The 57,671-nt window shown below is 69.4% G+C and carries 26 protein-coding genes (1 of these 26 running past the window's edge); 9 read left to right on the plus strand and 17 right to left on the minus strand.

Features of this window, described 5'->3' with window-relative positions:
* Positions 1-219: 219 nt before the first annotated feature.
* Complete coding sequence (locus tag RJ05_RS21945) at positions 220-813, minus strand: SACE_7040 family transcriptional regulator (protein WP_036540171.1); 594 nt, start codon at positions 811-813, stop codon at positions 220-222.
* A 93-nt stretch (positions 814-906) separates the two neighbouring features.
* On the opposite strand from RJ05_RS21945, the gene RJ05_RS21950 reads away from it, so the two are divergent.
* The 8 genes from RJ05_RS21950 to RJ05_RS21985 all read left to right on the plus strand — a co-directional run bounded on the left by RJ05_RS21950 (position 907) and on the right by RJ05_RS21985 (position 11,782).
* Complete coding sequence (locus RJ05_RS21950; protein ID WP_051016804.1) at positions 907-2,523, plus strand: carboxyl transferase domain-containing protein; 1,617 nt, start codon at positions 907-909, stop codon at positions 2,521-2,523.
* 5 nt (positions 2,524-2,528) lie between these two features.
* Positions 2,529-4,568 (plus strand): acetyl/propionyl/methylcrotonyl-CoA carboxylase subunit alpha, encoded by a 2,040-nt coding sequence (locus RJ05_RS21955; protein WP_036540206.1) that lies wholly within the window; start codon positions 2,529-2,531, stop codon positions 4,566-4,568.
* 9 nt (positions 4,569-4,577) lie between these two features.
* Complete coding sequence (locus tag RJ05_RS21960) at positions 4,578-5,738, plus strand: acyl-CoA dehydrogenase family protein (RefSeq protein WP_036540173.1); 1,161 nt, start codon at positions 4,578-4,580, stop codon at positions 5,736-5,738.
* Positions 5,735-6,256 carry a MaoC family dehydratase gene (locus RJ05_RS21965; protein ID WP_036540174.1) on the plus strand — a complete coding sequence of 174 codons (522 nt, stop codon included), beginning with the start codon at positions 5,735-5,737 and terminating at the stop codon, positions 6,254-6,256. The genes RJ05_RS21960 and RJ05_RS21965 overlap by 4 nt, the downstream gene beginning before the upstream one ends.
* A 2-nt stretch (positions 6,257-6,258) precedes the next feature.
* The gene (locus RJ05_RS21970) at positions 6,259-7,068 is read left to right on the plus strand and encodes an HpcH/HpaI aldolase/citrate lyase family protein (RefSeq protein ID WP_036540208.1); all 810 of its coding nucleotides are present in this window, start codon (positions 6,259-6,261) and stop codon (positions 7,066-7,068) included.
* 27 nt (positions 7,069-7,095) lie between these two features.
* Entirely contained in the window at positions 7,096-9,045 is a 1,950-nt protein-coding gene (locus RJ05_RS21975; protein WP_036540176.1) for an acetoacetate--CoA ligase, read from the plus strand.
* A 61-nt stretch (positions 9,046-9,106) separates the two neighbouring features.
* Positions 9,107-10,354, plus strand: coding sequence for a TetR/AcrR family transcriptional regulator (locus tag RJ05_RS21980; protein WP_036540178.1), 1,248 nt, complete (start codon positions 9,107-9,109; stop codon positions 10,352-10,354).
* Between the two features lie 186 nt (positions 10,355-10,540).
* Positions 10,541-11,782, plus strand: a complete 1,242-nt coding sequence (locus RJ05_RS21985; protein WP_036540179.1) for a TetR/AcrR family transcriptional regulator — start codon at positions 10,541-10,543, stop codon at positions 11,780-11,782.
* Positions 11,783-11,792: 10 nt separating this feature from the next.
* Here the strand turns inward: RJ05_RS21985 and RJ05_RS21990 are convergent, their stop codons facing one another.
* From RJ05_RS21990 to RJ05_RS22040, 11 genes are read right to left on the minus strand one after another with little or no spacing between them, the layout of a single operon-like run.
* A complete protein-coding gene (locus RJ05_RS21990) occupies positions 11,793-12,710 on the minus strand; it encodes a hypothetical protein (RefSeq protein ID WP_249040509.1) in 918 nt (305 codons plus the stop codon).
* Positions 12,711-12,722: 12 nt separating this feature from the next.
* Positions 12,723-13,901: an MCE family protein gene (locus tag RJ05_RS21995; RefSeq protein WP_036540181.1), complete on the minus strand. Its 1,179-nt coding sequence runs from the start codon at positions 13,899-13,901 to the stop codon at positions 12,723-12,725.
* The gene (locus RJ05_RS22000; RefSeq protein WP_036540214.1) at positions 13,898-15,055 is read right to left on the minus strand and encodes an MCE family protein; all 1,158 of its coding nucleotides are present in this window, start codon (positions 15,053-15,055) and stop codon (positions 13,898-13,900) included. The genes RJ05_RS21995 and RJ05_RS22000 overlap by 4 nt, the downstream gene beginning before the upstream one ends.
* Positions 15,056-15,060: 5 nt before the next feature.
* Positions 15,061-16,161, minus strand: coding sequence for an MCE family protein (locus RJ05_RS22005; RefSeq protein ID WP_036540183.1), 1,101 nt, complete (start codon positions 16,159-16,161; stop codon positions 15,061-15,063).
* Complete coding sequence (locus RJ05_RS22010) at positions 16,158-17,171, minus strand: MCE family protein (protein ID WP_036540216.1); 1,014 nt, start codon at positions 17,169-17,171, stop codon at positions 16,158-16,160. Before RJ05_RS22010 ends, RJ05_RS22005 begins: the two co-directional genes overlap by 4 nt.
* Entirely contained in the window at positions 17,171-18,193 is a 1,023-nt protein-coding gene (locus tag RJ05_RS22015; protein ID WP_036540184.1) for an MCE family protein, read from the minus strand. Before RJ05_RS22015 ends, RJ05_RS22010 begins: the two co-directional genes overlap by 1 nt.
* The gene (locus tag RJ05_RS22020; RefSeq protein ID WP_036540187.1) at positions 18,190-19,881 is read right to left on the minus strand and encodes an MCE family protein; all 1,692 of its coding nucleotides are present in this window, start codon (positions 19,879-19,881) and stop codon (positions 18,190-18,192) included. The genes RJ05_RS22015 and RJ05_RS22020 overlap by 4 nt, the downstream gene beginning before the upstream one ends.
* 5 nt (positions 19,882-19,886) lie before the next feature.
* A complete protein-coding gene (locus tag RJ05_RS22025; RefSeq protein WP_036540190.1) occupies positions 19,887-20,750 on the minus strand; it encodes an ABC transporter permease in 864 nt (287 codons plus the stop codon).
* Positions 20,751-21,605, minus strand: coding sequence for an MlaE family ABC transporter permease (locus tag RJ05_RS22030; protein ID WP_036540193.1), 855 nt, complete (start codon positions 21,603-21,605; stop codon positions 20,751-20,753).
* A complete protein-coding gene (locus tag RJ05_RS22035; protein WP_255220951.1) occupies positions 21,602-21,811 on the minus strand; it encodes a hypothetical protein in 210 nt (69 codons plus the stop codon). The genes RJ05_RS22030 and RJ05_RS22035 overlap by 4 nt, the downstream gene beginning before the upstream one ends.
* Before the next feature lie 2 nt (positions 21,812-21,813).
* Positions 21,814-22,038, minus strand: a complete 225-nt coding sequence (locus RJ05_RS22040) for a hypothetical protein (RefSeq protein WP_036540196.1) — start codon at positions 22,036-22,038, stop codon at positions 21,814-21,816.
* A gap of 357 nt (positions 22,039-22,395) precedes the next feature.
* Between RJ05_RS22040 and RJ05_RS22045 the strand changes: the two genes are divergently transcribed.
* Positions 22,396-23,304 (plus strand): oxygenase MpaB family protein, encoded by a 909-nt coding sequence (locus RJ05_RS22045; protein WP_051016805.1) that lies wholly within the window; start codon positions 22,396-22,398, stop codon positions 23,302-23,304.
* 94 nt (positions 23,305-23,398) lie between these two features.
* On the opposite strand, the gene RJ05_RS29505 is transcribed toward RJ05_RS22045, so the two are convergent.
* The 5 genes from RJ05_RS29505 to RJ05_RS22070 all read right to left on the minus strand — a co-directional run.
* Positions 23,399-24,061: a hypothetical protein gene (locus tag RJ05_RS29505; protein WP_138445627.1), complete on the minus strand. Its 663-nt coding sequence runs from the start codon at positions 24,059-24,061 to the stop codon at positions 23,399-23,401.
* 290 nt (positions 24,062-24,351) lie between these two features.
* Positions 24,352-26,568, minus strand: coding sequence for a molybdopterin oxidoreductase family protein (locus tag RJ05_RS22055; RefSeq protein ID WP_051016807.1), 2,217 nt, complete (start codon positions 26,566-26,568; stop codon positions 24,352-24,354).
* Positions 26,569-26,813: 245 nt separating this feature from the next.
* Positions 26,814-27,032, minus strand: coding sequence for an MbtH family protein (locus tag RJ05_RS22060; protein WP_014353044.1), 219 nt, complete (start codon positions 27,030-27,032; stop codon positions 26,814-26,816).
* Positions 27,033-27,061: 29 nt separating this feature from the next.
* Positions 27,062-52,399, minus strand: coding sequence for a non-ribosomal peptide synthetase (locus RJ05_RS22065; RefSeq protein ID WP_036540198.1), 25,338 nt, complete (start codon positions 52,397-52,399; stop codon positions 27,062-27,064).
* Positions 52,399-57,671, minus strand: partial view of a non-ribosomal peptide synthase/polyketide synthase gene (locus RJ05_RS22070; protein WP_444547122.1) — the final stretch only. Its footprint extends 12,739 nt past the window's final position; the window shows 5,273 of its 18,012 coding nt (coding positions 12,740-18,012); its start codon lies beyond the right edge, outside the window; its stop codon occupies positions 52,399-52,401. Before RJ05_RS22070 ends, RJ05_RS22065 begins: the two co-directional genes overlap by 1 nt.

Genomic DNA, 57,671 nt, shown 5'->3' on the forward strand with positions numbered 1-57,671 from the left:
GGGTGATGCCAGAGGTCGCGCCGCAGGCACCAGTAACCGACCTGCCGGGTCGGCACTATGAGGGGGTCGATCCGGCACACCGGCCGCAGCCGGCTCCAGTCCGGCGACCAGCGCCGAGCCCTGCCCACCAACCGCTCCCGCTACAGGGCCAGCGGCCGGCGCCGAACCAGGTACGCCCACCACGGCCGAATCGAGCGTGGCAACGATCAGTCGCCCCGATCAGCTCAAAGCGGCGATCGCCATCTCACGCAGGATCGCGCGAGCGCGTGCTGCTGTCGCCGGGGTCGCGCTATGCGGGGTGGAGTTCATCAGACCGAACGCGGCGTGGGCCTTGACCCGCGCCGCGTCCTCGGCCAGTCCGGGGTGCAGTTCGCGCTGCACGCCCACCCAGATCTCGACGTAGCGGCGCTGGAACCGGCGCACTTCGCGGCGCGCGGGCTCGGGGACGTTGTCGAGGTCGCGGTCCTGGATGCGGATCAGTTCGGGCTCGCCGAGGGCGAAATCGAGGTGGAAATCGACCAGCCCGGCGAGCGCCCCGCCGGGCGAGGCAGCATCCGCGACCACTGCCTCGCCGCCTTCGAAGAGCCTGCGGCTGACCCCGACCAGCAGTTCCACCAGCAGCGCTTCCTTGTTCGGGAAGTGCCGGTACACCGCCGGCCCGCTGATGCCGACGGCCGCGCCGAGATCGTCCAGGCGCATGCCGAGGAAACCGCGGTCGGCGATCAGCCGGGCGCCGGCATCGAGCAACTGCCGCCTGCGCTCGGCTTTCTGCTGTTCACGGCGCGTGAGTGTGCCGGTTTCCGTGCCGGTCATCGGCGCTCCTCCCAGCCGGTCTGGACAACTCGGTTAGTCAAGATTAACCTGTATTCCAGTTATCAGCGATTAACTGACCGGCAGGATGGCGTGATGACGATTACCCAGGACCCGCGCGCGAGCGCCGTGGTCTCCGACAACTACGCCGCGCATCAGGCGCTGGTCGGCGAGCTGCGCGAGCGGCTCGCGGCGACCGCGCTCGGCGGTCCCGAGAAGGCCAGGCAGCGCCATATCGCGCGGGGCAAGCTGCTGCCGCGTCAGCGGGTGGATCAGCTGCTCGATCCGGGCAGCCCGTTCCTCGAGCTGTCGCCGCTGGCCGCGAACGGGATGTACGACGACGAATGCCCTGGCGCCGGCGTCATCACCGGCATCGGCCGGGTGTCCGGGCGTGAATGCGTGATCGTGGCCAATGACGCGACGGTCAAGGGCGGCACCTACTACCCGATCTCGGTGAAGAAGCACCTGCGCGCCCAGGAGGTCGCGCTGCAGAACCAGCTGCCGTGCGTCTACCTGGTCGATTCCGGTGGCGCGTACCTACCGCATCAGGACGAGGTGTTCCCCGACCGCGAGCACTTCGGCCGGATCTTCTACAACCAGGCGAATATGAGCGCCAAGGGCATCGCGCAGATCGCGGCGGTGATGGGTTCATGCACCGCCGGCGGGGCGTATGTGCCCGCGATGAGCGATGAAGCGGTGATCGTGCGCGATCAGGGCACCATCTTCCTGGGTGGCCCGCCGCTGGTGAAGGCGGCCACCGGCGAGGTGGTCACCGCCGAGGAACTCGGTGGCGGTGCACTGCATTCGCGGACCTCCGGCGTCACCGACCATCTCGCCGACGACGATCAGGACGCGCTGCGCATCGTGCGGCGCATCGTGAGCACGCTCGGCCCGCGGCCCGAAAGCCCGTGGGAGGTACGCACTCCCATCGAGCCCGCGGCACCGGTCGAGGAGCTCTACGAGGTGGTGCCGGTGGACCTGCGCACCCCGTACGACGTGCGTGAGGTGATCACCCGCATCGTCGACGGCGATCCCGACGGCGGCAGCGGTTTCCACGAATTCAAGGCCGAGTACGGCAAGACGCTGGTCACCGGATTCGCCCATATCCACGGTCATCCGGTCGGCATCGTCGCCAACAATGGCGTGCTGTTCAGCGAATCCGCCATGAAGGGCGCCCATTTCATCGAACTGTGCGACAAGCGCAAGATCCCGCTGCTGTTCCTGCAGAACATCACCGGCTTCATGGTCGGGCGCGATTACGAGGCCGGCGGCATCGCCAAGCACGGCGCGAAGATGGTGACGGCGGTGGCGTGCGCACGCGTGCCGAAGCTGACGGTCGTGATCGGCGGTTCCTACGGTGCGGGCAACTACTCCATGTGCGGGCGCGCGTATTCGCCGCGCTTCCTGTGGATGTGGCCCAATGCCCGGATCTCGGTGATGGGCGGTGAGCAGGCTGCGTCGGTGTTGTCGACGGTGCGCGGCGACCAGCTCGACAGCAGCGGCAAACCCTGGACCGAGGAGGATCAGGAGGCGTTCAAGGCCCCGATCCGGGATCAGTACGAGCGGCAGGGCAACCCCTACTACTCGACCGCGCGGATCTGGGACGACGGCGTGATCGACCCCGCCGACACCAGAACCGTGCTCGGCCTCGCTCTCTCGGTGTGTGCGCAGGCTCCGCTGGAACCTGTCTCCTACGGCGTCTTCCGGATGTGATGACCATGCTGAATACGAATCATCCCGTCGGTTTCGACACCGTGCTGGTCGCCAATCGCGGCGAGATCGCGGTGCGCGTCATCCGCACCTTGCGCGCGATGGGCATCCGCTCGGTGGCGGTCTACAGCGACGCCGACGCCGGTGCCAGGCACGTCCGCGAAGCCGACGTCGCGGTCCGGCTCGGTCCGGCGCCCGCGCGCGAGAGCTATCTCGATATCGCCAAGGTGGTCGACGCCGCCGTACGCACCGGCGCCCAGGCCGTGCATCCCGGCTACGGATTCCTGTCCGAGAATGCCGCTTTCGCCTCCGCGCTGGCCGAGAAGGACATCGTGTTCCTCGGCCCGCCGGCCAAGGCGATCGAGGTGATGGGCGACAAGATCACCGCCAAGAACACCGTCTCCGCGTTCGACGTCCCGGTGGTGCCCGGCATCGCCGAGCCCGGCCTCGATGACGACGCGCTGATCGCCGCCGCGGCCGACATCGGCTACCCGGTGCTGGTCAAGCCGTCGGCCGGTGGTGGCGGCAAGGGCATGCGGCTGGTCCACGAACCCGGTGAGCTGCCTGCCGCGCTGGTCAGCGCCCGGCGCGAAGCCGCGGCGGCGTTCGGCGACGACACCCTGTTCATCGAGCGGTTCGTCACCCGGCCCCGTCATATCGAAGTGCAGATCCTCGCCGACCAGCACGGCAATGTCGTGCACCTGGGCGAACGCGAATGCAGTTTGCAGCGCAGGCATCAGAAGGTCATCGAGGAAGCGCCCTCGCCGCTGCTGGACGCCGCCACCCGAGCCAGGATCGGCGCGGCCGCGTGCAATACCGCTCGCAGCGTCGACTATGTCGGCGCGGGCACGGTGGAATTCATCGTCTCGGCCGACCGCCCGGACGAGTTCTTCTTCATGGAGATGAACACCCGCCTGCAGGTGGAGCATCCGGTGACCGAGATGGTGACCGGCGTGGACCTGGTGGAATGCCAGGTGCGGGTGGCGGCCGGGCAGCGGATCACCTTGGCGCAGGAGGATATCCGGCTCATCGGACATGCCGCCGAGGCGCGGGTCTACGCCGAGGATCCCGGGCGCGGCTTCCTGCCCACCGGCGGCACAGTGGTCGATCTGGCCGAACCGAGCGGCAAGGGTGTGCGGGTGGATTCGGGGCTGCGGGTCGGCACCGTCGTCGGCAGCGATTACGACCCGATGCTGTCGAAGGTCATCGCGCACGGCCCCGACCGGGCGGCCGCACTGGCGGCGTTGGATCGGGCGCTGGGCGAGACCGTCGTACTCGGCGTGACCACCAATATCGAGTTCCTGCGGTTCCTGCTCGAGGACCCGGATGTGGTGGCCGGGCGCCTGGACACCGCGCTGCTGGACCGCAGGGCCGTTGACTTCACACCCGCACCGGTCCCTGACGACGCGTTCGGCGCGGCGGCCGTCTACCACTGGCTGCGCCGCTGGCCTACCGCGCCCGGCGATCCCTGGGATCAGCCGACCGGCTGGCGCATCGGTTCCGCCGCGCCCACCACGATCCGGCTCGAGGGCGGCAGCCGCACCGAGCACGTCCGCCTGACCGGGACCCCGGCGGCCGCGCAACTGCAAGTGGGCGACGACGGTTCGCCGGTCTCGGTGTCCGCCGAGCTCACCGCACCCGGCCTGCTCACGATCACCGTCGACGATCTGCGCCGCGATTACCGCCTCGCCGAACACGACGACCGACTGTGGGTCGCCGGCCCCTTCGGCGTGTGCTCGCTGCGCGAGGTGGCCGAAGTCAACGTCCGCGCGGGCGACGCCGATCTCGGTGACGCCGAAATCCGCAGCCCCATGCCCGGTTCGGTGATCGCGGTACCGGTCGAATCCGGCGCCGAGGTGGCCGCGGGCGCGCCGGTCGTCGTGGTGGAAGCGATGAAGATGGAACATTCGCTGACCGCGCCGATCGCAGGCACCGTCGAAGTGCTGGTCCGCCCCGGCGATCAGGTGAACCTGGACCAGGTGCTCGCCAAGATCCACGCCCCGGCGCAGACGGCCGACTCCCCCACCACCACAGCTGCTGATCGATAGGACCACACGATGACCGACTTCCTTTCCACCGGAACACTTCCCGACGAATACCGCGACCTCGCACTTACCGTCCGCGATTTCGCCAATCAGGTGGTGGCTCCGGTCGCCGCCGAACACGACGCCAACCACACCTTCCCGTACAAGGTGGTCCAGGGCATGGCCGAGATGGGCCTGTTCGGGCTGCCGTTCCCCGAGGAGTACGGCGGCATGGGCGGCGACTACTTCGCGCTGTGCCTGGCGCTCGAGGAACTGGGCAAGGTCGACCAGAGCGTGGCGATCACCCTCGAGGCCGGGGTGTCGCTGGGCGCGATGCCGATCTACCGCTTCGGCACCGAGGACCAGAAGCAGCAGTGGCTGCCCCAGCTCACCAGCGGCCGCAACCTGGCCGCGTTCGGTCTCACCGAACCCGGCGCCGGCAGCGATGCGGGCGGCACCCGCACCACCGCGATCGCCGACGGCGGTGACTGGGTGATCAACGGCAGCAAGCAGTTCATCACCAACTCCGGCACCGATATCACCACCCTGGTGACGGTGACGGCGGTGACCGGCGAATCGGGCGGCAAGAAGGAGATCTCCACCATCCTCGTGCCCACCGACACCCCCGGTTTCGTCGCCGAACCGGCCTACAACAAGGTCGGCTGGAACGCCTCGGACACCCATCCGCTCTCGTTCACCGATGTGCGGGTGCCGCAGGAGAACCTGCTGGGCGAGCGTGGCCGCGGCTACGCCAACTTCCTGCGCATCCTCGACGAGGGCCGCATCGCCATCGCCGCGCTGGCCACCGGTGTGGCGCAGGGCTGCGTGGACGAGAGCGTGCGCTACGCCAAGGAACGCCAGGCCTTCGGCCGGGCGATCGGCACCAACCAGGCCATCGCCTTCAAGATCGCCCGGATGGAGGCCCGCGCCCACACCGCCCGCGCCGCCTACTACGACGCGGCCGCGCTGATGCTGGCCGGCAAGCCGTTCAAGAAGCAGGCCTCGATCGCCAAGCTCATCTCCAGTGAGGCGGCCATGGACAACGCCCGCGACGCCACTCAGATCTTCGGCGGCTACGGCTTCATGAACGAATACCCTGTGGCCAGGCACTACCGCGACAGCAAGATCCTGGAAATCGGTGAGGGCACGACGGAGGTGCAGTTGATGTTGATCGCACGGGAGCTCGGACTGTGAGCGCCGAACAGGACACCGCGCCCGCGCAGCTGCGCCGCGTCGTGCAGACCGGGCTGTGGTTCGAGGAACTGGAGACCGGCGTGCTTTACGAGCACCGGCCCGGCCGCACCATGACCGAAACCGACAATGTGCTGTTCAGCACCCTCACCATGAACCCGCAGGGGCTGCATATCGATGCCGCCTACAGCGAGGCGCAGGAGCCGTTCCATCAGCGGCTGGTGAATTCGCTGTTCACCCTCGGCACCATGGTCGGCCTCGCGGTCGCGCACCTGACCCAGGGCACCACCGTCGCCAACCTCGGCTTCAGCGAAGTGAAGTTCCCGGCGCCGCTGTTCCACGGCGACACCATCTACGCCGAGACCGAGGTGCTGGACAAGCGCCTGTCCAAGAGCAGGCCCGGCGAAGGCATCGTGACCTTCCGGCATACCGCGCGCAACCAGCACGGCACTGTTGTCGCGGTGGCCGTCCGCAACGCGATGATCCGCCTGCGCCCGCAGTCCGGGGACGGTGCGGTGTGAGCCTGCCCTGGGTTCCGGCGGGTCCGGCCTGGCTGTTCTGTCCGGCCGACCGGCCCGAACGTTTCGCGAAGGCCGCCGCCGCGGCCGATGTGGTGATCCTCGATCTGGAAGACGGTGTCGCCGCGGCCGACAAGGCGGCGGCGCGCAAGGCGCTGGTCGAGACCCCGCTCGACCCGGACACCACCATCGTGCGGGTCAACGCCGCGGGCACCGATGAGCACCGCTACGACCTGGCCGCGCTCATCGACACCGGCTATCGCCGGATCATGCTGCCCAAATGCGAGTCGACCGCCCAGCTGGCCGCGCTGTCGGCCTACGAGGTGATCGTGCTGATCGAATCGCCGCTCGGTGCGTTGGAGGTGGCGCGTACCGCGGCGGCCGACAACACCATCGGCGTCATGTGGGGTGCGGAGGATCTGGTCGCCGGACTCGGCGGTGCGTCCAGCAGGCACGCCGACGGCCGCTACCGCGACGTCACCAAGCACGTGCGCTCGACGTCGTTGCTGGCCGCCAAAGCACACGGACGGCTGGCCCTGGACTCGGTGTATCTCGATATCGCCGACCTGGACGGTTTGCGGGCCGAGACCGAGGACGCGGTGGCCGTCGGGTTCGACGTCAAGGTGGGCATTCATCCGAGCCAGATCGCCGTCATCCGGGACGCCTACGCACCCACCGACGACGAACTCGCCTGGGCGCGTGCGGTTCTCGAGCAGGCTCCGCGGCATCGCGGCGTCTTCGCCTACCAGGGTCGCATGGTCGACGCCCCCGTGCTGCGGCACGCCGAGCAGGTCGTCCGGCGCGCCCGCCGCTGATCCACACACCGAGCCAGGAGAACCACGATGCAGCCACAGTGGGTGCCCACCGACCGGGATATCGCCGAGGCGAGAATCACCGATTTCGCCCGTTTCGTCACCGAGCGCACCGGTGTCCCCACACCCGATTACGCCGCGCTGTGGCAGTGGTCGGTGCAGGACCTACCCGGTTTCTGGCATGCACTGTGGGACTATTTCGGGCTCGGGGAGATCGGCGGTGCGGTGCTGGCCGAGGAGACCATGCCCGGTGCGCGCTGGTTTCCCGGCACCCGGTTGAACTATGTGGATCAGGTGGTGCGGCAGTTCCGCACGGACCGTCCGGCGATCGTGGCACTCGCTGACGGTGGCGAGGAGGTCACCGAGGTCTCCTGGACCGAATTGATCGACCGGACCGCCGCATTCGCCCGGACCTTGCGCTCGCTCGGCGTGCGGCCGGGTGACCGGGTGGCCGGCTATCTGCCGAACATCCCCGAGGCCGTGATCTCGTTCCTCGGCACGGCCGCCGTGGGTGCGGTGTGGAGCGCGTGCGGGCAGGACTACACCGCCAAGGCGGCGCTCGACCGGCTCGGTCAGCTCGAACCGACGGTGCTGGTCACCGCCGACGGCTACCGTTTCGGCGGCAAGGAGCACGACAAGCGCGCCGACATCGAACAACTGCGTGCCGGATTGTCGAGTGTGCGCGAGACCATCGTGGTGTCGCGACTCGGGCTCGACGTGCCGGACACGCTGGCCTGGTCCGACGCCGTCGCGGGCACCGACGCCGATCCGGTGATCGAGACCGAAGCCGTCGATTTCGATCACCCGCTGTGGATCGTGTTCTCCTCCGGTACCACCGGCCTGCCCAAGGGTATTGTGCACGGCCATGGCGGCGTGCTGCTCGAACATCTGAAAGCCGTTGCGCTGCAATCCGATATCGGCCCCGACGACACCTTCTTCTGGTACACCAGCCCGAGTTGGATGATGTGGAATTTCCAGGTGGCCGGGCTGCTCGCGGGCGCGACCATCGTCTGCTTCGACGGCAGCCCCACCTATCCCGAACCGGACGCGCTGTGGCGGATCGCCGCGAAGGTGCGCGCGACGGTGCTCGGCACCAGTCCCGGCTATGTGCTGGCCTGCATCAAGGCGGGCTCGGTTCCCAGGGACGAGCACGACCTGTCGGCATTGCGGATGATCGGGATCACCGGCTCGGCGCTGCCGCCGTCGTCGGCACTGTGGTTGCGCGACAACGTCGGTGACCACATTCCGATCTCCTCGATCAGCGGCGGCACCGATGTGGTGTCGGCGTTCATCGGCGGGGTGCGCACGGTGCCGGTGTGGCCGGGTGAGCTGTCGGCGCCGTATCTGGGTGTGGCGCTGGAGGCCTACGACGAGTCGGGGAATCCGGTGCGCGGCGAGGTCGGCGAGCTGGTGGTCACCAGGCCCATGCCGTCCATGCCGGTCAGTTTCTGGAACGATCGGGACGGAAAGCGTTACCACGACGCGTATTTCGACACCTACCCCGGAATCTGGCGGCACGGCGACTGGATCACCATCACCGACCACGGCTCGGTGGTGGTGCACGGGCGTTCCGATTCCACGCTCAACCGGCACGGCATCCGGATGGGCAGCGCCGATATCTATCAGGCGGTGGAACGGCTGCCCGAGGTCGCCGAGGCGCTGGTGATCGGTGCCGAGCAACCCGACGGCGGCTACTGGATGCCGCTGTTCGTGGTACCGGCAGCCGGCGTGGAACTGACCGATGAGCTGGCCGAACAGATCAAGGACGTGATCCGGCGCGAGGTGTCGCCGCGGCACGTGCCCGACGAAATCCTGGCCGCGCCCGCCGTGCCGCACACTCGCACCGGCAAAAAGCTCGAGGTGCCGATCAAGAAGCTGTTCCAGGGCGCGGACCCGGCCCGGGTGGTCGAGCGCAGCGCCGTCGACGACCCTGATCTGCTCGACTGGTACGCACGGATTCGCCCTCCTGGCGGCAGGTGATCCACGACTCACGCCGGGGAGCGCCACATTGCCGCTGGTTACCGAGCGATACCATGACGGAATGAGTGTCGACAATCGCCGTACCGTGCGTGCGAAGAGCAACGGCGACTCGGCGCCACGGGAGATCCGGCGCAGGCCGAAGAACCGGCGAGCCCAGATCGCGGCGGCCGCTGCCTCGGCCTTCGGCTCCCTCGGCTACCACGGTGTCAGCATGGAGGACATCGCCTCGGGTCTCGGCATCAGCTCCGCCGCGCTATACCGGCACTACCCCAGCAAGTACGCCCTTTTCCGGGAGGAACTGCTGCGGGTCGGCCGGGCCATGACCGAATCGGTGCACCTGCCCGAGGACGCCGTCGGCGCAAGCCCCGAGCACCGGCTGCGGCAGGTGCTCGACGCGCTCATCACCGCAACCATCGACAACCGGGCCAGTGTCACCCTGGTGCGCTGGGAGGGTCGCTACCTCGAGCCCGAGGATTCGGATCTGCTCACCGAACAGCAGGCCACGGTCCTCGACGCCCTCGGCGCCGAACTGCACGCGCTGCGGCCCGAGCTCGACGAGGACGATCTGCGGGTACTGCGCGCGGCCATGCTGAGCACCATCACCAGCATCGCCGATCACCATGCCGCGCTCCCCGCGAAATCGCTTACCCGCCTGCTGTCCTCGGCCTGCTGGGATATCGCACAGGCCGAGCTGCCCGCCGTCGGGGACGCTGTGGAACCCGCCGCGGCGGCGGAGATCCCGGATTCGTTCAAGCACGAACTGCTGCTGCGCAAGGCCGTCGAGCTGTTCCACGATCGCGGGTATCCGAACGTCAGTGTGGAAGATATCGCGACCGCGGCCGGGCTGTCGGCGGCGTCGGCGGTGTATCGGTTCTATCGCGGTAAGAGCGATCTGCTGGCGGCGGCGTTCCGCCGTGCGGCCGAACGGGTTTCGAGTGCGATCGGGCCCGCGGTCGCGTCGGCCGACAGCGCCGAGGCTGCGCTGGTCTCGCTGATCGATCAGTACGTGGCGGGCTCGTTCACCGAGCGGGCGCTGACCTTCGTCTACTACACCGAGTTCCAGCACGTTCCGGCCGAGGAACGCACGGTGCTGCGCAATATCCAGCGGCTCAGCGTCGAGGAATGGGCGCGGCTGGTGCGTGAGGTGCGTCCGGAACTCGCGCCGGCCGAATCGCGGTTCCTGGTGCACGCCGCCTTCGCTTTGGTGGTGGATCTGGGGCGGTCGTTCGGTACCGCGCCGATCGCCTCGCAGGGGCGGGTGGCCGCGCTGATGCAGATCGTATTGTTCGGGCGCCGCGGGCAGGCCTGATTCCCGCTCACCGGGCGGCCCTAGGGCTCGGCGCGGTCCGTCGGCGCCGGGATATGTTACGGCTCATTCTTTCTATCTGTGAGGCAACAGTAGTCGTTATAGGCCCTTTTGTGATTTAAGATTCACTTCTCCCGCGCGGGGAGAAAGTGCGCGTGAGGCAGTGCTTCGCCGGGCTATCATCGCCGCATGGGAGCCCGGAACCGCCGCTCGACGCGGGAGACGACCGCGGGCGAGACCACCGGGTCTCGGTCGGTGCGGCGCAGGCCGCGCGATCGCCGCGCGCAGATCGCCGCCGCGTCGGCCGAGGCGTTCGGATCACTCGGCTACCACGGGGTCAGCATGGAGGACATCGCCTCCCGCCTCGACATCAGCTCTACCGCGCTGTACCGGCACTACCCCAGCAAATACGCGCTCTTCCGCGAGGAGACGCTGCGGCTGGGCCGGTTGAGTGTGGAGGCGGTGCGGCTGCCGGAGGACGCGCGACTGTGGACCGCGCGCGAACGGCTCGAACACGAGCTGGACGCGCTGATCGGCGCCTCCATCGTCAACCGGCGCAGCGCCGCCCTGCTGCGCTGGCAGCGACGCTACCTCGAACCCGATGACGCCGACCTGCTGCACGAGCAGCTCACGGTGGTCGACAGCGCCCTGCGCGACACCCTCGGCGAATACCGCCCCGAGCTGGCCGGACGCGACTGCGCGGTGCTGTCGGCGGCGCTGCTGAGCGTGCTCAGCAGCATCGGTGACCACCACGTGGCCATTCCGGTGCGCTCATTGACCGAACAGCTCGGCACCGCCTGCCGTGCGCTGGCCGACACCCGGCTACCCGCCCCCGGCGACGACACCGAGACCACCACGGCGCGCGAGATCCCGCTGACCTTCAAACACGAACTGCTGCTGGTGCGCGCGGTGGAACTGTTCCACGAACGTGGCTACCCGAATGTGAGTGTGGAAGACATCGCCACCGCCGCAGGACTGCCCGCCTCCTCGGCGGTCTATCGGTTCTATCGCGGCAAGGGCGATATCCTCGCCGCCGCGTTTCGCCGTGCGGCCGACCGGGTTTCGGCCGCCATCGGCCCCGCCGTCGCCGGCTCCGACGGACCCGAACAGGCCCTGCACACCCTCATCGACCTGTTCGTCGACGGCTCGTTCGCCGAACGCGAGCTGACCTTCGTCTACTACGCCGAGATCAGCAATGTGCCCGCCGAGGAACGCACCGTGCTGCGAAACATCCAGCGGCTCAACGTCGAAGAGTGGGCCAAGCTGCTCACGGCGGTGCGGCCCGAGCTGCCCGCCGCGTCCGCGCGAGTACTCGTACACGCCGCGCTGGCCATGGTGGTCGATCTCGGGCAGCGGTTCGGTTCGGTGGATCCGGCCTGCTCACGCCGGCGGGTGGCGGCATTGATGCGGCAGGTGCTGTTCGGGCGGTGATCTGCGGCCGTCAGGGTTGCGGTGACGGCGCCAGCGGTGCGTTCATATCGTTGACCAGCCAGCGATCGCCGGTCTTCTCCATCCGCATCACCATCGACAGCTGCCCCGGCGCTGGCTGCCCCTGGGTGCCGAGGCTGGTGATGGTCTGGCCGATCACCACGATGGCCTCCGCGGAGGTCTGGTCACCGGATTTGATCGCGCACTGCACATCACTGGCCGCCGAGACGACCTGGCCCTGCGCGAGCACCTCACGCAACTCCTGGCTGGTGGCTTCGAACTGCTGGCGCCAATCGCCGGTGGCGCCGTCGAGCACCGCTCGGAAGTACGGGTCGAGGTTCTTGGCGTCATAGTTGGCCAGCACGGGTGCGTACGCGCAGGCGGCCTGGCGGGCCTCCTCCTGGGCGGCCAGCACCGCTTCCTTGTCGCGATCCTGCATGGAGAAGTACAGGGTCGAGGCGGCACAGGCGACCAGCAGTAACGCCACGGCGCACCGGGCCGCGAGGACGCGCATACCGGGGCGCTGCCCGTCCCGGCGGCCGATCGCCGCGGACAGTCGACGTAGGGGCCGCTTGCGCGATCCGGTGACCGTATCGGCTGTGGTCACCGCCGAATCGACGTCGCTGTGCGTGGCGTCGGGGGTCTTCGACAGGCTCGGTACGTGCGCGCTCGCACCCCCGGCGGGTGCGACTTGCCTGGCGCCTTGTGAAATCTGCTCACCGGCCGGCAGATCGGCAGCCACGTCGGGCGCGGCCGAGTCGACGGCCAGCTCAGTCGCGCGGTCCGATTCCTGCGAGGCCGCCGGCTCAGCGGAGCCGCCCCCGCCCGCGGCCGTATTGGTGCCGCGCGACTTCGGTGCGGCCCGCTCCACGGCAACGCGCAGTTCGTTCACGGCATCCTGGGCGGCAGGGTCGGTGTCGTTGGTGCTCATACTGTTTCGGTCCTATCTGCCGGGGATCGGGCGGGAGAGTTCGTTGCCGGTGGCGCCGGGCGGCGGGCCCGCGGTGTTGTCGGGGACATTCGGCCGCGGCGCGTTGGCGGAGCCGCGGATCTGCAACGCCGGGTCGCTGGTGATGCAGTAGTTGTAGAGGCGCACCCGGGTGTCGGTGGTCGGGGTGGTCGGGACGACGGGGATGGTGTCGTATTCGCAAGTCGGGCGCGGCCACGGGTCGACGAGGGTGTGGTAGGCGCCGTCGTGGGCGGGGATGCCGATGGCGGCCGAGCCTTCGCGCAGCGCGGGGAAGAGCGCGGCGATGGCGGGGGCGCGCAGCTTGGCCGCCTTGGTGATGGCGACGAAGTTGGTGACCAGATTGGTGATCGGGTCCTCGGTGGCCCGCACGAAGCCGCCGAGGGTTGCCAGCTGATCGGGGGCCAGATCGAGGAAGCGGCGCACCTCCTGATCGGCGGCGGTGAGCTGGTCGAACAGCGCGCCCGCACCGGTGGTGAGCGTGGTCAGGTCGGGTTGGGCGTGCGATGTGGTCTCGGCGATGACGCCGAGATTCTCGATCAACTGCCGGGTCTGCGGCAGCAGATCGCTGAGCCCGGCCATGGCCCGGCTGATCCCGGAAATCATGTTGCGCAACCGATCCGGACCGCCGGCCAGCGCCTTGTCGAGCTCGTCGACGATGACGGTGAGCCGCTCCGGATTCAGCCCGCCGATCAAGCCGCTGACGTTGGTCAGCACCGACTGCACCGACACCGGCGTCGAGGTATGCGCCACGTCCACCACCGCGCCGTCCTGCAAATAAGGACCGGAATCGGCATCGGGCCGGAAGTCGAGGTACTGCTCACCCGCCGCCGACAACCGGCCCACGGCGACGGTGCCGCCCACCGGAATCTTGGCCGACGAATCGATCTGGGCCACCGCCGCGATGCCGGTCTCGGTAACCCGAACATCACTCACCCGGCCGACCCGGGTACCACGGAAGGTGACATCGTTGCCCGGCAGCAGACCGCCGGAACCACGCAGCTCGACGGTCACCGCATAGCTGTTGGGCAGCGGTTTGATCCGCAGCACCTCCGCACCGAGATACCAGGACCCGAGCACGAGGATCACCACGAGCCCGAGGTTCGCGACCGCGACGCGACGGCGAACCAGGTAATTCCACAGCGGGATGTTCACCGCTCACCACCTTGCGGGGCCGGGTGCGGCGCGGGCGCCTGCTGCCCTGGCCCCGGTTGAGGCGGGCTGGTGACCCGGCCGATCACCTTCTGAATCACCTGCGCGAGGCTGCCGATGAACGCGGGCACGTCGCCGACCTCGGGCAGCCGGCTGCCGGTCGGGTCGGTCAACGCGCCGACACTGAGGTAAGACACGGTTGCCGCGACGGCCAGTGTCGGCCCCTCGAGGGTGGCCTCGAGCGAGGGATAGATCGAATGGAATCGCTCGAGCAGTTGCCCGAGATCACCACCCATCTGGGTGAAGCCCGACATCAGCCGCTGGATGCTGTCGAACAGGCTGACGAAATCCTCGCCGGTGGTGTTGGTGAAATCGCCGAGCGCGGCCATGGTGACCGAGACCTTGTTGATCAGCGCGGAGATATCGCGATTGTTCTCGGCCACCAGCCCGAGCAGCCCAGGGAAGGTATCGGCCGCCTGCCCCAATTCCGCCTTGCGCGCGGCGAGTTCACCGGTCAGCACATTCACCCCGGACAGCACACTGTCGATATCGCCGGTGCGGGCATTGAGCGCGGCGAGCACACTGGTGAGCTCGGTGATCATGTGCGCCAGCTGGGGCGCGCGGCCGCCGAACATCGAATCCATCTGCGCGGTGATCTCGGCGGCCTGATTGAGCCCGCCGCCGTTGATCAGCATCGACACCGACACCATGAGCTCTTCCACCGAGGCACCGGCGCCGGTGTGATCGGTGCTGATGATGTCGCCGGGTTGCAGCAGTTCGGTGTCGGGAGAGGCCGGTGGCAGCGTCATCGCGATGAAGATGTCGCCGAGCGGGGTGGCCTGGCGCAATTCGGCGGTGGTGCCACGTGGCAGCTTGATGTCCTCGCGAATCAGCATTTCCACGTCGGCGATGAAATTCGTGGTGGAGATATCGGTGACGACGCCGATATCGGTGCCGCCGATCTTCACGTGCGCGCGGTCGGGCAGGTTCAGCGCATCGCGGAAGGCGGCGCGGATGGTGTAGCCGGGGCCGCCGATACCGGGTTTGGGCATCGGCACGTTCTCCACCGTGATGCCGCAGCCGGTGGCCGCACCCACGGTGAGGATCACCGCGCACGCGCCGAGTGCCCTGCGGATCAGCACTGTCCTGCGAATCATCACTCTCATTTCGTGAGTCCGAGCAATGCGGCGGTCAGCCCGAAATCGGGACCGAAGTCCTGGATCTTGCCGGTGCGGCAGCCGTCGGAGCGCATCTGCACGCGTTCACAGAACAGCGAGAGCACCTCACCGTCGAGCACCGCCTTGTCCAGCAGGCCGTGCAAACGCAGCGCCCGGTGTTCGCGGCTGACGGCGTTGGAGAAGTTCTCGAAGAACAGCGGTGCGACGTCGACCAACTCGGTGAGGCCGCGCGCGTTGGCGCGCATCTGGGCGGTGATGGTGGTGAACCGCTGCAACGCACCTGCCAGCTGATCGGAATTCTGCCCGACCACCGAGGAGGTGTTGTTGACGAAATCGTTGAGCTGGGTCAGCACCGCCTGCAGGCCTGGTGACTGCTCGCCCATCAACTGCACCAGTTCGGTGAGCCTGCCGCTGAAATCGCGGACGGTCTGATCGTTGGTGGCGATGATCTGGGTGATCTCGTTGAGTTTGATGATGGTGTTGGCGATCTGGTCCTTGTTGGCGAAGGACACCTCGAACGCCGATGACAAGGCGTCCAGGGTGGCGCGCAGCCGGTCGCCATTGCCTTCCAGCAGCGGGAACAGGACCCGGCTCGCCATCGGGCCCTGCGCGTTATCGCCCTTGAGCGCGGCGCCGAGCTGATCGAAGTTCTCCAGAATCCGGTCCAGTTCCACCGGCACCCGGGTGCGGGCCAGCGGAATATGGGCGCCGTCGGCCAGCAACGGGCCCTCGCCGGAATACGCAGGAGCCAATTCGACGTGCCGGTTGGTAATCAGCTGCGGCGAAATGAGCGCGGCCATCGCGTTTTCGGGAACCTTGACGTCTTTGTCGATGGTCATGGTGACCTGGACGTAGCTGCCCTTGGCCGTCACCGTCTCCACCCGGCCGACGGGGACACCGAGAATCGCCACCTCATTGCCCGCGTACAGGCCGGCGACGTTCTCGAAATCGGCGCTGATGCGCAGATGTTCGCCGAGATACTGATCGGGCAGTGCGCTGATGCTCTCCGGCAGCAGCGCACAACCGGCTGCCAAGGTCGCCGCGACACACAGTGCCGCCGTGCGCACGATCGTGCGAATTCTCATGAGCTGCACCCCTGAACGGCCTGAGCGAAACACAACCAGTTGTCCGGCAGGAACCACGGCGCCCAGACATCGCCGTAGGGGCCGTTGCCGAGGGCATTGTTGAACTGGCGCAGCGCGACCGGCATGATTTCGTAGAGCCGGTCCAGGTTGTCCCGGTTCTTCTCCAAGCCCTGGGTCATGGTGTTGAGGTTCTGGATCAACGGACCGAGCTGATCGTTGTTCTCGATACCCATCTCGCGCAGCAGCGCCGACAGTGCGGCCACGTTGTCGAGCAATTGGCGCAGCAGGTTCTGCCGCAGCGCCACCGCGTTTCCGATCGCTTCACCGCGAGTCAGCAGCAACAGCACACTGTTCTGATTGTCGGCGGCCAATTGCGAGACCTGATCCAGGCCCTTCAACAGCACATCGACCTCGTCACGGCGATCGTTGATCACCTTGGCCAGCGCACCGATACTGTCGAGCGCGGTGATCGCCAGCTCCGGTGAATCGCCCATCTGCTGGTCGAACAGATCCAGCGCCGTGCGCAGCTTCTCCGGATCGATCCGCTCGATGCGTTCGAACGAGGATTTGTATTTCGGATCCTGGATCACTTTACCCAGGTTGTAGGGCACCGAGGTGTTCTCGATCGGAATCCGATTGTCCGGAAGCCCTTTACCGTCCCCTGGGGTGAGCTCGATATGCAGCCGGCCGAGAATGGTCGACATCTTGATCGCGGCGCGGGCATCCGGTCCCAGCCGCATATCGCGGCGGATCCGCACGTCGACGACCACCTTGTCGTCGACCAACCGCACCGCCCGCACCGCGCCGACCTCGATACCCGACACATCCACCGTAGCCCCCGGCCGCAGACCGGCCGCCTGCGCGAACTCCACCTGAATGGTTGTGTCCGACAGCCGCGCCTGCGAAATCACACTGGAGCCGACCAGCAGCAACACCACCGCGGCGGCAGCGCCGACCCCCAGCCACAGGAAGCGGTTCGAGGAATACTTCGGCAGTCGTATTCGTGCCATCACCGGCACACCTCCGATTGGGATTCGCCGCCGACCTGCGAGAACAGCCCCGGCGGCAGCAGCACGCCCCACAGCGACACATCCAGGCGGCAGATATAGGCATTGGCGTAGGCGCCGTAGCTGGTGAAACGGGCCAGGCCATTGAGCACATTCGGCAGCTCGATCGCCGCCTGATCCAGTGCGGCACCATTGAGCAGCAACAGCGCCACACCGCTGGTGGCCATATTCTGCGCCCGCGCGATATCCGGTGTGACCTGCGTGATCAGCCCGACCAGCGCATCGGTGGAGGTCGCCACCTGATCGACCGAACTCTTCAGCGTTTCGCCCTCTGAATACAGCGCCTCCACCAGCGACCTGGCCTGGGTGATGAGCGTTTCCAATTCCTTGCTGCGATTGGCCAGACCGGCGATCACACTGCTCAGATTGGTGATCACCTGCCCGAGGATCTCGTCGCGCTCGCCGAAGGTGGTGGCCAGCTCGGCCGCCTGGGTGATCAGCGCACTCAACGACACACCGTCGCCCTGAAGCGCCTGGATCAACGTTTCCGACAGCGAATTGACCTGATCCGGTTGCAGCACGGAAAACAGCGGCTCGAACCCCGACAGCAGCGCCGACACGTCGAACGACGGTTCGGTGCGTTCGAGCGGAATATGGCTGCCCGGTGCGAGTACCGTGCCGTCGCCTTCGCCGGGAATCAGCGCGATATAGCGCTGGCCGATCAGATTCTGATACCGCACAAGGGCTTTGGTGGTGGTGGTCAGCCGCTGCCGGTCCTGGATGCGGAATTCCAGCCGCGCCTTGTAGTCGTCGTCGAAGTCGATACTGTCGACCCGGCCCACCCGCACCCCGGCCATGCGTACGTCGTCACCGACGCGCACGCCGAGTACATCGGAGAACGTCGCCGAATAGCTGTGCGTACCGCCGGGCACCGACCGCTGCAAGGTCGACCAGATGGTGTAGGTCAGCACCATCGCCAGCACCGCGAACAGGCTGAACCCGATCAGCGCCTTACCCGACCTCATGCGTGGACCTCCACGGATCCACCGGCCAGCAGCGGCGTGAGCAGTAGCAACTGCGCGGCAGTGGGCTTACCGCCGACGATCTCGGCGACCGCCGCGTGGCCGCGCACCGTCGTCACCGGGCGAGCGCCCGATGCGGGGAGCGGGACCATGCGCTGAGGTCCGGCCGGGCCCGAGGCGGCAGCCTGGTTCGCGCTTGCCGAGGCCGATCGGCCAGTAGCAGCCGGGGCAACACCATTCGGTGCGGTGCCCGGCGTTGTCCCGCCGTTGGGCGCGGAATCAGCAGGTCCAGGCGTCGATCCTGCCGAGCCGGGCACACCGGCCGCAGGCGTCGAACCGGCAGGTCCGGGCGCACTACCCGCAGCTCCGGGCGCACTGCTCGCCGGGCCGGGCACGCCGGCAGCGGGCGCGGCACCGCCAATTCCGGGCGGGCCGGGTAACGGCGCTGTGATCCCGGGAATCGCCGGCAGTCCGGGAATGAACGGCAGGCCGGGGACGGCCGGAGCGCCGGGGTGCGCGGGCGCCGGGGCAACCCCTGGCACCGGGATCACCGCCGGGGCCGAGCCCGCCGAATCGAGTCGCCGCGGCAGCATCTGCGGTGGATACTCCTGCGGTGGCGCCACTGTCGGCACCGACGGCCCACCGCAGCGTGGGCCGGTCATCTCGCCGTAGCGCGGGCAATCCTCGGCCGTGTACTGCTGGAAGGGGGTGAACGAGACGTCCAATTTCCACACCATCTGTTTGCGTGGACCGAAACGGAACACCGACTGCATCTTTTCCAGGGTCGCGTTGAGGTTGGCCGCGGTGTACGGGATGGCGTCGGGGTCGCGGGCCAGCGAGCCGAACAGTTCGTCCAGGCCGGGCACCAATTCCTTGGCCGCGTTCGGGTTACCCGCGAACAGGCTGTTCACCGAGTCCACGGCACCACTGGCATTGGCAAGCAGGGCGATGAGCTCGTCGCGGCGCTCGGTGAGTGTGCGCGCGGTCGTCACCGATTCCGCCAGCACCCCGACCAGCTCCGGCGCCGACTGGCTCAGCGCGGTGGTGGCGCGGCCGAGATCGCCGAGCAGCTCGCCCACTCCGTCGATGGCACGCACCTGCGTGATCCAGTTGTCGAGCCGTTCGATGGTGGAGCCGGGGACGCGAGCTCCGGGATCGAGGGCCGCGGAGAAGGTCGCCAGCACCCGGCCCAGCTTTTCGGGCTGGATATTGTCCAGGACGTCGCGCAGCACCGTCAGTGTGGTCTGCAACTGGACGGTGCCCACGCTGGTGTCTTCGGCGATGGTCGAACCCGCGTGCAGCACACCCTCGGACGGGCCGTTGTCGACCAGTTCGATCGCGGTGACGCCGAACAGGTTGTTGGGAATCACTCGCGCCGTCACGTTGTCCGGGATGGTCTCGGCCACAGCGGGTTTCAGGTCAACGAACACTTCCTGGCGCTGCCCGGCCGCCACCACGTCGACCGCACTGACCGCGCCGACCACCATGCCGCGGAACTTCACGTCCGCGCGGGCAGGCAGCCCGTCGCCGGTACTGGTGAGGGTGACGGTGACCGGCACCTTGGCCTCGAAGTAGCCGGTGTAGCGCAGGGCGAGCAGGCTCAGCAGCAACACCATGGTGGCCAGCACCGCGAGCCCGGACAAGGTCAGCTGACGCGCGGTGGGCCCACGCCCACTGGGATCCAGAATCATCGCCGCTACCCCGAAATCCGGAATCCGGGGTCGATACCCCAGATCGCGAGGGTCAGGAACAGATTCGCGAACACCATCACGACGATGACCATCTTGATCGCCCGGCCCGCCGCCACACCGACGCCTTCCGGCCCGCCGGAGGCGAAATAGCCGTAGTAGCACTGGATGAACGTCGACAACATCACGAAAACGATCACCTTGAGCAGTGAGAAGAACACATCGGGACCGATGAGGAACTGAAAGAAATAGTGGTCGTAGGTGCCCGCCGAGGTGCCGCCGAGGAACAGCACCGACAGCTTCGTCGCCAGGTACGCCACGGCCAGGCCGACGCTGTAGAGCGGGACGATGGTCAGCGTCGCCGCGATCATCCTGGTGGTCACCAGGTAGGGCAGCGGCCGGATGGCGATGGACTCCAGCGCGTCGATCTCCTCGGAGATCCGCATGGAACCCAGTTGCGCGGTGAACCGGCAGCCGGCCTGGATGGCGAACGCCAGCGTGGCCAGGATCGGCGCCAGCTCGCGGGTGGTCGCGAAACCGGAGATCGCGCCGGTCAGCGGGCCCATGGTGAGCAGATTCAGCGCGGTGAACGACTCCATGCCGACGGTGATGCCGCCGAAGGCGCACAGAATGATCACCACACCGACGGTCCCGCCACCGACGATCAGCGAGCCGTTGCCGAAGCCCACGTCGGCGGTCAACCGCAGCACTTCCTTGCGGTAGTGCCGCAGCACGAACGGAATCGCGGCCACCGCCTGGAAGAAGATGATCGCCTGATGGCCGACCCTGCGGTTGGCCTGAATCGGGACCGCGGCCGCCGCGCCGGCCATCCGCACCGGCTTCAATGCGGGCGGGGTATAGGTGCTGCCCACTCAGATCACCTTCGTCGGGAACAGGGTGTTGTAGAGCTGGGTGAGAATGATGTTGGTGGCGAACAACATCAGCGCCGAACTGACCACCGCCGAATTCACCGCGTCGGCCACGCCGCCGGGCCCGCCCTTGGCGTGCAAGCCGATGTCGCAGGCGATGATCGCGGTCAGCACACCGAACACCGCGGCCTTCACCAGCGCGACGATGAGATCGTTGGCGACGGCGAAGGAGGCGAACGAACCGATGAACGAACCGGGCGTGCCCGACTGCGCGTACACGTTGAACATGTAGGCGGTGGCGAAGCCGACGAAGACGATGAACCCGCACAGCAGCATGCTCACCAGTACCGCCGCCACCAGCCGGGGCGCGACGAGCCTGCGCACCGGGTCGACGCCCATCACCATCATGGCGTCGATCTCCTCCCTGATGGTGCGCGAACCCAGATCGGCGCAGATGGCCGAGCCGACCGCGCCCGCGATCATCAGCGAGGTCACCAGCGGCGCCCCCTGCCGGATGATGCCCAAGCCGGCGACCGCACCGATGAAGGTTGTCGCGCCGACCTGATTCACCAGCGCGCCCACCTGGATCGATACCACCACCGCGATCGGGATGGCGACGAACACCGTCGGCGCCGCGGACACGTTCGCCATGAAGGCGCACTGCTTGATGAATTCGTGGAACGGGAAGCGCCGCGCGAATACGGCGCGGAAGGTTTCGATGATCGCGTCGCGGCCGAGGGTGACCTGGCGGCCAAGCGCTTCCAGCGAGCGCTGGGGATGGCGTTTCCACAGGCCTCTGGCGTCGGCGAGCGCTCGCTCCAGATCCGTGGGCGGGGCGGGTTTTTCGGCAGTAGTCATCGGTTCTGCGTTCCCATCGCCGCGACATCACCGCTGAGCTGATGTTCGAGTGCCACGAGCCCGTACCCCACCACCGCGACCCCGGCGGCCACGGTACTCAGCACCGCCAGCCACAGCCCGAATCGCAGAATCGGGTTCACCTTCATCCGCCCACCGAGAATCTTGATGCCCATCACCACGAGGTCGATGAGCCACACCAGGATCATCATCAGCTCATGCACACATTCGCGAAGGTGAGCACCGGCCAGCACACGATCGAGCCGAGAAACGAGACCACGACGTCGATTCCGTGCATATCGCGGAGATGATCGGTGTGCGCCAGCGTCCAGATGACGCCGATCAGTCCGTATGGAATGCCGAGGATGATGAGAGTCCCGAGAAATTCGGAGACCTTCATCTCATAGCTGAATATTCGATCCAGCTTCTTGAGCATCGCCCTTGTCCTTTCCTGCCGGCCGACCCCGTCCGGCGCACGATCCCCGCCGCCGCGCGCAGGCGGCGCGCGTCGTGCGTGTCCGGCGCGCCTCCCAACCGGTCCGGCTGGATCGGTATGTTACGCACCATTCTGTTCGGTGTGGAAGTGATTCGACAAGATTCCATCGAACTCTGGCGAGGTTGACCCGACCAGCCAGGCACGATGCCGATCCCGCATGTGCATAAGTTATCGACTGTTCGCTAGCCAAAGCAGCCTTGCCCGGAAGAATCGCGAGTAACATAATGGGCGCAGTGGCACGACGGAGAGCCGCACTCGGCCGCTCCGGCGCACCGGCGAGAGAACGGAAATATGCCCATGACCGCAGTCGCGCAATCCTTCGAGCAGCATGGTCTGCCACCGCTGACCACCGAGCAGACCCGCATCCCCATCCGCAGCCACCACCGGCCGTTCACCAAACGACCGCTGGCGCTGACCGACGCCCTGGATTTCTGGAGCTTCGGCGGCGCCGCCGCCAATGTCGTGATGCAGATGGCGCGACCCGGCGTCGGCTACGGTGTCGCGGAGAGCCGCGTGGAATCCGGTGCGCTCATGGTGCATCCGTGGAAGCGGGCGCGGACCACCACGCAATACCTGGCCGTATCCATCCTCGGCACCCAGGAGGAGAAGGACGCGTTCCGCGAGGCCGTGAATGTGGCCCATCGCCAGGTGCGGTCGGGGCCCGACAGCTCGGTGAAGTACAACGCCTTCGACCGGCATCTGCAACTGTGGGTGGCCGCGTGCCTGTTCATCGGATTCGAAGACACCTACCAGCTGCTCAACGGCAAGATGACCGACGAGCAGGCCGAGCAGTTCTATCAGACCTCATCGCCGCTGGCGACCGGTCTGCAGGTGCCGCGGGAGATGTGGCCGGCCACCCGCAAGGATTTCGACGCGTACTGGAACGAGATGGCGCGCCAGGCCGTGCTCGACGATTTCGTGCGCGGCTACTTGGATGATCTGCTGAATCTGCGGATGATCCACTGGTATCTGCGGATCCCGTTCCGTGGTCTGCTGAAGTTCTTGACCATCGGATTCCTCGCGCCCTACTTCCGCGAGCAGTTGCGGGTGGAGTGGACCGCGGCCGATCAACGGCGCTTCGACAACCTTTTCCTGTTCGTCGGTTTCGTCAACCGATTCATTCCGCGGTTCCTGCGATTCGGCGGTTCGCATGCGCTGATGGTGGATCTGCGCCGACGGATGCGGAAGCAGAAGAGTTTGATCTGAGACGCACCCGGATCCGGCGGCGCAGCGTGGGGCCGCCGGATCCGGGTGATCGACCGCTGCCCCGGACCGCTAGCGGCCGGGGCAGCTGGTGTGTTCACCGGCGGACGTAGATGCCCACCAGGTCCTTGAGCGCGCGGTTCTCGCCGTGCAGTTCCTCGAGCGCGATACGCAGGCGGCGCACCTCGTTGGCCAGGTCGTCGGCGCTGCGGTGGCCGAATTCCGGGTCGGCGACCGGCGTCACCGTCGAGGCCGGGGGCGCGGTCACCGCGACCAGCTCGGCGGCGCGCTGCTCGGTGGCCGGGGCCGGCTGCTCGGCGGCGGGTGCCGGCTCGGTGGCGGGTGCCTCGGCCACCGCGGTGAGTTCCTCGACAACCGGGGTGGGCTCAGGCCCGGCGACCAGCGTCGCGGCGGCGGCCGGTGCGGCCTGAAGACGCGCGGCCGCCTTCTTCGCCGGGGACGAGCCGTTGGTCGACGCGGCCCGCTTGCGAGCGGTGGCGGCCCGAGCCTTCTGCGCCTTCTTCACCACACGCTTGCGCGGCGCGGGGGCGGCTTCGGCCGGGGCGGGCTCTTCGGCCGCCGCCGCACCGTTGGCCGAGGCGGCGGCCTTGACCCAGTTGGTGAGGGCGCCCACCGACGGCCAGCCCACCTTCTGCACCACTTCCTCGCACGCCGCGTTCAACGACTTACCCTCGGCGCGGAGCTTTTCCACCTTCTTGACTGCCCTGGCTTTTTCCGCATCGGTGAATCTCTTGGCCATTGTCGCCGCTCCTGCTATCCAGATCATGGTCATGTCACCCGGTATCGAACACAGATGACAGCACAGCCAGTGCCGTGCGAAACATAACGGATATACCCGATTCCATGCCAATCAAGACAATCTCTGGAACTGCGGGTGGAATTCTCCAGGAGCCGGACGGCGGTGTGATCGGCGCGGCGGTAGGCACGTTAATCGTTGTGCTGGAACGGTTTCGATATCAGCGCCCGGGTGAAGTGTGATCATCGGCGGCGATACCGAAACCGTCAGCAGCGCTATCTCCTACTGTGCCGCTAGGCCGGCGTCACCGACACGGGAACACCATTGAACACCGCATTACCGGAGGGACGGTCGACCACCGTGTCATCGGTGAGCACATTGGTGTTCACACCGGCATGCTCGCGCGCCACCCGTTGACCGCCAACGGTGTGGCCCCAGCCGTGCGGCAGGCTCACCACGCCGGGCATGATCGCCTCGGTCGGTTCCAGATCCACGGTGAGTTCGCCCGCCGCCGATTTCACCACCGCGTGCTCGCCGAGGCCGAGCCGGTCGACGTCATCGGGGTGGATGTGCAGCGTGCAGCGGTTCGTGCCGCTCACCAGGCGCGGCATATTGTGCATCCAGCTGTTGTTGGAGCGCAGGTGGCGGCGGCCGATCAACACCATCTCCGGTGCGGCGGCGGCCAATCCGGTGCGCAGGCGGTCGACATCGGCGAGCAGCTGCGGCGGTGCGAGTTCGACGCGACGGGACTCGGTGCGCAGTACCTCGGGCAGCCGCGGCTGGAGCGGGCCGAGATCGACGCCGTGCGGGTTGTCCAGCAAGGTCGCCAGGGTGAGGGTGCCGCCGCTCCACGCGCCGTACGGGCCCAGGCGCAGCATCATGTCGATGCGCTGCTCGGTAGTGTTCACACCGATCAATTCGCTGCGACGGTCGGCCAGACCGGCCTTGTGCAAGGTGCCCGCGATGACGAATTCGTCGAAGGCGGTGAGGGCGTCGCGGCCGTCCGCGCCCCGGTGATCACCGCCGGTGACCGCAGCGGCCAGGCGGGCGATGACCGCGGCCTCCGACGGCCGCTCGCCCAGCGGCACCAGCGGCCGCGAGTAGCGCGCGTAATTGCGGACCGCGAATTGCAGCAGCGCGAAATCGTAATGCGGTGATTGCAGCGGACGCGGCGGCGGCAAGATCACATCGGCATGACGGGTGGTCTCGTTCAGATAGCAGTCCACGCTCACCATGAACTCGAGTTCGGCGAACGCGGAATCCAGGCGCGCGCCATTGGGTGCCGACAGCACCGGATTTCCGGCGACCGTGATCAAGGCCCGCACCTGGCCCTCGCCCGGCGTGGTGATCTCGTCGGCCAAGGTGGCGACCGGGAATTCGCCCATCGCCTCGGGCAGTTCACGGACCCGGCTGGTCCAGCGGCCCAATCGGAATGCTTTGGTGCGCACGATGCCCAGCGCCGCGGCCGAGGCGAACATGACCCCGCCCGGTGCGTCCAGATTTCCGGTGAGGGTATTGATCACATCGACCAGCCATTGGGTGACCGTGCCGAATTCGGTGGTGCAGGTGCCGATCCGGGCATACACCGCGGCGGTGGGCGCCTCGGCCAGTTCACGGGCCAGCCGGACAATCGTGTCCGCGGGCACGCCGGTGCGGCGGGCGACCACATCCGGTGCGAAATCGGCGGCGGCCGCGCGCACCTCGTCGAGCCCGTGCACCGGCGTCCGCAGGTCGACGAGGTTCTCCGCGAACAGCGTGTGCACGATCCCGAACAGCAGATACGCGTCGCTGCCCGGCCGGACGAACAGGTGCTCGTCGGCCAGGTCGGCGGTGCGGGTGCGGCGTGGATCCACCACGACCAGCCGCCCGCCGCGCGCCCGCAGCGCCTTCAGCCGGCCCGGGAAGTCCGGTGCGGTGCACAGCGAGCCGTTGGATTCCATCGGGTTCGCACCGAGCATCAGCAGGTAATCGGTGCGGTCCAGATCGGGCACCGGGATGGCGAGCGGATCGCCGAACATCAGCCCGCAGGAGACCTGCTTGGGCATCTGATCGGCGGTACTGGCCGAATACAGGTTCTTGGTGCCGAGCCCGCGGATCAAGGCCGGGACGTACAGCGCGCCGGCCACGCTGTGCGCGTTCGGGTTGCCCAGGTACAGCGCGGCCGACTGCTTGCCGTACTCCGCCGTCACCGCCGGGAACCGTTCGGCGATGAGGTCGAACGCATCGTCCCAGGAGACGGCGCGCCAGCTTCCGGTGGCGCGGTCGCGGACCATCGGCTCGGTCAGCCGGTCCGGATCGCCGTCGAGGGTGCCGAGGCTGGCGCCCTTCGGGCAGAGGAAGCCCTGGCTGAACGGGTCCTGCCGGTCGCCGCGGACCGAGAGCACCCGGTCGTCGCGGTCGAGGGTCAGCTCGAGGCCGCAGACCGCCTCACACAGCGGACAGGTGCGAAGACCAGTCCGGGTGAGGTCGGCGGGCCGGTCGGTGGATTCGGTGGACGCGCGCGTTGCCATACCTCATCGTCGCGCGGGCTGACGGTCGATGAGAAGGATTCGGTCTAATTTTCTCGCGCGTAGTGGGTGGCTCGCCGCGGGCGGCTACCAGGGTTGCCGCGGTGCGAGGCCGGGCTCACCGTCGACCCGCAGCCGGGCCACCGCGAACCCGCAGCCGAGCTCACCGCTGCCCCGCGGCGGGCTCACCGTCGGCTGCCGTACCGCGACGGGCAGCCGACGGCGTGATGGGCCAATCGTCGGTGAATTCAGTTCGCTTCGACCGCCATGGCCCGGACCAGCGATTTCGGGCGCATATCGAGCCAGTGCGCTTCGACGTAGTCCAGGCACGCCTTGCGGGTGGTGGGGCCGTGGGCGATGGTCCAGCCGCCGGGGACGGTGGCGAAGGTGGGCCACATGGAGTGTTCGCCTTCGTCGTTGATGAGGACGTAGAAGCGGGCGTTGTCGTCGTCGAACGGGTTGGTCACGGTTGTGCCTTTCGGTAGTGCGGCAGGGGTTATGCGCGGTCGTGGTCGGTCCAGCGACTGGTGAGGACGTGGCCGATGCGAGCCAGGGCGGCATCGGTGGTCATGCGCCAGTGGGTGGTCTGGACGGAGTGGTTGTGGACGGTGCCGTCGACGGCGTCGGACCAGGTGGCGGCGCCGTTGGCGCCGGTGGGGTCGTCGGCCGCGGCGGTGAAATACACCAGCTCGCCCTTGTAGGGGCGCGGGTGGTAGCGGGCGATCAGGCGCAGCGAGGCCGCACCGGAATCCAGGACCCGGGTGAGCCGGTCGGCGCCGAAGGAGGCGAACGGTTCCGGCAGCTCGGACAGGTAATCCACCAGCTGGTCGCGGTCCAGCTCGCGGTCGGCGGTGTCGCCGAGCAGGCCGCCGAGCAGTTCGGCCACCGGGATCGGTGCGGTCGTGTCGACCTCGGCGATCAGCGCGCTGTCCATCATGGCCAGGGTCGCGACATGCTGGCCCTGGTCTTGCAGCAGCACCGCGATGGCGTGGGCCAGCACACCGCCCAGCGACCAGCCCAGCAGGTGATAGGGGCCTTCCGGCTGCACGGCGCGGATCTCACGGACGTAGCGCTGGGCCCATTCCTCGATCGAACCGGCTTGCGGTTCCTCGGAACCGAGCACCGGCGATTGCAGCCCGTAGAGCGGGCGGTCCGGTTCGATGTGCGCGGCCAGGCCGGCGAAGGACCAGGCCACGCCACCCACCGGATGCACACAGAACAAGGGTTCGCGGGCGCCGCCGGGTCGCAGCGGGAGCAGGACGTCGAAGGCGGCCTCGGCGTCGATGCGTCCACGTCCGGCGCGGCGGTTCGCGATCTGGGTGACGAGCCCGGCCGGTGTGGGGGCGGAGAACAGCCAGACGACCGGGATCTGCTCGCCGAGGGCGTCGGCGAGCTGTGCGGCCAGGCGGGTTGCCAGCAGCGAGTTGCCGCCGCGCTCGAAGAAGTTGTCGTCCAGGCCGATACGGGCGCCCACCTTTCCGAGCACGTCGCCGAAAACCTCGCAGACGGTGCGTTCCAGCTCGGTAACCGGCGCGCGGAACGCCCGGGAGCCGACCGAGGGGCGCGGCAGGGCGTTGCGGTCGACCTTGCCGTTGGCGGTCAGCGGCAAGGCAGGCAGCTGCATCAGCACGGCCGGAACCATGTAGCTGGGCAGCAATTGCGATAGCGCGGTGCGCAATTCGGCTTCGACGATCGGCTCGTCGGCGGTGAAATAGCCGACCAGCATGGCATTGTCACCGTCGCCGCGATGGGCGAGCACGATCGCGTCGGCCACCTCGGGCCGCGACCGCAGCGCGTGCTCGATCTCGGCAAGCTCGATGCGGTACCCACCCACCTTGACCTGGAAATCGCGGCGCTCCACGTATTCCAGATCGCCGTCGGCATTCCAGCGCGCCAGATCGCCGGTGCGGTAGAGGCGGCTGCCGGGCGCACCGAACGGGTTGGCGACGAACCGTTCGGCGGTCAGGTCCGGACGGTGCTGATAGCCCCGGGCCAGCTGGGCGCCGCCGAGATACAGCTCGCCACTCACCCCGGCCGGCACCGGATGCAGCCGGTCGTCCAGCACGTACACCTGGTTGCCGGATTCGGGGGTGCCGATGGGCACGATCGGTGCGCGGGTGCCGCGCTCGGTACGGAACCGGGTCACCGAGACCGCCGCCTCGGTGGGGCCGTACAGATTGTCGATGCGCGCGTCGGTACTCGCCGCGATCCGGTCCAGGGTCGCCGCGGGCAGGGCCTCACCGATGACCAGCAGCCTGCGCAGCGAGGCGGGCAGCGGACGGTCACCCGCGGCCTCGGCCAGCATGGCCAGCAACGAGGGCACCAGCGTCACCGTGGTGACCGCCGCGCGGTCGATCACGTCGAGCACCCGATGCGGATCGCGCTGGGACCCGTGCGGGGCGAGCACGATGCGGGCGCCGGTGCGGGTGGCCCACCACAGCTCCCAGATCGACAGGTCGAACGCGGCCGAGGTCAGTTGCAGCACAGCGTCGCCCACGCCGAGTGCGTATTCGGCCTGCATCCAGTCGAGCTGATGCGCGACCGCCGCGTGCGGGACCGCCACGCCCTTGGGGATGCCGGTGGAGCCGGAGGTGAAGATGACGTAGGCGGTGTTGGACGGCAGCAGCGGGGACCGGCGCTCGTGCGCGCGGACCGGTCCGGCTGCGGCCGCGCGGACGCCGGCGTCCCAGATGTCGAGCACGGGAGTCTCGATCGCCTCCGGCAACGGCATCGGCGCGCGGCCCGAGGTGAGGACCAGTGCCGGTGCGGCCGCCGCGAGGACCGCGGCCGTGCGCTCCCGCGGATGCGCCGGGTCGAGCGGGACGTAGGCGCCGCCGGCCGTCACCACCGCATACAGCGCGATCAGCAGGTCGATACTGCGCGGCATCGCCACCGCTACCAGCGTTTCCGGCCCGACGCCGCGGCCGATGAGCACCCGGGCGAGCTGGTTGACCCTCGCGCCGAAGTCGGCATAGGTGAGGGCGGTGTCGGCGGTGAGCAGCGCGATCGCGCCGGGTGTGCGCGACACCTGCGCCTCGAAGGCCGTGGTGAGCAGCGTGGGCGCGAATTCGTGCTCGGGCGCGTTCCAGACCCGCAGGACGCGTTCGGATTCGGCGGGATCCAGCAGCGGGAGATCACCGACCGGCGTCTGCGGGGCCGCGCAGATCGCGGTGAGCAACCGGTGCAGCCTGCCCGCGAACCCGGCGACGGTGGATTCGTCGAACAGCGCCGTGGCGTAGGTGAGCGAGGCCGCCATACCGGCGGGGGTGCCGTCGGCGTGGTAGCGGTCGGTGACCACCAGGTGCAGATCGAACTGGGCGACTTCGGAGTCGAAATCGGCTGCGGTGACGGTCAATCCGTCGAGCGCGAAATCGGCTTCGACCTGGTTGTGGAAGGAGAATCCGACCTGGAACAGCGGATGCCGGGCGGTGGAGCGTTCCGGGTTGAGCACCTCGACCAGCCGCTCGAAGGGGACGTCGGCGTGGGCGAAGGCGGCGACGTCGGTGGCGCGGACGCGGTCGAGCAGATCGGTGAAACCGGCGCCCGGTTCGACCTGCGCGCGGAGCACGAGGGTGTTGACGAACATGCCGACGACCTCGTCCAGCGCCGCCTCACCCCGTCCGGCGACGGGTGTGCCGACCGCGATATCGGTGGTGCCCGACAACCGGGCCAGCAGCACCGCGAACGCGGCGTGGGTGACCATGAACAGCGTGGCGCCGGCGTCGCGGCCGAGTTCGGTGAGCCGGGCGTGCAGGGTGGCGTCGATGCTGAAATCGAGGTGCCTGCCCTGAGTGGAGACGACGGCGGGACGCGGCCGGTCGGTCGGCAGGGCCAGCTGGGCGGGTAGCCCGGCCAGCGCCTCGGTCCAGTAGGCGAGCTGACGGGAGATCAGCGAGCCGGGATCGTCCTCGCTGCCGAGCAGTTCACGCTGCCAGCGGCTGTAATCGGCGTACCGCACGGGCAGCGGCGCCCAGTCGGGTGCGGCGCCGTGTTTGCGGGCGGCGTAGGCGAGCATCACGTCGCGGGCCAGCGGGGCCAGCGAGGACCCGTCGGCGGCGATGTGATGCACGACCACGACCAGCACGTGCTCGTTCGGGCCGAGGGCGAGCAGCCGGGCGCGGATCGGCACGGTATCGGTGACGTCGAAACCGTCGCCCACGAAATCCGCGACGGCGGCGCCCAGATCGTCGGCGGTCACCGCGATCGGCGCCAGCACCGGCGTACCCGCCTGCTCGATCGGCAACACCACCTGCACCGGACCGTCCGGTCGCTGCGGGTAGACGGTGCGCAACACCTCATGGCGTTGCACCACATCGGTGACGGCGGCATTGAGGGCCGCGATATCGAGCGCACCGGACAGCCGCACGGCCAGCGGGATGTTGTAGGCGGTGGACTGGCGGTCCAGGCGGTTGAGGAACCACATGCGCTGCTGGGCCAGCGAAAGCGGGACCGGGCCGTCGTCGGTGCGGCGGGCCAGCACCGGACGGGCCGGTTCGGCGCTGCCCCGGGCGTCATCGAGGACGGCAGCGAGGGCGGCGACCGTCGGATTCTCGAAGATCGTGCGGACGCCGACGGAGACGCCGAGCGCGCTGCCGAGGCGGGCGGCCAATTGGGTTGCGGTGAGGGAGTTTCCACCGAGGGCGAAGAAGTCGTCATCTAGGCCTACGGAATCCGATTCGCCATCGAGCACTGCGGCGATGACGGCCGCTACTGTGCGCTCGGTGTCCGTGCTCGGCGCGCGGAACTCCGCGGTGCGGAACTCCGGTTCCGGCAGGGCCTTCCGGTCCAGTTTCCCGACCGGCGTCAGCGGGAGCTCGTCGAGCACCATGATCGCGCTGGGCACCATGTAGGCGGTGAGCGACTTGGCGGCGTGGGCGGTGAGGGCGGCGGTGTCGATGGTCCGGCCGGGAGCGGCGACGACGTAGGACACCAGCGACACCGTGCCCGCGCTATCGGTATGACCCACGGTGACGGCGTATTCCACACTCGGATGGGCGGCCAGCACCGCATCGATCTCACCGAGTTCGATGCGCAACCCACGCACCTTCACCTGCTGGTCGGAGCGGCCGACGTACTGGATCGCGCCCGACGTCGTCCAGCGCACCAGATCGCCGGTGCGGTACAGCCGTCCACCGGCGGGACCATAGGGGTCGGCGATGAATCGCTGTGCGGTCAGCGCCGACCGCGCGTGGTAGCCGCGGGCCAGGCCCGGACCGCGTAGATACAGCTCACCTGTGACACCCACCGGCACCGGCTGGAGTCGTTCATCGAGCACCACCGCGGACATGCCGTGGATCGGGGTGCCCATATCGAACGGGTCGCCGGGCCGCATGGGCGCGCTGATCGTGGTGATGATGGTGGTTTCGGTCGGGCCGTAGGTGTTGAAGAACTGGCGGTTCTCGTCGGCCCAGCGGCGCACCACATCGGGGCCGAACGACTCGCCGCCGACCGTCAGCCGGACCAGGCAGCCGAGTTCGGCGGGATCGAGCGTCTGCAGAACGGCCGGCGTGAGGAACGCATGGCTCACCCGCTGGTCCCGGATGAGCGCGGTCAGTTCGCTGCCGCCGTACACGCCGGCCGGGGCGATCACCAGGGTCGCGCCCGCGGCGAGCGCGAGCAGCAGTTCCAGCATGGAGGCGTCGAAACTGGGTGAGGCGACGTGCAGCACCCGCGCGTCCGAGGTGACCTGGTACCGATCCCGTTGCGCCACCGCGACTCCGGCGATGCCCTCCTGCGTCGCGACCACACCCTTCGGCAGCCCGGTCGACCCGGAGGTGTAGATCATCCAGGCCGGGTTGGTGACCCGCACGCGGCGCACCAGTTCGGTCGCGGCGATCGGCGCGGGACTGGCCTGCCACAGCCGGGTGGCCGTGTCGGGGGCGTCGAGCACCAGCCACTCGACGTCGCCGGGCAGGTCCGCGCGCGCGGCCAGTGTGGTGAGGCCGAGCACGGCCCCGGAATCGGCCAGCATGTGGGTGATGCGCTCGGCGGGATAGGTCGGATCGACCGGGACGAAGGCCGCGCCGGTCTTGGCCACCGCCCATACCGCGAGCATCGACTCGGCCGATCGCGCGATGGCCACGGCCACCACGTCTTCGGCACCGACACCCGCGGCGATGAGCAGCCGTGCCAACCGCGAGGACTGCTCGTCCATGGCCCGGTAGGTCAGTTCCCGATCACCCGCGACGACCGCGACGGCGTCCGGATCGGCGACGACGGCGCTCGCGATGAGCTGGGCCAGCGTGCACGGCGGAACCGGCGCCGCACCGCGGCGGGCCAGCAGTTGCGCGCGTTCGAGCGGGGCGAGCAGTTCGGCCGCGCCGATGGGGCGGTCGGGGTCGGCGGTCAGCACACCGAGCAGGCGGCCGAAGCGGCGCAGCAGTCCGGCGGCGGTGCTGCGGTCGAACAGGTCGGTGGCGTAGTCGAGCTCGACGCCGAGGTGGCCGTCGTCGTCGGGTTCGGCGGCGACGGTGAACTGGAGATCGAAGCGGGCCACCGGTTCGTCGAACGGCACCGGCGTCAGCTCCAGGCCGGGCACGGTGAAGGTCCCGGACCCGGTGTTCAGGTAGTTCAGCGCCACCGTGAACAGCGGATGCCGGGACTGGGAGCGTTCGACGCCGAGCGCGTCGACCACCTGGTCGAACGGCACGGTGGCATGGGCGAAGGCCGCCAGGTCGGTCTCGCGGGTGTGGTCGAGCAGTTCGGCAAAGGTGAGCGTGCGGTCGGCGCGGGTGCGCAACACCAGGGTGTTGACGAACATGCCGACCAGATCGTCCAGCGCCGCGGCGCCGCGACCGGCCACCGGGGTGCCGATGGCGATATCGGTACTGCCCGACAGCCGCGCCAGCAAGGTCGCGAGCGCCGCATGCAGCACCATGAACGGCGTGGCGTTGTGCCGCACCGCCAGCTCCCGCACGCGGGCGCCGACCTCACCGCCGATGCGAGCCCGGATGCTCGCACCGCGCTTGGAGGCGACGACCGGACGCGGCTGGTCCATCGGCAGAGCCAGTTCTTCGGGCAGGTCCCGCAGCGTCCGTGTCCAGTACGCCAGTTGTTCGCCGGCCACCGCGGCGACGGTGTTGTGCTGCCACAGCGCGTAATCGGCGTATTGCACCGGCAGCTGCGGCCACAGCGGGGTGCTGTCGAGCACGCGGGCGAGGTAGGCGGCCAGCAGGTCGCGCAGCAGCGGGTTCATCGAATAGCCGTCGGCGGCGATGTGGTGCACCACCGCGACGAGGACGTGGGTACTGGGGTTTTCCCGCAGCAGCACGGCGCGGACCGGGACCTCGGTGGTGACATCGAATCCGGCGCCGATGAATGCGGCGATCCGGTCCGCAACGGCACCGTCGAGGGTTTCGACACGCAGACCGACGTTCGCGGATTCGGCCGGCAGCACGACCTGATGACCGGTGCCCGCGTCGTCGACGGGGTAGATGGTGCGCAGCGCTTCGTGCCGCGCGATCACGTCATCGAAAGCTCCGACCAGCGCGGCGGTATCGAGTTCGCCGCGAATGCGCACCGCCACCGGGATGTTGTGCGCGGCCGAGGCTGGATCGAGCCGGTTGAGGAACCACATCCCGCGCTGCACCGGCGCCAGCGGAATGCGCTCCGGACGCGGGCCTGCGATCAACTCGATGGCCTGCTCACCGGCCTCGCCGAGCCGGGCCGCCAGCCCGTGCACGGTGGGCGCCTCGAACAGCAACCGCACCGGCACGCGCCGGCCCAGCCGCTCCCCCAGCCGCGCCAGCACCCGGGTGGCCGACAGCGAGTTGCCGCCGAGATCGAAGAAACCGTCGTCGATGCCGACGGGCGAGACGCCGAGCACGGGCTCGAAGGACTCGGCCACCAGCCGTTCGGCCGAGGTGACCGGTGCGCGGTAGGCGGTGCGGTCGAATACCGGGTCGGGCAGGGCGGCGCGGTCGAGCTTGCCGGAGGCATTGAGCGGGAAGGATTCGAGCACCATGACCGTCGAGGGCAGCATGTACGACGGGAGCGTCGCGGCCGCGACCCGCAGCAGTTCGTCCTCGTGGACGGTCGCGCCCGGCAGGACGGTCACGTAACCGACCAGGTGTTCCGCGGCGACGCGGGCCGCGGCCTGCGCGACCCCGGGGGCAGCGGCGAGCACGGCCTCGATCTCCCCGAGTTCGATGCGCTGGCCACGGAACTTCACCTGGAAGTCGGTGCGGCCCAGATACACCAGTTCGGCGCCGGTCGCGGTGTGCTCCCAGCGCACCAGATCGCCGGTGCGGTACATCCGTTCGCCCGGCTCGCCGAAGGGGTTCGCGACGAACCGGTCGGCGGTGATGGCCGGACGACCGTGATAGCCGCGGGCCAACTGCGTCCCCGCCAGATACAACTCACCCGCGACACCGGGCAACGTCGGCCGCAGCCGCGCGTCCAGCACGTAGACGCGGCTGTTCCATTCGGGGTTGCCGATCGGCATGACGGTGCGCTCGACCTCCCCGGTGACCTCGCGGTAGGTGATGCTGACCGCCGCCTCGGTGGGTCCGTACAGGTTGTGCAGCGCGGCCGTGCTCACCGCGCCGAAGGCCCGCACGGTCTCGGCGGGCAGGGCCTCACCGATGACGAACACCGTGCGCAGAGTGGACAGGGCCGGAGTGAGCCCGGCGGACTCTACGTGCGCGGCGAACACACTCAGCATCGACGGCACGAAATCGGTGACGGTGACGCTGTATTCGCCGATCGTCTCCGCCAGATAGCCGGGATCGCGATGCCCGTCCGGCGTGGCGAGCACGACGGTCGCGCCCACCCGCAACGGCAGGAAGTAGCCCCACAGCGACACATCGAAGGTGGTGGCGGTCTTCTGGAGGTAGACGTCGTCCCCGTCGAGCCGGTACTGCGCCTGCATCCAGTTCAGTTGGTTCACGATCGCCGCGTGCGAGACGGTGACGCCCTTGGGTTTTCCGGTCGACCCGGAGGTGAAGATGACGTAGGCCGGATGCTGCGGCAGCAGGACCCCGGTCCGTTCATCGGTGGCGATCGGCTCGTCGGACAGGTCGAGTTCGACGGTGTCGACGCAGACCGTCGGCCCCTGGTAGCCGACATCGATGCGGTCGCGTTCGGTGGTCAGCAGGGCGGCCGGCTGGGCGGTGTCGAGGATGTGGGCGATGCGCTGGGCCGGATGGTCCGGGTCGATCGGCACATACGCGCCGCCCGCCTTGACCACCGCGTACATCGCGATCACCAGGTCGATGGACCGGCGAATCGACAAGGCCACCAGGGATTCCGGGCCGACGCCGAGACCGATGAGGTGGCGGGCCAGCCGGTTGGCGCGGCTGTCGAGTTCGCCGTAGCCGAGGGTGATCGCCGGGGTGCCGTCATCGGGGACGTAGACCAGCGCCCGATCCTCGGGCGTCGCGGCGGCCTGCGCCTCGAACTCGTCGAGCAGCAGTTCCGGGACGTAGGCGGTGTGCGCCGAATCGTTCCATTCGGTGAGCACCCGGTGGCGTTCCCCGGCGGCGAACAGATCGATATCGCCGACCGGACGGTCCGGCTCGGCGGCCGCCGCGTTCAGCAGCCGCAGCAGCCGAGTGCCGAATCCGATGACGGTATCGGCGTCGAAAAGGTCGGTGGCGTAGCCGAACCGGAATTCGTCGTCGGTGACGGTCAGTTGCAGATCGAAGCGGATCGTGTCGTGACCGGGGTCGACTTCGCTGATGGTGAGCCCGTGGAGTTCCAGCCGCACTGGTTCCAGGTTCTGGAAGAACAGCGCGACCTGGAACAGCGGATGCCTGGCCTGCGAGCGCGGTGGATCCAGCACCTCCACCAGTCGTTCGAAGGGCAGCTCGGCGTGGGCGAAGGCGGCCAGGTCGCGGTCGCGGACCCGGCGCAGCAGCTCGGCGAAACCGGTGGCGGCGTCGACCTCGGTGCGCAACACCACCGTGTTGACGAACATGCCGACCAGATCGTCCAGGGCGGCGTCACCACGACCAGCGACGGGTGCGCCGATCGCGATATCGCTGGTGCCCGACAGCCGGGCCAGCAGCACCGCGAACGCGGTGTGCACCACCATGAACGGGGTGCTGCCGGTGCGGGCGGCCAGGTCGGCGATGCGTTCGCCGAGTTCGGCACTCAGGCCGATGCCGACGGTGGCGCCCGCGTGCGAGGCGATGGCGGGACGGGGGCGGTCGGCGGGCAGGTCGAGCTGGGCGGGCAGGCCACGCAAGGTCTGCTGCCAGTAGGCGAGCTGCGCCGCGGCCGGCGTCGTCGGATCGTCTTCGGCGCCGAGGGTTTCGCGTTGCCACAGGGCGTAATCGGCGTACTGCACCGGAAGTTCCGGCCAGCCGGGCGCGCGACCGGCGGTGCGGGCGGCGTAGGCGGTCGCGATATCGCGGGCCAGCGGCGCCATCGAGAATCCGTCGGCGGCGATGTGGTGCACCACCAGCACCAGGATGTGCTCACCGGCCTCGACCTGGGCCAGGCCGATGCGGACCGGGACAGCGCGCGTCACGTCGAACGGGGTGCCGACGAATTCGGGGATGGATCCGACCTCGAGGGGGACGATGGGCGGTACCTGCGCCGGATCGAGCACCTGCTGACTGCCCACGCCATCGATGTCCGGGTAGACGGTGCGCAGGGTTTCGTGCCTGCCCACCACGTCGGCGATGGCGGCGGTGAGGGCATCGGTGTCGAGATGGCCGGTGAGCCGGATGGCGACCGGGATGTTGTTGACGGTCTCCTCCGGATCGAACCGGTTGAGGAACCACATGCGCTGCTGCGCGAGCGACAGCGGCACGGTCTCCGGGCGTTCCCGGCGAGTCGGCGCGATCTTGGCGCCGCTGCCGCGCAACCCCGCCACCCGCGCGGCCAGCCCCGCCACCGTGGGCGCCTCGAACAGCAACCGCACCGGGATCTCGGCGTCGAGTTCGGCGCCGAGCCGGGCGGCCAGGCGGGTGGCGATGAGGGAGTTGCCGCCGAGGGCGAAGAAATCGTCGTCGGCACCCACCCGGTCCAGGCCGAGCAGATCACCGACCAGCGTGGCGACGGTCTGTTCCAGGCCGGGTGCCGGCTCGCGGAATGCCGCGGCGGTGAACGCCGGGGCGGGCAGGGCTCGGCGGTCGAGCTTGCCGGAGGAGTTCAGCGGGAACTCGTCGAGCACGACGAAAGCCGCAGGGACCATATAGGCGGGCAGTTCGGCGGCGAGTTCGGTGCGGATCGTCTCGGTGTCGACTTCGCCGGCCGTGACCAGGTAGGCGACCAGCTGGTCGCCGAGGCGGGCATCCGAGCGCATCACGACCACGGCCCGCCGCACCGCGTCCAGATCGGTCAGGGCGTTCTCGATCTCGCCCAGTTCGATGCGCAGGCCGCGCAGTTTGACCTGGAAGTCGGTGCGGCCCAGGTATTCCACCTCGCCGTCGAGGCGCCGGCGCACGAGATCGCCGGTGCGGTACATGCGCTCGCCGGGTGCGCCGAAGGGGTTGGCGACGAAACGCTCCGAGGTCAGGTCGGGCCGGGCCACATAGCCGGAGGCCAGCTGCGCACCGCTCAGGTACAGCTCACCGGCCACGCCGGGCGGCACCCGGCGCAAGCGCGAATCGAGCACCAGCAGAGCGGTATTGAATACCGGGCGGCCGATCGGCACGGAGACCAGGTCGTCGTCGGTGACCTCGTGGAACGTCACGTCGACGGCCGCCTCGGTCGGGCCGTAGAGGTTGTGCACCGCGGCGCCGGTCAGCTCGCGGGCGCGTTGTGCGGTAGCGGCGGGCAGGGCTTCACCGGAGGCGAACAGCAGGCGCAGTGCCGCACTACTCGCAGTTTCCAGGAATACCGCCAGCATCGACGGCACGAAGTGGGCGACGGTGATCCGCTGCTCGCGGATCAGGCGGTCGAGGTAGACGGGATCGCGGTGCCCGTCCGGCCGGGCGACGACCAGGCGCGCGCCGACCTGGAGTGGCCAGAAGAACTCCCACACCGAGACATCGAAGGTGGCCGGGGTCTTCTGCACCACCGTGTCGCCGGCGGTCAGCGGGTACTGCTCCTGCATCCACACCAACCGGTTGACGATGGCGTGGTGCGGCACCGCGACGCCCTTGGGGCGACCGGTGGAGCCGGAGGTGAAGATGAGGTAGGCGGTATTGCCGGGGGTGAGCGCGCCGATGCGGTCGGCGGCGGTCAGCTGGTGCGCGGAATAGCCCGACAGGTCGAGCCGGTCGATGCGCACCTGGCGGGTGATGCCGGCATCGAGATCGAGGCCGGAGGTGAGCACGAGGACCGGGCGGGCGGTGGCGAGCACGTATTCGGTGCGTTCGGCCGGATGGTCCGGGTCCAGCGGTAGGTAGGCCGCGCCCGCAGCCACGACGGCGTACATGGCCGTCACCAGATCCACCGAGCGGCGCATGCCCAGCGCCACCACCGATTCCGAGCCGACGCCCTGGTCGGCCAGCCAGCGCGCCATGCGGTGGACGCGGCCGGCGAATTCGGCGTAGGTCAGGTTCGCGACCCCGGACGCAGTGCCGTCGACGGTGACAGCGATTGCCTCGGGAGTACGCGCGACCTGGGCCTCGAACAGCGAGGCCAGCGTGGCCGCTGGGTCGACCGGATGGGCCGTGTCGTTCCAGCGGGCGAGTGCGGCGCGTTCGGCGTCGTCGAGCAGGTCGATCTCGCCCACGGGCACTTCCGGCGCCGCGATGACGGCCTCGAGCACCCGCACGAACCGCGCGGCGACCGAGTGCGCGGTCGACCGGTCGAACAGATCGGTGGCGTACCGCAGCACTCCGCGCAGGACGGTGGTGCCGGCCTCGGCCTGTTCGCTCAGCTCGAGCGCGAGATCGAACTGCGCGACTCGGTTGTCGATGGGATACGCCGAAACCTCGAGACCGGGCAACCGCAGCACGGTGGGCTCATGATGTTCGTAGGTGAGCAGGGTTTGCAGGATCGGCGAATGCGCCTGCGACCGCACCGGATCCAGCTCATCGACCAGACGCTCGAACGGCAGCTCAGCGTGGGCGAAGGCGCGCACATCGGCTGCGCGGACCTCGGCGAGCAGCTCGGCGAACGAGCGGTCGGCGTCGACGCGGGTCCGCAGCACCAGGGTGTTGACGAACATGCCGACCAAGTCGTCCAGCGCCGCTTCGGCTCGCCCGGCGACCGGGGTGCCGATGGCGATGTCGTCCACCCCGGCCAGCCGGCTCAGCAGTGCGGCGTAGGCGGCGTGCACGACCATGAACGCCGAAACACCATGGGCAGTGGCCACTTCGTTGATGCGGCCGGCCAGTTCGGCGCCGACGGTGAACTCCACGGCCGCGCCACGACCCGAGGCCACGGCGGGCCGGGGACGATCGGTGGGCAGTTCCAGCACCGGCGCCAGGCCGGCGAGTTCCTCGCGCCAATGCGTGATCTGGGCGGCCAGCGCGGAATCCGGGTCGTCGGCCGAACCGAGGGCGGCATGCTGCCACAGCGTGAAATCGGCGTACTGGACCGGCAGCGGCGACCACGCGGGGGCGGTGCCCGCGGTGCGGGCGGCGTAGGCCGTCATCAGATCGCGGGCCAGCGGTGCGGTCGATACGCCGTCGGCGGCGATGTGGTGGACCACGACCGCCAGCACATGCTCGCCGGGCGCGGTGCGCAGCAGGGTCGCGCGGACCGGGATGCGGGTGCGGAGGTCGAAACCACCGGAGACGGCGGCGAGCACCGATTCCATCAGGTCGGCTGCGGGAACCTCGATGGGGCGCAATGCCAGTTCGCCGTCCGCGATGGTGTCGAGCACGACCTGGGTGGGACCGTCGGCGTCGGCGGGGAAGATCGTGCGCAGCGATTCGTGCCGGCCCACCACGTCCCGCAGGGCGGCGGCCAGGGCGGGCACGTTCAGCTCGCCGGTCAACCGGATGGTGATCGGGATGTTGTAGACCGCCGAATCCGGGTCGATGCGGTTGAGCAGCCACATCCGGGTCTGCGCCAGCGACAACGGAATCCGGTCCGGACGTGGGCCCGCCACCAGTTCCGGGCGCGGGGTCACCTCGGTCGTGACGCGCGCCGCGAGGCCGGCGACGGTCGGCGCCTCGAACACCTCGCGCACCGTCAACGCCGCACCGAGCGCCGCATTGGCGCGCGCCACCAGCCGCATGGCCAGCAGTGAATTGCCGCCGCGGGCGAAGAAATCGTCATCGGCGCCGATCGGGGTGGTGGCGCCGATCAGGTCGGCGATCAACGCGGCCAGCACCGTTTCGGCACCCTCACGCGGGGCGCGGAAGGCGGCGCCGGCGGCGGTGACCTCGACGGCGGGCAGCGCCTTACGGTCGAGTTTGCCCGCGGTGGTCAGCGGCATCTGGTCGAGCACCAGCAGGTGCGCGGGCACCATGTAGGCGGGCAGCCGGTCACGGACCTCGGCCAGGACGTCGTCGGCCGACAGTTCCTCACCGCTGACGTAGCCGACCAGGCAGTCCTGCCCCGACACATCGCGCGCCGCGACGACCGCCGCATTCCGCACACCCGCGACGGCGGTCAGCGCGGCCTCGATCTCCCCCAGCTCGATGCGCTGACCACGCAGCTTGACCTGGAAATCGTTGCGACCCAGATACACCAGATCGCCGTGCCGGTTCCAGCGCACCAGATCGCCGGTGCGGTACATCAACCGTCCCGGGGCACCGAAGGGGTCGGCGACGAAGCGTTCCGCGGTGAGCGCGGAACGCCCCTGATATCCGCGAGCCAGCTGATCCCCCGCCAGATACAGCTCGCCGGTGACGCCGATCGGCACCGGACGCAGCCGCGCGTCCAGCACGTAGGCGCGGGTGTTCCAGCACGGGCGGCCGATCGCCACGTCGCGGTCGGAGTCGTGATCCGGGTCGGTGAACTCGTGGAACACCGCCGAGATCGCGGCCTCGGTGGGGCCGTAGGAGTTGTGCACCGCGCCGGGGAAACCGTCGCGCAGGGCGGCCAGCAGATCCGGGGTGAGCGCCTCACCGCCGCAGTGCAGGTGCCGCAGCGAGGCGAGCGCGTCGCCCATGCCCTCGCCGATCAGCGCCGCCAGCACCGACGGGACGAATTCGGCGAAGGTGACGAGATGCTCGCGCAGCAGCCCGGCCAGGTACTCCAGGTCCAGGTGGCCGCTCGGGCGCGCGACGATCAGCGGCGCGCCGACCGCGATCGGCAAGAAGCACTCCCAGACCGACACGTCGAAGGTCAGCGGTGCGCGCTGCAACAGCCGATCGTTGCTGGAGATCTCGTACCTGGATTCCAGCCAGCGCAACTGGTTGGTGATGGCGCGATGGGAGATCGACACGCCCTTGGGCCGGCCGGTGGAGCCGGAGGTGAACAGCACATAGGCGGCGTTGTCCGGGCGCAGCGGACGCCTGCGGTCGGCATCGGTGACCGGCGCACCGGCGAAGCTCGACAGGTCGAGCGTCGCGTAATCCAGCACGGGCACTGCGAGTTCCGGTAGCCGCGCACCGCCCGCCTGCACCACCAGCAGCGGCGCCGCTGCGGCGATGACGTGGGCCATGCGCTCGGCCGGATGCTCGGGGTCGATCGGTACGTAGGCCGCGCCCGTGCGCACGATCGCGTACATCACCACGAGCATGTCGATCGAGCGCAGCGCACCGAGCCCGATGATGGTCTCCGGACCGGCACCTTCCGCGATGAGCTTGCGAGCCAGGCGGTTCACCCGCGAACCCAGCTCGGCGTAGGTCAGGGCCTCACCCTCGAACCGCACGGCGATGGCGTCGGGGGTGGCGGCGATGCGGGCGGCGAGCATGTCGTCGAGGGTTTCGACCGGGACCACCTGGTCGGTGGCGTTGCATGCGGTCAGCAGCAGGTCGCGCTCGGCGGGCGAGAGCAGGTCGAGTTCGCCGACGCGCACGTCCGGGGTGTCGACCAGGGCGCGCAGGACCTGGTCGAACGCCGCCAGGAAGCGGGTGGCGGTGGCGTCGTCGAAGAGGTCGAGCGCGTAGTGCAGGTGGACGTCGATGCCGTCGGGGGTGCCGTCGGCGGTGTAGCGGTCGGTCAGCGTCCAGTCCAGATCGAGCTGGATCGGCGCGGCATCCACCTCGAGCGCGGTGATGGCGAGTCGGTCGAGCCGCAGATCGGGCTTGGATTGGTTCTGCAGCGTCAGTGCGACCTGATAGAGCGGGGCGTGGGCCTGGGAACGCACCGGGTTCAGGGCGTCGACCAGCTGCTCGAACGGGACGTCGGCGTGCTCGAAGGCGGCCACGTCGACTGCCCTGACCTGGGCGAGCAGTTCGGTCGCGGTGGTGTCCGGGCGCACCTCGGTCCGCAGGACAAGGGTGTTGACGAACATGCCGACCAGATCGTCGAGCGCCTGATCACCGCGACCGGCTACCGGGGTGCCGATCACGACGTCGTCGGTGCCGGCCAGGCGCGCGAGCAACGTCGCCAGCGCGGTGTGCAGCACCATGAAGGGGGTGGCGCGATGGTCGGCGGCGAACTCCTGGATGCGGCGATGCAGTGCCGCGTCGAGGCGGGCGGTGCGGGCGGCGCCACGGTTGGAGGCAATGGCGGGGCGCGGGCGGTCCGACGGGAGAGTGATCACATCGGGGAGGCCGGCGAGGCGGTCGGTCCAGTACGTGAGCTGCTGGGACAGGGCGGAATTCGGGTCATCCGGGCTGCCGAGGGCCTTGCGCTGCCAGAGTGCGAAATCGGCGTACTGGAGTGGGAGCGGGGTGAATTCCGGTGCGGTGCCTGCGGAACGCGCGAGGTAGGCGAGGGCCAGATCGCGGGTGAGCGGGGCGAAGGACCAGCCGTCGGCGCCGATGTGGTGGATGACGAACAGCAGGACGTGGGTGTCGGTGTGGTCGGGTGCCTGCTCGGTCACCCGCAGCAGCTCGATGCGGAGCGGCACCTCGCTGGTCACGTCGAAACCGGTCTGGGCGGCGGCTGCCACAAGCTGCGGCAGCTCGGCGGCCGTGACCGGGCGCGGCTCGAGGGCCAGCGGGTCGGCGGCGGGGAGCACGAGTTGCGATGCGGTGCCGTCGTGTTCCGGGTAGACGGTACGCAGGGTTTCGTGGCGAGCGATGACGTCGTCGATGGCGGCGCTCAGGGCCGCCACATCGAGCGGGCCGGTGAGCCGCAGCGCGAAGGGGATGTTGTAGCCGGCGCTGTCGGTGTCGAAGCGGTTGAGGAACCACATGCGCTGCTGGGCGATCGACAGCGGGATGGGGGCGGCGCGGTCCTGAGCCGTCAGCGGCGGGCGGGTGGGCGAAGCGTCCGCGGTGTCCGCCTCGATCAGGCGCGCCAGCTCACGCACCGTCGGCGCATCGAACACCGCGCGCACCGGAACCCGCGTGCCCGCCGCCTTGCTGAGGCGCGAGGCGAGCTGGGTGGCGATGAGCGAATTGCCGCCGAGCCCGAAGAAGTCGTCACCCGCGCCGACGTGCTGCACGCCGAGCAACGCGGTGAAGACCTCGGCCACAAGGGTTTCCGCAGGTCCTGTCGGCGCGACGAACTCCACGGGCGCCACAGCCGGGGCAGGCAGCGCCTTGCGGTCCAGCTTGCCGGAGGCATTCACGGGCAGCGTGTCGAGCACGACGAAGCCGCTCGGGATCATGTACGCGGGGAGCGTGCGGGAGAGTTCGGTGCGGAGGGAGTCGGCATCGAGAAGGTTGGTGCGCGCGGGTCCGGACGCCACCGAGCCATCGAGCGCCGCGCCGGTCGACGCGGTGGCAGGGTCGGGCACCAGATACGCCACGAGCTGCGGGCCGGTCCCGTGGTCGTCGCGCACCAGGACCACTGCCTGGGCGACCGACGGCAGGGCCAGCAACGCTGCTTCCACTTCGCCCAGTTCGATGCGCAGGCCGCGCACCTTCACCTGGAAGTCGGTGCGGCCGAGGAAGTTCAGTTCGCCGTCGGCGGTCCAGGTCATCAGGTCGCCGGTGCGGTACATGCGGGTGCCGGGGGCGCCGAAGGGGTTGGCGAGGAAGCGGTCGGCGGTCAGGTCGGGGCGGGCGAGGTAGCCGTTGGCGAGCTGGGCGCCGGCCAGGTACAGCTCGCCGGGAACACCGGCGGGGACGGGGCGCAGGCCGGTGTCGAGGACGTAGGCCTGGCTGTTCCACACCGGGCCGCCGATGGGCAGCACGGTGTCGTCGGCGTCGGTCACCTCGTGGGCGGTGATCTCCACGGCCGTCTCGGTGGGGCCGTACATGTTGTGCACGCGGGCGCCGGTCACCGCGCGGGCGCGGTGGGCGATGGCGGCGGGCAGGGTTTCGCCGGAGCAGAAGATGTGGCGCAGGGTGGGGACGTCCTGCTCCTCGGCGACGAACGCGGCCAGCATCGACGGCACGAAATGCGCGACGGTGATGGATTCACGGCGCATCAGATCGGCCAGGTAGACCGGGTCGCGATGGCCGTCCGGCTTGGCGAGCACCATGCGCGCGCCGACCTGCAAGGGCCAGAAGAACTCCGGCACCGACACGTCGAAGGTGGCGGGGGTCTTCTGGAGCAGCGCGTCGGTGGAGTCGATGGCCACGTAGGCCGACTGCATCCAGCGCAGCCGGTTGACGATGGCGCCGTGACTCATCGCCACCCCCTTGGGGCGGCCGGTGGAGCCGGAGGTGAACAGCACGTAGGCGGTGTTCGAGGGCCGCAGCGGGGCCCGTCGGTCGGCGTCGGTCACCGGTGCGGGCGAGTACCCCGCGAGCTCGAGTTCATCGATGCGGATCTGCTCGGCCACGACATCGAGGTCCGTGCCCGAGGTGAGGACGAACAGCGGCGCGGCGGTCTCGAGGATGTGGGCGGTGCGCTCGGCCGGATGATCCGGGTCCAGCGGCACATAACCACCACCGGCCACCGTCACCGCGTACATGCCGACGACGAGGTCGATGGAGCGACGCATCCCCAGCGCTACCAGGGTCTCCGGACCGACGCCCCGCTCGATCAGATAGCGGGCGAGCCGATTGACCCGCGCCGCGAACTCACCGTAGGACAGCGTTTCGCCAGAGACCGAGACGGGCTGATCCGTTGTCCGGCCGGCGGGAGTCCCGTCGAAGGTGATCGCGGGCGCCTGCGGGGTGCGCGCGGCCTGTTCGGCGAACAGGTCCGCGAGCGTCTCGGCGGGCAGCGGGTGGTCCGTCTCATTCCAGCCAGCGAGTACCCGCGCGCGTTCGGCCTCGTCGAGTAATTCGATGTCGCCCACCCGAACCTCCGGATCGGCGGCAATCGCGGTGAGTACCCGCAGGAATCGCGTGGTCAGCGATTCGATGGTGGCGGGGTCGAACAGATCGGTGGCGTAGCGCAGGCTGCCGCTCAGCGCGGTGGCGTCGGCGTCGGTGACCACCAGATGCAGATCGAACTTGACGGTCTCATCGGCGATATCCACCGGCTGCACCCGCATCCCGGGCAGCTCGATCGCCGCCGCGCCGCGCTGCTCGCCGAAGCTCAGCATCACCTGGAACAGCGGATGCGCACCGCTGGTCCGGTCGACATCCATGGTCTCGACCAGCTGCTCGAACGGCAGCTCGGCATTGGTAAAGGCCGCGAGATCGGCGGCGCGCACCGCATCCAGCAGTTCGGTGAAGGTGACCTCGGGCCGCACCTCGCTACGCAGCACCACGGTATTGACGAACATGCCGATGAGCGCGTCCAGCTCCCGTTCGCCGCGCCCGCCGACGGGCGTGCCGACGACGATATCGCTGCTCGCGCTCAACCGCGCCAGCGTCGCCGCGAACGCGGCATGCACCACCATGAACAGCGACACACTCCCCCGCCGTGCCAGCGCCCGCAGCCCCTCGGAAACCCCAGGGGTGACCGCGAATTCGACAACTCCCCCACATTGCGACGGCTGCGCCGGACGCGGCCGGTCGGTCGGCAGGGCCAGGTCGGCGGGCAGCCCGTCGAGCACCGCGTGCCAGAACCGGATCTGCTGATGGGCCGGATCGCCGGGACGGTCGGCGTCGCCGAGCAGTTCGCGCTGCCACAGGCTGTAGTCGGCGTACTGCACCGCGAGTTCGGGCAGTTCGGGTGCGGTGCCGGCGCTGCGAGCCCGGTAGGCACCGATCAGGTCGGTCACCAGGGGTGTCAGCGACAGGGCGTCGGCGGCGATGTGGTGCACCACGAACACCAGCAGATGCTCATCGGTGCCGTCGACGTCCAGCAGCGCAACCCGCGCCGGCAGCTCGGTGGTCACGTCGAATCCGCCGCGCGCGATGGCGGCCACCGTGGCGTCGATATCGCCCGGGCTCACCTGGACCGGACGCACATGCAGACTGATCTCGTCGGCGGACAGGATCGACTGGTAGGGCCCGGCCTCGGACTCCGGGTAGAGCGTGCGCAGCGATTCGTGCCTGGTCAGCACGTCGAGCACGGCCTGTTCCAAGGCGCGCGGATCAAGTGTTCCGGTCAACCGCAACACCACGGGCAGGTTGTAGACGCCCGTAGACGCCGACTCCTCGTTCTCCCACCGGTTGAGGAACCACAGCCGCTGCTGGGCCGGGGCGAGCGGGATCCGCTCGGGACGCTCGCGGCGGGACAACGCCGGTCGCGGCGTGGCTTCGGCGCGCAGTTCCGCGACGGCGGCCGCGAAACCCGCGACGGTCGGCGCGTCGAACAGCGCGCGCACGGGCACGCGCACACCGGCGGCCGCACCGGTACGAGCGGTGACCTGGGTGGCGTCGAGCGAACTGCCGCCGAGGGCGAAGAAATCATCGTCCACACCGACCCGCTGCACGTGCAGGACCTCGGCGAACACCTCCGCCACCAGGCGCTGATCGGCGTCGACGGGCGCGCGGAACTGAACAGTTTGCAACACCGGCACCGGCAGCGCCTTGCGATCCAGTTTCCCGCTGGTGTTGAGCGGGAACTCGTCCAGCTCGATGACGGCGGTGGGGACCATGTACGCGGGAAGCCGCTGGGACAGCGAGTCTTTCAGCGCAGCCACATCCAGGTCGGCACCCACTGCCCGGATGACGTACCCCGCCAGGAAATCCCCGTCCGCACCGCTGATCAACCGGGCCGCCGCCTGGCTCACCCCCGGGTCGGCCAGCAGCGCGCTCTCGATCTCGGCCAGCTCGATCCGCTGCCCACGGAACTTCACCTGGAAATCGGCGCGGCCCAGGTACACCAGCTCGCCGTCGGGGGTCCAGCGCACCAGGTCGCCGGTGCGGTACATGCGCCCGCCGTCGAGCTCGAACGGGTTGGCCACGAACCGGTCGGCGGTCAGGTCGACGCGCCCGTGGTAGCCGCGCGCCAGCTGCGCCCCGGCCAGATACAGCTCACCCGGCACCCCGATCGGCACCGGACGCAGCCGCGAATCCAGCACGTATACCTGCGAATTCCACTCCGGCTCGCCGATCGGCACCAGCGGAGCGTCGGCCTCGGTGACCTCGCGGTAGGTGATCGAGACGGCGGCCTCGGTCGGGCCGTAGAGGTTGTGCAAGCCGGCGTCGCACACGGCGTGGAAGGCCGCCACCGTCTCCGGCGGCAGCGCTTCACCGATGACGAAGACCTCACGCAGCGAGGACAGCTCGGCGCGCCGAGCGTGGGCGGCGAACACCGTCAGCATGGACGGCACGAAGTCGGTCAGCGTGACGCCGTGGCGCTCGATGGTTTCGGCGATGTAGCGCGGGTCGCGGTGCCCGTCGGGTGCGGCGAGCAGCAGCGTCGCGCCGGTGCGCAGCGGCAGGAAATAGCCCCACAGCGACACGTCGAAGGTGGTCGCGGTCTTCTGCAGATACACATCGCCGGTGCGGGGCCGGTACTCGTGCGCCATCCAGGCCAGCTGGTTGGCGATGGCCCGATGGGTGACGGCGACACCCTTGGGTTTGCCGGTCGAGCCGGAGGTGAAGATGACGTAGGCCGGGTGGTCGGGGTGCAGCGGGCTGCGGCGCTCGGCATCGCTGATCGCGGAGGTGGGAACCTGCGACAGGTCCAGGGCGTCCAGCAGGTGCACCGGCGCTTCGGTGGCCGCGGCGAATCCCGCTGCGCGCGTGCTCAACACACAGTGCGGCCGCGCCGTCTCGAGAATATGGCCGATGCGCTCGACCGGGTGCGACGGATCCACCGGCACATACGCGCCACCCGCCCGCGCCACCGCGTACATCGCGACCACCAGCTCCACCGATCGCGGCATCGCCAGCACCACCAGCGATTCCGGGCCAACCCCGGTGCCGATCAGGAACCGGGCCAGCCGATTGACCCGCTCGGACAGCTCGGCGTAGGTCAGCCGAACCGGAATCGGGTCCTCGGCCACCAGGGCGACAGCGTTCGGGCTGCGCCGCACCTGGCCGTCGAAACCCTCATGCAGGAACCGGTCGGGCACCTTGCGTCCGCTGGCGTTCCAACTGGCAGTGACGTAGTCGAGTTCGCCGGCGTCGAGCAGTTCGATATCACCGATCGCGGTGGCCGGCTCGGCGACGGCCGCACCGAGCAGGCGCAGGAACTTCGCGGCGAACTCGCGCACCGTCGGCGCGTCGAACAGGTCGGTGGCGTAGGTGAATTCGGCGCGGTAGCCGTCGGCCGCATCGGAGACGGTGAGCTGCAGGTCGAACTTCGCGAACTCGGCGCCGAAGTCCACCGTCTCGGCGGTGAGACCGGGCAGTTCCAGGGCCAGCGGGGCGAGGTTCTGCATGAACAGGGCGACCTGGAACAGCGGGTGCCGCGCCTGGGAGCGAGCCGGGTTCAGCACCTCGACCAGACGCTCGAACGGGGCGTCGCTGTGGGCGAAGGCGCGCAGGTCACGGTCGCGGGCGTGGGCGATGAGATCGATGAAGCTCGCGGCTGCGGGCACGTCGGTGCGCAGGACCAGGGTGTTGACGAACATGCCGACCAGATCGTCGAGTTCGGCGGCGCCACGGCCGGCGACCGGTGTGCCGATGGCGATGTTGGTGGTGCCGGACAGCCGCGCGAGCAATGCGGCGAGTGCGGCGTGCAGCACCATGAACGGGGTCGAACCGGTCTCGGCGGCCAGGCGTTCGACGGCGGCGCGCAGCTCGCCATCGATGCCGAACTCATGCACGGCGCCGCGATAGGTGGCCTGCTCCGGGCGGGGGCGATCGGACGGAAGATCCAGCTGCGCGGGCAGGTCGGCGAGTTCGGCGGTCCAGAATTCGAGCTCGCGGGCGGCCATGGATTGGGCGTCTGCTTCGTCGCCGAGCACGTGCTGCTGCCACAGCGCGTAGTCGGCATACTGCACCGCGAGGGGTTCCCAGCGCGGCGCGTGACCGTCGCGGCGGGCCGCGTAGGCGGTGATCAGATCGCGCAGCAGCGGGCCCATGGAGACGCCGTCGGCGGCGATATGGTGCACCACCAGCACCAGGGTGTGATCGTCGGCGGCCGCACGTAGCAGGCGGATACGCACCGGGACCTGCTCGGCCACATCGAATCCGATGCCCGCGATCTCCCGCACCGCCGTGGGGATATCGGTGGCCGGGTCCGGGGCCAGGTCGACGGCCGCGACCGGGCGCACCTTCTGGACCGGGCCGTTCTCGTGACGCGGGTACAGCGTCCGCAAGACCTCATGGCGGCCCAGCAGATCGGTGATCGCCGCCGACAAGGCCGCGAGGTCGAGTTCACCGCGCAGCCGCAGCGCCACCGGGATATTGTCGACCGCCGCAGTGGTGCCGCCGGATTCGACGGCGAATTGGTTGAGGAACCACATGCGGCGCTGAGCAGGGGACAAGGGGATGCGGTCCGGGCGCGGGCCCGCGACCAGGGCGTGCCGCGGCGCGGCGGACTGCTCAACGGACGCGGCCTCGGTCGCGTGGGCATCGCCGGATGCGAGCGTCGCGAGACCGGCCGGGGTCGGGTTGTCGAAGAAATCGCGCACATCGACGGTGATGCCGAGGGCAGCACCGATGCGGGCGAGGGCGCGGGTGGCGATGAGGGAGTTGCCGCCGCGTGCGAAGAAATTGTCGTCGGCGCCGATGCGGTCGTGGCCGAGCAGGTCGGCGAAGATGGCGGCGACGGTGCGTTCTGATTCGGTCGCCGGGTCGCGGTATTCGGTTGCTGCCGAATCGAAGTCGGGTACCGGCAGGGCACGGCGATCCAGTTTGCCGCTCGGGTTCAGCGGCATCTCGTCGAGGACGATGAGCTTGGCCGGGACCATGTAGTCGGGTAGTCGCTTGCGGAGTGCGTCGAGTAGCGCGGAGGGATCGAGCCGAATCGCGGGATCCGATTCAGCGCTACCAGCAGCCCGGCGGCGTGCGGCGACGACGTAGGCGACGAGTTGGTCCCCGGCAGCCGATTGATGCACGACGGCAGCCGCTTGGGCGACTTCCTCCTGGTCGAGCAGGGCCGATTCGATCTCGCCCAGCTCGATCCGGAGCCCGCGCAGTTTCACCTGGAAGTCGATGCGGCCCAGGTATTCCAGTTCGTCGGGGCCGCCGTCGGTGCCGGGGGCCCAGCGCACCAGGTCGCCGGTGCGGTACATGCGGTCGCCCGGTGCGCCTTCGGGGTTGGCGACGAAACGGTCGGCGGTCAGGCCGGGGCGGGCGAGATAGCCGCGGGCCAGCTGCACGCCGGCCAGATACAGCTCGCCGACCACACCGGTCGGGACGGGGCGCAGGTTGTCGTCGAGGACCAGCAGGTCGGTGTCGTCGGCGGCGGTGCCGATCGGCACGCTGTCGCGGTCGGCGGCGGTCACCTCATGGGCGGTGACGTCGACCGCCGCCTCGGTCGGCCCGTACAGGTTGTGCAGGGTGGCGCCACTGATATCGCGGAACGCGGCAGCGGTCGCCGCCGGCAGGGCCTCACCGGAGGCGAAGACCAGCCGCAAGCTGTCAATGGATTGCGCCGCGCTCGGCTCGGCCACGAACACGGCAAGCATCGACGGCACGAAATGCGTGACGGTCACGCCGGACTCACCGATAGCCCGCGCCAGGTACGCGGGATCGCGATGCCCCTCCGGCCGCGCGATCACCAGCCGCGCACCGACCTGCAGCGGCCAGAAGAACTCCCACACCGACACATCGAAGGTGAACGGCGTCTTCTGCAACACCACATCATCGGCGCCGAGCCGATACAGCCGCTGCCGCCAGCGCAGATTCGCCACGATCGAGCGATGCGACACCGCCACACCCTTGGGGCGGCCGGTGGAGCCGGAGGTGAAGATGACGTAGGCGGTGTTGTCGGGAGACACGGTGGGCCAGACGGTTTCGGACGTCGTCACCGAGGCCGCCGCCACCTCGTCGATGCCCAGCATCCGCACCGAGGGATCGAATGCCGGCCGATCGCCCGAGGTGGTCAGCACGACCGCCGGGCGCGCCACATCGAGGACGTAGGCGATGCGGTCGGCGGGATGATCCGGGTCGATCGGGACGTATCCACCGCCCGCCTTCAACGTCGCGTACATGCCGACCAGCAGTTCCAGCGACCGGCACAGCGCGAGCCCGACCAGCACATCCGGGCCGACGCCGAGCGCACGCAGGCGGCGCGCGAGGACATCGACGCGAGCGCTGAACTCGGAGTAGGTGAGCGTGGTGCCCTCGAACTCCAGCGCGACGGCGTCCGGGGTGCGGCGCACCTGCTCCTCGAACAGGCTGATGAGGGTCTCGGCGGGCGCGAGCGGCGTCAGCGCGGGCGCGGCGGCGAGCACGGCATCGGTGAGCAGCCGTTCGAGCAGCTCGGCCAGCACCCCGTCACCGGATTCCAGCAGCGCGGGAAACCGGCCCGACACCACGATCGGCAGCAGTTCCCCGGCGCCGAGGGCCCCGCCCATGGCCTCGTCCAGCGCCGTCAGCTCGGCCGCCAACTCCCCATAGCCGACCGCGACCTCATCATGCGCGATGGCCGTCCGTTCGGGTTCGATCTCGGCCACCGTACGCACGAGTCCGGGCAGATCGTCGATACCGTAGGCCCGCCGCAACGCGACCAGCTCACCCGCAGCACCGTCCATGCCGACCGAACCGGCCGCGATCGAATCCGCGTGAGTCATCAGCAGTTTCCTTCCGAATCGACATCTGAGGTGGTGGGGGCCGTGCTGCTCGCGGCGGGTGCAGCACCCGGCGGCGCGGCGGACAACGCGGTGGCGGGAGCATCGGCGCCGGCGTCAACAACCGCTGCGGCGCAGGCACCGACATCGGCGGCGAGGCCCGAAGCAGCGGCGGCCGGGCCCGAGGCAGCGGCAATGATGGCTTCGGCGGCCGCGCGCAAATTGCCAATGGCGGTCGCTAGGCCAGCGGCGCCGAGGGCGGCCAGGACACCGGGGACCGATCCGGCGAGGGCGACGTTGATCAGCGTCTCCGGTTTCGCGGCGGCGCCCATGGCTTTGGCGGCGGTGGTGATCTTCGTGGCGAGTTGGCCGAAGGTGACGGTGTGGTCGCCGTGGGTGAAGGCGGCGCGGTCCGGCTCGAGGGCGGCAGCGGCGGCAATCAATGCGGGGAGGTCTGCCGGTGGGCTCACGGGTGAAGCGGAGGCCGGCGATCCCGGACGTACTCCGGCGGCCGGCACGCTGGGTGCGGACGACCGAGCTGTCGCGGATCCTCCCGCACGCTCGGCTTCCGTGCGGATATCGATCGCCCGCACGCTCACGCCCGGGTCGGCGGCGATGGCATCGAGGACCAGGAGCAATCGCTCGGCGATGCGCCGCACGGTCTCGGCGTCGAAGATGTCGGTGGCGTAGCCGAGCTGGAAGTTCAGGCCGGCCCGGGCGGGGCGTTCGATGCCGGTCAGGTGCAGGTCGAACTTGGCTTCGGACAGGCCGAGATCCAGTGCACGCACCTCCAATCCGGGCAGCGTGACGACGCTGGGCGGCATGTTCTGGTAGGTGAACATCACCTGGAACAGCGGGGTGTAGCTGCTGGAGCGGGTGCGGCCGAGGGCGTCGACGACCTGATCGAACGGGACGTCGGCGTGGGCCAATGCCCGCAGGTCGCGGCGGCCGGTGTCGCGCAGCAAGCCGGCGACGGTGGTGCGCGGGTCGAGCTGGGTGCGCAGTGCGACGGTGTTGACGAACATGCCGATCAGGTCATCGAGGGCGCGTTCACCCCGTCCGGCCACCGGGGCGCCGATGACGACGTCGGTGCTGCCGGACAGCTTGGCCAGCAACACCACGAGGGCACTGTGGATCACCGAGAACACCGTGGTGCCGTGGGCGCGCGCGACCGTGTCGAGCACGGCCAATCGTTCGGCATCGAGAGCGAAATCGACGGTGGCGCCGCGCATATCGCGCCGGGCGGGCCGAGGCCGATCGGTGGGCAGGGCGAGCAATTCGGGTGCGTCGCGCAGTTCGCCGGTCCAGTAGGCGAGCTGGCGCGCGGCCAGGCTCTCCGGGTCGTCGCTCGCGCCGAGCAGCTCATGCTGCCATTCGCTGAAGTCGCTGTACTGGATCTCCAGCGGCTCCCATTCCGGGCCGTGTCCGGCGGTACGCGCCAGGTACGCGGTGACCAGATCGCGGGTCATCGGCGCGATGGAGTAGCCGTCGGCGCTGATGTGGTGCAGCACCACCACCAGGACGTGGTCATCCGGTGCGAGCCGGAACAGCGCGGCGCGCACCGGTGGCGCGGCGGTGATATCGAAACCGGCGGCGACGAATTCGGCGATGGTGGCGGCGAGAGCGTGCTCGCGCACCGGCCGCGGGGTCAGATCGACGGCGACCGCGTCGGCGTCGAGCACATCCTGGATCGGCCCGGCCGCACTATCCGGGTAGCGCGTGCGCAGCGCCTCGTGCCGGTCGAGCACATCGCTGATCGCGGCGGTGAGCGCGCTGAGATCCAGTGCGCCGGTGAGCCGCAGCGCGGCGGGCACGTGGTATGCGGAGGAGTCCGGGTTCAGCCGGCTGACCACCCACATGCGTTGCTGCGCGGGCGACAGCCGAGCCGGACCGGTCGCGGTGCGAGGTGCCAGCGGCGGGCGCGCGGGCCCGTTCGACGACTCCAGCGCGGCGGCCAGCCCCGCCACTGTCGGCGCCTCGAACACGGCCGCGACCGGCACCTGCCTGCCGAGTGCGGCGCCGAGCCGTGCGGTGAGCCGGGTCGCCATGAGCGAATTGCCGCCGAGGGCGAAGAAGTCATCGTCCGCGCCGACGGCGGTCGCGCCGATGATCTCGGCGAACGTGCGCGCGACGAGCCGTTCCAGCTCGCCCGCCGGCTCCCGGAATGCGGCCTCGGTGAACACCGGTTCGGGCAGCCGCGCCCGGTCGACCTTGCCGTTGACGTTCAGCGGCAGCGCATCGAGCACCATGATCGCCGACGGCACCATGTACGCAGGCAACTCGGCGGCCAAGGCCGACCGCAAACGATCCGCCGCCTCAGAATCAGCCTGTGGCACAGCCACATACGCGATCAGCCGGTCGCCGGAATGTTCAGCGCGTCGCGCCACGGCAACCGCCGCCCGCACCTGCGGATCACGCCGCAGCGCCGCCTCGATCTCGCCCAGCTCGATCCGGAACCCACCGACCTGCACCTGGAAATCCGCGCGCTCGACATATTCGAGATTCCCATCGGCCAGCCTGCGCACGATATCGCCGGTCCGGTACATCCGCGTGCCGGAGCCGTGCGGATCGGCGACGAACCGGTCCGCGGTCAGCCCGGGACGGCCGTGGTAGCCGCGCGCGAGTTGCGCGCCGGACAGGTACAGCTCACCGGCCACCCCGATCGGCACCGGCCGCAACCGCGTGTCGAGAACGTGCACGCCGCTGTTCCACACCGGACGCCCGATCGGCACCGTCTGCGACGGCTCGTCCACCGGGTACGCGGTGATCGACACCGCCGCCTCGGTCGGCCCGTAGAGGTTGTACAGGCGCGCCTCCACCTCGGCCGGCCCCGGCACCGCGCACACCGCGAACTCGGCAACCGTGGCCGCGGGCAGCGCCTCACCGATCGCGAGCACGTGGCGCAGCGACGCAGGCAGTGGCTGACCACCCGCCACCAGCATCCCGATCAGGGACGGCACCGCGTGCAGCACCGTGACGTCGTGTTCGGCGATGAGCTCGCGCAACCGGTCCGGATCGCGTTCGCTGCCCGGCGCGGTGATGACGAGCGTGCCGCCGGTCGTCAACGGCGACCACAGTTCCCACACCGACAGGTCGAAGGTGGCGGGGGTTTTGAGCAGGGCACGGTTGTCGCGACCGAGACCGAAATACCGGCGCAGCCAGATCAACTGATTCACTACGGCGGCGTGCGGGACGGTGACGCCCTTCGGCAGGCCGGTCGAGCCGGACGTGAAGATGACGTACGCCGGATGTTCGGGCCGCAGCGGACGAATGCGCTCGCCGTCGCGGATGGGCCCGGCGGCGGCGTGGAGGGCGAGCCGGTCGATCTCCAGCACCGGCACATCGGTGGTGATCGGCACACCGTCGGCGGCCGTGGTCAGCACGCACACCGGCGCGGCGGTCGCGACGATATGGCGGATGCGGTCGACCGGATGATCGGGGTCGATCGGCACATACGCACCGCCCGCGCGCACCACCGCGTACATCGCCAGCACCAACTCCACCGAGCGGCGCATGGCCAGCACGACCGTGGTCTCGGGGCCGACGCCCTGGGCGATGAGGGTGCGGGCCAGGCGGTTCACCCGCGCATCGACCTCGCCGTAGGACAGCCGCGCGCCGCCGACCGCGTCGATGAGGGCGGTCCGATCGGTATCAGTGGCCGCGAAGACCGAGAGCTCGGCCAGCGTCACGGCGGGCACCGGATAGGCGGTCTCGTTCCAGCGGGCCAGACGCGCGTGGTCCGCGTCGTCGAGGAGATCGATCTCGCCGACGGGCAGATCCGGGTGGGCCGCGACCGTCGTCAGGACGCGGTGGAGCTGGTCGAGGATGCGTTCGGCGGTGCCGGATTCGAACAGGTCGGTGGCGTAGCCGAGGGTCAGCTCGATACCCGCTGCGGCACCGTCGGTGGTGTACTGGTCGACCGCGAACAGGTGCAGATCGAATTGCGCTGTACCACTGTCGAACTCGATCGCCTCGATATCGACCCCGGGCAGGCGGAGTTCGCCGCGTTCGTGGTTCTGGAACGAATAGCCGACCTGGAACAGCGGTTGCCGCGCGGTGGAGCGGCGCGGATTCAGCACCTCGACCAGCCGCTCGAACGGGACGTCCGCGTGCGAGAGCGCGGCCAGATCGGTTTCGCGGGCGCGGGTGAGCAGGGCGTCGAACGGTTCGGCGCCGTCTACCGCGGTGCGCAATACCAGGGTGTTGACGAACATGCCGATGACGTCGTCGAGTTCGGCGGCACCGCGCCCGGCGACCGGGGTGCCGACCGCGATATCGCCGGTCCCGGACAGCCGGGCCAGTAGTGCGGCGAAGGCGGCGTGCACCACCATGAACAGGGTCGCGCCGTTGCGGCGGCCGAGCGCGGTGAGCGCGGCGTGCAGCTCGGCGTCGACGGTGCGGGCGATCTTCGCGCCGCGCAGGCTCTGCTTGGCCGGGCGCGGACGGTCGGTGGGCAGGGCCAGCTGATCGGGTAGCCCGGCCAGGTTGTCGCGCCAGAAGGTGAGCTGCCGGGCCGCGAGCGATGCGGGATCGTCCTCGGCGCCGAGCAGCCGGTGCTGCCACAGCGCGTAGTCGGCGTACTGCACCGCGGGCGGATTCCAGCACGGCGCGCACTCCTCGAGCCGCGCGGTGTACGCCGTCATCAGGTCGCGCACGAACGGCGCGATGGAGGAACCGTCGGCCGCGATGTGATGCAGCACCGCCGCGAAGACGACCGCGGTGTCCGACAGCCGCAGCAGCCGCATCCGCACCGGGATCTCGGCGGTGATGTCGAAGGTGGTCTCGGCCAGCTCCCGGATCCGCGCCGGCAGCTCGGCCTCGGTGACCGGCTCCGGCTCGAGCACCGGGATCGCTTGGGCGGCAGGGATGATCAGCTGCTCGGCAGTGCCATCGACCTCCGGGTAGCGGGTGCGCAGCGATTCGTGCCTGCCGATCACATCAGCGACGGCGGACCGCAGCGCGGCGAGATCGAGCGCACCGGTCAGTCGCAGCGCCAGCGGAATGTTGTAGGCCGTCGAGGCGCGGTCGAAGCGGTTGAGGAACCACATGCGCTGCTGCGCGGGCGAGAGCGGTAGTCGCGCCGGACGCGCACCGGCGATCAGCGGCGGACGGCTCGGCTCGCTCGCATCGGCCCCGGCCACCACGGCCAGCTCGGCCACCCGCGGATGCTCGAACAGCGCCCGCACCCCGACCGTCCGGCCGAACGCCGCCCCGATCCGCGCCGCCGCCTTCGCCGCCAGCAGCGAGCTGCCACCCAGATCGAAGAAGTCGTCAT

The organism is Nocardia cyriacigeorgica NBRC 100375, assembly GCF_000308555.1.
GTDB classification, from domain to species: Bacteria; Actinomycetota; Actinomycetes; order Mycobacteriales; family Mycobacteriaceae; genus Nocardia; species Nocardia cyriacigeorgica.

Bases quoted from the DNA above. Each gene is read 5' to 3' on its own strand.
- RJ05_RS22015 (WP_036540184.1), bottom strand. From the start codon at position 18,193: ATGAGGTCGGGTAAGGCGCTGATCGGGTTCAGCCTGTTCGCGGTGCTG.
- RJ05_RS29505 (WP_138445627.1), bottom strand. From the start codon at position 24,061: ATGGCCAAGAGATTCACCGATGCGGAAAAAGCCAGGGCAGTCAAGAAG.
- RJ05_RS22035 (WP_255220951.1), bottom strand. From the start codon at position 21,811: ATGATCCTGGTGTGGCTCATCGACCTCGTGGTGATGGGCATCAAGATT.
- RJ05_RS22040 (WP_036540196.1), bottom strand. From the start codon at position 22,038: ATGCTCAAGAAGCTGGATCGAATATTCAGCTATGAGATGAAGGTCTCC.
- RJ05_RS21960 (WP_036540173.1), top strand. From the start codon at position 4,578: ATGACCGACTTCCTTTCCACCGGAACACTTCCCGACGAATACCGCGAC.
- RJ05_RS22000 (WP_036540214.1), bottom strand. From the start codon at position 15,055: ATGATTCGCAGGACAGTGCTGATCCGCAGGGCACTCGGCGCGTGCGCG.
- RJ05_RS21990 (WP_249040509.1), bottom strand. From the start codon at position 12,710: ATGAGCACCAACGACACCGACCCTGCCGCCCAGGATGCCGTGAACGAA.
- RJ05_RS21945 (WP_036540171.1), bottom strand. From the start codon at position 813: ATGACCGGCACGGAAACCGGCACACTCACGCGCCGTGAACAGCAGAAA.
- RJ05_RS22020 (WP_036540187.1), bottom strand. From the start codon at position 19,881: ATGATTCTGGATCCCAGTGGGCGTGGGCCCACCGCGCGTCAGCTGACC.
- RJ05_RS21980 (WP_036540178.1), top strand. From the start codon at position 9,107: ATGAGTGTCGACAATCGCCGTACCGTGCGTGCGAAGAGCAACGGCGAC.
- RJ05_RS21985 (WP_036540179.1), top strand. From the start codon at position 10,541: ATGGGAGCCCGGAACCGCCGCTCGACGCGGGAGACGACCGCGGGCGAG.
- RJ05_RS22065 (WP_036540198.1), bottom strand. From the start codon at position 52,399: ATGACTCACGCGGATTCGATCGCGGCCGGTTCGGTCGGCATGGACGGT.
- RJ05_RS22030 (WP_036540193.1), bottom strand. From the start codon at position 21,605: ATGACTACTGCCGAAAAACCCGCCCCGCCCACGGATCTGGAGCGAGCG.
- RJ05_RS22005 (WP_036540183.1), bottom strand. From the start codon at position 16,161: ATGAGAATTCGCACGATCGTGCGCACGGCGGCACTGTGTGTCGCGGCG.
- RJ05_RS22010 (WP_036540216.1), bottom strand. From the start codon at position 17,171: ATGGCACGAATACGACTGCCGAAGTATTCCTCGAACCGCTTCCTGTGG.
- RJ05_RS21955 (WP_036540206.1), top strand. From the start codon at position 2,529: ATGCTGAATACGAATCATCCCGTCGGTTTCGACACCGTGCTGGTCGCC.
- RJ05_RS21975 (WP_036540176.1), top strand. From the start codon at position 7,096: ATGCAGCCACAGTGGGTGCCCACCGACCGGGATATCGCCGAGGCGAGA.
- RJ05_RS22045 (WP_051016805.1), top strand. From the start codon at position 22,396: ATGACCGCAGTCGCGCAATCCTTCGAGCAGCATGGTCTGCCACCGCTG.
- RJ05_RS21950 (WP_051016804.1), top strand. From the start codon at position 907: ATGACGATTACCCAGGACCCGCGCGCGAGCGCCGTGGTCTCCGACAAC.
- RJ05_RS22055 (WP_051016807.1), bottom strand. From the start codon at position 26,568: ATGGCAACGCGCGCGTCCACCGAATCCACCGACCGGCCCGCCGACCTC.